The sequence below is a fragment of the Streptomyces sp. NPDC051310 genome (genome assembly GCF_044455245.1).
Lineage (GTDB): Bacteria > Actinomycetota > Actinomycetes > Streptomycetales > Streptomycetaceae > Streptomyces.
In genome coordinates, this window is record NZ_JBITEO010000024.1 from 55,250 (window position 1) to 111,222 (window position 55,973).

General features: G+C 73.0%; 50 protein-coding genes, 3 tRNA genes and 2 pseudogenes. 28 read left to right on the plus strand and 27 right to left on the minus strand.

Annotation, left to right across the window (positions count from 1 at the left end; all coding sequences use genetic code 11):
- Window positions 1-176 precede the first annotated feature (176 nt).
- Complete coding sequence (locus ACIA79_RS28050) at window positions 177-1,466, plus strand: DUF445 domain-containing protein (protein ID WP_399431137.1); 1,290 nt, start codon at window positions 177-179, stop codon at window positions 1,464-1,466.
- Between the two features lie 479 nt (window positions 1,467-1,945).
- Here ACIA79_RS28050 and ACIA79_RS28055 read toward each other — a convergent pair whose 3' ends face one another.
- Together ACIA79_RS28055 and ACIA79_RS28060 are read right to left on the minus strand one after the other, a co-directional pair.
- Window positions 1,946-2,248 carry a hypothetical protein gene (locus tag ACIA79_RS28055; protein WP_399431138.1) on the minus strand — a complete coding sequence of 101 codons (303 nt, stop codon included), beginning with the start codon at window positions 2,246-2,248 and terminating at the stop codon, window positions 1,946-1,948.
- A 48-nt stretch (window positions 2,249-2,296) separates the two neighbouring features.
- Complete coding sequence (locus ACIA79_RS28060; protein WP_399431139.1) at window positions 2,297-2,536, minus strand: hypothetical protein; 240 nt, start codon at window positions 2,534-2,536, stop codon at window positions 2,297-2,299.
- 160 nt (window positions 2,537-2,696) lie between these two features.
- Between ACIA79_RS28060 and ACIA79_RS28065 the strand changes: the two genes are divergently transcribed.
- A complete protein-coding gene (locus ACIA79_RS28065; RefSeq protein WP_399431140.1) occupies window positions 2,697-3,326 on the plus strand; it encodes a hypothetical protein in 630 nt (209 codons plus the stop codon).
- A gap of 49 nt (window positions 3,327-3,375) precedes the next feature.
- Here the strand turns inward: ACIA79_RS28065 and ACIA79_RS28070 are convergent, their stop codons facing one another.
- Window positions 3,376-6,528: a DUF3427 domain-containing protein gene (locus tag ACIA79_RS28070; RefSeq protein ID WP_399431142.1), complete on the minus strand. Its 3,153-nt coding sequence runs from the start codon at window positions 6,526-6,528 to the stop codon at window positions 3,376-3,378.
- Between the two features lie 136 nt (window positions 6,529-6,664).
- Between ACIA79_RS28070 and ACIA79_RS28075 the strand changes: the two genes are divergently transcribed.
- A complete protein-coding gene (locus tag ACIA79_RS28075; protein WP_399431143.1) occupies window positions 6,665-7,774 on the plus strand; it encodes an MrcB family domain-containing protein in 1,110 nt (369 codons plus the stop codon).
- On the opposite strand, the gene ACIA79_RS28080 is transcribed toward ACIA79_RS28075, so the two are convergent.
- On the minus strand, window positions 7,771-8,223 hold the full coding sequence (locus ACIA79_RS28080) for an excalibur calcium-binding domain-containing protein (RefSeq protein WP_399431144.1): 453 nt from the start codon (window positions 8,221-8,223) through the stop codon (window positions 7,771-7,773). The two genes, ACIA79_RS28075 and ACIA79_RS28080, sit on opposite strands and share 4 nt — an antisense overlap.
- Before the next feature lie 242 nt (window positions 8,224-8,465).
- Window positions 8,466-9,482, minus strand: a complete 1,017-nt coding sequence (locus tag ACIA79_RS28085; protein WP_399431145.1) for an SEC-C metal-binding domain-containing protein — start codon at window positions 9,480-9,482, stop codon at window positions 8,466-8,468.
- Between the two features lie 65 nt (window positions 9,483-9,547).
- On the opposite strand from ACIA79_RS28085, the gene ACIA79_RS28090 reads away from it, so the two are divergent.
- The 4 genes and pseudogenes from ACIA79_RS28090 to ACIA79_RS28105 all read left to right on the plus strand — a co-directional run bounded on the left by ACIA79_RS28090 (window position 9,548) and on the right by ACIA79_RS28105 (window position 12,457).
- Complete coding sequence (locus ACIA79_RS28090; RefSeq protein WP_399431146.1) at window positions 9,548-10,282, plus strand: class E sortase; 735 nt, start codon at window positions 9,548-9,550, stop codon at window positions 10,280-10,282.
- Window positions 10,283-10,313: 31 nt separating this feature from the next.
- Window positions 10,314-10,630, plus strand: a pseudogene (locus ACIA79_RS28095) (DUF6412 domain-containing protein).
- Between the two features lie 108 nt (window positions 10,631-10,738).
- Complete coding sequence (locus tag ACIA79_RS28100; RefSeq protein WP_399431147.1) at window positions 10,739-11,482, plus strand: YidC/Oxa1 family membrane protein insertase; 744 nt, start codon at window positions 10,739-10,741, stop codon at window positions 11,480-11,482.
- A gap of 117 nt (window positions 11,483-11,599) precedes the next feature.
- Complete coding sequence (locus tag ACIA79_RS28105) at window positions 11,600-12,457, plus strand: fumarylacetoacetate hydrolase family protein (protein WP_399431148.1); 858 nt, start codon at window positions 11,600-11,602, stop codon at window positions 12,455-12,457.
- A gap of 147 nt (window positions 12,458-12,604) precedes the next feature.
- Here the strand turns inward: ACIA79_RS28105 and ACIA79_RS28110 are convergent, their stop codons facing one another.
- From ACIA79_RS28110 to ACIA79_RS28120, 3 genes are all read right to left on the minus strand, one after another.
- Window positions 12,605-12,970: a hypothetical protein gene (locus ACIA79_RS28110; protein ID WP_399431149.1), complete on the minus strand. Its 366-nt coding sequence runs from the start codon at window positions 12,968-12,970 to the stop codon at window positions 12,605-12,607.
- Between the two features lie 149 nt (window positions 12,971-13,119).
- Complete coding sequence (locus ACIA79_RS28115; protein ID WP_399431150.1) at window positions 13,120-13,602, minus strand: heme-degrading domain-containing protein; 483 nt, start codon at window positions 13,600-13,602, stop codon at window positions 13,120-13,122.
- Window positions 13,599-14,669, minus strand: coding sequence for a Gfo/Idh/MocA family oxidoreductase (locus ACIA79_RS28120; protein WP_399431151.1), 1,071 nt, complete (start codon window positions 14,667-14,669; stop codon window positions 13,599-13,601). Before ACIA79_RS28120 ends, ACIA79_RS28115 begins: the two co-directional genes overlap by 4 nt.
- Before the next feature lie 56 nt (window positions 14,670-14,725).
- On the opposite strand from ACIA79_RS28120, the gene ACIA79_RS28125 reads away from it, so the two are divergent.
- The 6 genes from ACIA79_RS28125 (at window position 14,726) to ACIA79_RS28150 (ending at window position 20,781) form a co-directional block, all read left to right on the plus strand.
- Window positions 14,726-15,796 carry an ROK family protein gene (locus ACIA79_RS28125; RefSeq protein ID WP_399431152.1) on the plus strand — a complete coding sequence of 357 codons (1,071 nt, stop codon included), beginning with the start codon at window positions 14,726-14,728 and terminating at the stop codon, window positions 15,794-15,796.
- Window positions 15,797-16,332: 536 nt separating this feature from the next.
- Window positions 16,333-17,253, plus strand: a complete 921-nt coding sequence (locus ACIA79_RS28130) for a hypothetical protein (RefSeq protein ID WP_399431153.1) — start codon at window positions 16,333-16,335, stop codon at window positions 17,251-17,253.
- Between the two features lie 172 nt (window positions 17,254-17,425).
- Entirely contained in the window at window positions 17,426-18,205 is a 780-nt protein-coding gene (locus ACIA79_RS28135; protein WP_399431154.1) for an HAD-IIA family hydrolase, read from the plus strand.
- Window positions 18,206-18,318: 113 nt separating this feature from the next.
- Window positions 18,319-18,996, plus strand: coding sequence for a hypothetical protein (locus ACIA79_RS28140; protein ID WP_399431155.1), 678 nt, complete (start codon window positions 18,319-18,321; stop codon window positions 18,994-18,996).
- A gap of 5 nt (window positions 18,997-19,001) precedes the next feature.
- On the plus strand, window positions 19,002-19,661 hold the full coding sequence (locus tag ACIA79_RS28145; RefSeq protein WP_399431156.1) for a class F sortase: 660 nt from the start codon (window positions 19,002-19,004) through the stop codon (window positions 19,659-19,661).
- A 100-nt stretch (window positions 19,662-19,761) separates the two neighbouring features.
- Window positions 19,762-20,781, plus strand: a complete 1,020-nt coding sequence (locus ACIA79_RS28150) for a glycoside hydrolase family 6 protein (RefSeq protein ID WP_399431157.1) — start codon at window positions 19,762-19,764, stop codon at window positions 20,779-20,781.
- Window positions 20,782-20,863: 82 nt separating this feature from the next.
- Here ACIA79_RS28150 and ACIA79_RS28155 read toward each other — a convergent pair whose 3' ends face one another.
- The 3 genes from ACIA79_RS28155 to ACIA79_RS28165 form a co-directional block, all read right to left on the minus strand.
- Window positions 20,864-22,816 carry a galactose oxidase-like domain-containing protein gene (locus ACIA79_RS28155; protein ID WP_399431158.1) on the minus strand — a complete coding sequence of 651 codons (1,953 nt, stop codon included), beginning with the start codon at window positions 22,814-22,816 and terminating at the stop codon, window positions 20,864-20,866.
- Window positions 22,813-24,744 carry a glycosyltransferase family 2 protein gene (locus ACIA79_RS28160; RefSeq protein ID WP_399431159.1) on the minus strand — a complete coding sequence of 644 codons (1,932 nt, stop codon included), beginning with the start codon at window positions 24,742-24,744 and terminating at the stop codon, window positions 22,813-22,815. Before ACIA79_RS28160 ends, ACIA79_RS28155 begins: the two co-directional genes overlap by 4 nt.
- A gap of 453 nt (window positions 24,745-25,197) precedes the next feature.
- Window positions 25,198-25,271, minus strand: a tRNA-Lys gene (locus ACIA79_RS28165).
- Window positions 25,272-25,457: 186 nt separating this feature from the next.
- Between ACIA79_RS28165 and ACIA79_RS28170 the strand changes: the two genes are divergently transcribed.
- The 5 genes from ACIA79_RS28170 (at window position 25,458) to ACIA79_RS28190 (ending at window position 30,815) form a co-directional block, all read left to right on the plus strand.
- Entirely contained in the window at window positions 25,458-26,792 is a 1,335-nt protein-coding gene (locus tag ACIA79_RS28170; RefSeq protein WP_399431195.1) for a peptidoglycan-binding protein, read from the plus strand.
- A 26-nt stretch (window positions 26,793-26,818) separates the two neighbouring features.
- Window positions 26,819-28,045, plus strand: a complete 1,227-nt coding sequence (locus ACIA79_RS28175) for an SPFH domain-containing protein (protein ID WP_399431160.1) — start codon at window positions 26,819-26,821, stop codon at window positions 28,043-28,045.
- Window positions 28,046-28,195: 150 nt separating this feature from the next.
- On the plus strand, window positions 28,196-28,789 hold the full coding sequence (locus ACIA79_RS28180; protein WP_399431161.1) for a lytic polysaccharide monooxygenase: 594 nt from the start codon (window positions 28,196-28,198) through the stop codon (window positions 28,787-28,789).
- 119 nt (window positions 28,790-28,908) lie between these two features.
- Window positions 28,909-30,183 (plus strand): sensor histidine kinase, encoded by a 1,275-nt coding sequence (locus tag ACIA79_RS28185; RefSeq protein WP_399431162.1) that lies wholly within the window; start codon window positions 28,909-28,911, stop codon window positions 30,181-30,183.
- Window positions 30,150-30,815: a response regulator gene (locus tag ACIA79_RS28190; protein WP_399431163.1), complete on the plus strand. Its 666-nt coding sequence runs from the start codon at window positions 30,150-30,152 to the stop codon at window positions 30,813-30,815. The genes ACIA79_RS28185 and ACIA79_RS28190 overlap by 34 nt, the downstream gene beginning before the upstream one ends.
- A gap of 65 nt (window positions 30,816-30,880) precedes the next feature.
- Here the strand turns inward: ACIA79_RS28190 and ACIA79_RS28195 are convergent.
- From ACIA79_RS28195 to ehuB, 6 genes are all read right to left on the minus strand, one after another.
- Window positions 30,881-30,954 (minus strand) — tRNA-Lys (locus ACIA79_RS28195).
- An 85-nt stretch (window positions 30,955-31,039) separates the two neighbouring features.
- Entirely contained in the window at window positions 31,040-31,798 is a 759-nt protein-coding gene (locus ACIA79_RS28200; protein WP_399431164.1) for an IclR family transcriptional regulator, read from the minus strand.
- A gap of 166 nt (window positions 31,799-31,964) precedes the next feature.
- A complete protein-coding gene (gene ehuA / locus ACIA79_RS28205) occupies window positions 31,965-32,705 on the minus strand; it encodes an ectoine/hydroxyectoine ABC transporter ATP-binding protein EhuA (protein ID WP_399431166.1) in 741 nt (246 codons plus the stop codon).
- On the minus strand, window positions 32,695-33,345 hold the full coding sequence (gene ehuD / locus ACIA79_RS28210) for an ectoine/hydroxyectoine ABC transporter permease subunit EhuD (RefSeq protein ID WP_399431167.1): 651 nt from the start codon (window positions 33,343-33,345) through the stop codon (window positions 32,695-32,697). The genes ehuA and ehuD overlap by 11 nt, the downstream gene beginning before the upstream one ends.
- Window positions 33,342-34,001: an ectoine/hydroxyectoine ABC transporter permease subunit EhuC gene (gene ehuC, locus ACIA79_RS28215; protein WP_399431168.1), complete on the minus strand. Its 660-nt coding sequence runs from the start codon at window positions 33,999-34,001 to the stop codon at window positions 33,342-33,344. Before ehuC ends, ehuD begins: the two co-directional genes overlap by 4 nt.
- Window positions 33,998-34,876 carry an ectoine/hydroxyectoine ABC transporter substrate-binding protein EhuB gene (gene ehuB, locus ACIA79_RS28220; RefSeq protein WP_399431169.1) on the minus strand — a complete coding sequence of 293 codons (879 nt, stop codon included), beginning with the start codon at window positions 34,874-34,876 and terminating at the stop codon, window positions 33,998-34,000. The genes ehuC and ehuB overlap by 4 nt, the downstream gene beginning before the upstream one ends.
- A gap of 106 nt (window positions 34,877-34,982) precedes the next feature.
- Between ehuB and ACIA79_RS28225 the strand changes: the two genes are divergently transcribed.
- From ACIA79_RS28225 to ACIA79_RS28235, 3 genes are all read left to right on the plus strand, one after another.
- Window positions 34,983-35,702 carry a decarboxylase gene (locus tag ACIA79_RS28225; protein WP_399431170.1) on the plus strand — a complete coding sequence of 240 codons (720 nt, stop codon included), beginning with the start codon at window positions 34,983-34,985 and terminating at the stop codon, window positions 35,700-35,702.
- 332 nt (window positions 35,703-36,034) lie between these two features.
- Window positions 36,035-37,111, plus strand: a complete 1,077-nt coding sequence (locus ACIA79_RS28230) for an LLM class flavin-dependent oxidoreductase (RefSeq protein ID WP_399431171.1) — start codon at window positions 36,035-36,037, stop codon at window positions 37,109-37,111.
- Between the two features lie 89 nt (window positions 37,112-37,200).
- Window positions 37,201-39,063, plus strand: coding sequence for a glycosyl hydrolase family 18 protein (locus ACIA79_RS28235; RefSeq protein ID WP_399431172.1), 1,863 nt, complete (start codon window positions 37,201-37,203; stop codon window positions 39,061-39,063).
- 71 nt (window positions 39,064-39,134) lie between these two features.
- Here ACIA79_RS28235 and ACIA79_RS28240 read toward each other — a convergent pair whose 3' ends face one another.
- Window positions 39,135-40,865 (minus strand): putative bifunctional diguanylate cyclase/phosphodiesterase, encoded by a 1,731-nt coding sequence (locus ACIA79_RS28240; protein WP_399431196.1) that lies wholly within the window; start codon window positions 40,863-40,865, stop codon window positions 39,135-39,137.
- 530 nt (window positions 40,866-41,395) lie between these two features.
- Here ACIA79_RS28240 and ACIA79_RS28245 point away from each other — a divergent pair.
- Complete coding sequence (locus tag ACIA79_RS28245) at window positions 41,396-42,637, plus strand: M6 family metalloprotease domain-containing protein (protein ID WP_399431197.1); 1,242 nt, start codon at window positions 41,396-41,398, stop codon at window positions 42,635-42,637.
- A 56-nt stretch (window positions 42,638-42,693) separates the two neighbouring features.
- On the opposite strand, the gene ACIA79_RS28250 is transcribed toward ACIA79_RS28245, so the two are convergent.
- From ACIA79_RS28250 to ACIA79_RS28280, 7 genes and pseudogenes are all read right to left on the minus strand, one after another.
- Window positions 42,694-42,767: transfer RNA gene (locus ACIA79_RS28250), tRNA-Lys, on the minus strand.
- Window positions 42,758-43,290: pseudogene (locus ACIA79_RS28255) on the minus strand (hypothetical protein). Before ACIA79_RS28255 ends, ACIA79_RS28250 begins: the two are co-directional and overlap by 10 nt.
- 154 nt (window positions 43,291-43,444) lie before the next feature.
- Window positions 43,445-43,795: a hypothetical protein gene (locus ACIA79_RS28260; protein ID WP_399431173.1), complete on the minus strand. Its 351-nt coding sequence runs from the start codon at window positions 43,793-43,795 to the stop codon at window positions 43,445-43,447.
- 111 nt (window positions 43,796-43,906) lie between these two features.
- Window positions 43,907-45,235, minus strand: a complete 1,329-nt coding sequence (locus tag ACIA79_RS28265) for an AAA family ATPase (protein ID WP_399431174.1) — start codon at window positions 45,233-45,235, stop codon at window positions 43,907-43,909.
- Window positions 45,232-46,827, minus strand: a complete 1,596-nt coding sequence (locus ACIA79_RS28270; RefSeq protein ID WP_399431175.1) for a hypothetical protein — start codon at window positions 46,825-46,827, stop codon at window positions 45,232-45,234. Before ACIA79_RS28270 ends, ACIA79_RS28265 begins: the two co-directional genes overlap by 4 nt.
- Window positions 46,818-47,942, minus strand: a complete 1,125-nt coding sequence (locus ACIA79_RS28275) for a hypothetical protein (RefSeq protein WP_399431176.1) — start codon at window positions 47,940-47,942, stop codon at window positions 46,818-46,820. Before ACIA79_RS28275 ends, ACIA79_RS28270 begins: the two co-directional genes overlap by 10 nt.
- Window positions 47,875-48,798 carry a phosphatase PAP2 family protein gene (locus ACIA79_RS28280; protein ID WP_399431177.1) on the minus strand — a complete coding sequence of 308 codons (924 nt, stop codon included), beginning with the start codon at window positions 48,796-48,798 and terminating at the stop codon, window positions 47,875-47,877. The genes ACIA79_RS28275 and ACIA79_RS28280 overlap by 68 nt, the downstream gene beginning before the upstream one ends.
- A gap of 148 nt (window positions 48,799-48,946) precedes the next feature.
- Between ACIA79_RS28280 and ACIA79_RS28285 the strand changes: the two genes are divergently transcribed.
- The gene (locus tag ACIA79_RS28285; RefSeq protein ID WP_399431178.1) at window positions 48,947-49,543 is read left to right on the plus strand and encodes a histidine phosphatase family protein; all 597 of its coding nucleotides are present in this window, start codon (window positions 48,947-48,949) and stop codon (window positions 49,541-49,543) included.
- A gap of 129 nt (window positions 49,544-49,672) precedes the next feature.
- On the opposite strand, the gene ACIA79_RS28290 is transcribed toward ACIA79_RS28285, so the two are convergent.
- Window positions 49,673-51,022, minus strand: a complete 1,350-nt coding sequence (locus ACIA79_RS28290) for a tetratricopeptide repeat protein (RefSeq protein WP_399431180.1) — start codon at window positions 51,020-51,022, stop codon at window positions 49,673-49,675.
- Between the two features lie 249 nt (window positions 51,023-51,271).
- On the opposite strand from ACIA79_RS28290, the gene ACIA79_RS28295 reads away from it, so the two are divergent.
- From ACIA79_RS28295 to ACIA79_RS28305, 3 genes are all read left to right on the plus strand, one after another.
- Window positions 51,272-51,733: a hypothetical protein gene (locus tag ACIA79_RS28295; protein WP_399431181.1), complete on the plus strand. Its 462-nt coding sequence runs from the start codon at window positions 51,272-51,274 to the stop codon at window positions 51,731-51,733.
- 55 nt (window positions 51,734-51,788) lie between these two features.
- Window positions 51,789-52,661, plus strand: a complete 873-nt coding sequence (locus ACIA79_RS28300; protein ID WP_399431183.1) for a spermidine synthase — start codon at window positions 51,789-51,791, stop codon at window positions 52,659-52,661.
- Window positions 52,662-52,727: 66 nt separating this feature from the next.
- Window positions 52,728-52,913 (plus strand): hypothetical protein, encoded by a 186-nt coding sequence (locus ACIA79_RS28305; protein ID WP_399431184.1) that lies wholly within the window; start codon window positions 52,728-52,730, stop codon window positions 52,911-52,913.
- Window positions 52,914-53,140: 227 nt separating this feature from the next.
- Here the strand turns inward: ACIA79_RS28305 and ACIA79_RS28310 are convergent, their stop codons facing one another.
- Window positions 53,141-53,704, minus strand: a complete 564-nt coding sequence (locus tag ACIA79_RS28310) for a hypothetical protein (RefSeq protein WP_399431185.1) — start codon at window positions 53,702-53,704, stop codon at window positions 53,141-53,143.
- A 69-nt stretch (window positions 53,705-53,773) separates the two neighbouring features.
- Between ACIA79_RS28310 and ACIA79_RS28315 the strand changes: the two genes are divergently transcribed.
- The gene (locus ACIA79_RS28315; protein WP_399431187.1) at window positions 53,774-54,463 is read left to right on the plus strand and encodes a response regulator transcription factor; all 690 of its coding nucleotides are present in this window, start codon (window positions 53,774-53,776) and stop codon (window positions 54,461-54,463) included.
- A gap of 70 nt (window positions 54,464-54,533) precedes the next feature.
- Window positions 54,534-55,919, plus strand: a complete 1,386-nt coding sequence (locus ACIA79_RS28320) for an ATP-binding protein (protein WP_399431188.1) — start codon at window positions 54,534-54,536, stop codon at window positions 55,917-55,919.
- Window positions 55,920-55,973: the final 54 nt, after the last annotated feature.

Below are 55,973 nucleotides of genomic sequence, written 5' to 3' on the forward strand. Positions count from 1 at the left end.
CCCCTGCCCAGGGCGGCGCCGCCGGTGACGCTCTCCTCCGCGAGGAGGGCGTCACCGACCCCCGCCCGCCGCGCCGACGCCGGACATCATCGGGCAGGGACACGGGAACTCGGTGTGCGCCCCGGGAGTACCTGAGGTAGGGACCTGGGAGAGGACCTACGGACATGGTGGTGCGCATGAACCAGTCGAAGACCCCGCTCGTGGCGTTCTCGTACACGGCGGCGGACGAGGAGAAGCGCCGCGGTGTCCGCCGCATGAAGCTCACGGCGACCGGCCTGCTCCTGCTGGTGGCGGTGATCTACGTGCTGGCCACCTGGGCCCGCAACTCCGGCGTCGGCGGCTGGCCGGGCTACGTCGCGGCCGCGGCCGAGGCGGGCATGGTGGGCGCGCTGGCGGACTGGTTCGCCGTCACCGCGCTGTTCCGCCGCCCCCTCGGTCTGCCCATTCCGCACACGGCGATCATCCCGACGAAGAAGGACCAGCTGGGCGCCTCGCTCGGCTCCTTCGTCGGAGAGAACTTCCTCTCCGAGGGGGTCGTACGCGCCCGGCTGCACGCCCTCGGCATCGGTGGCCGCCTCGGCGGCTGGCTCGCCGATCCGGCGCACGCCGACCGGGTGACGGCCGAGCTGTCGACGGCGCTGCGCGGCGCGCTGACCGTGCTGCGGGACGCCGACGTCCAGGCGGTGGTGGGGGAGGCGATCACGCGGCGGGCGGAGGCGGTCGAGATCGCGCCCGGGCTCGGCAAGACCCTGGAGAAGATCGTCGGCGACGGCGCGCACCACGGGGCCGTGGACCTGGTCTGCAACCGGGCCCACGACTGGCTGGTGCTGCACTCGGACTCGATCATGGACGCGGTCCAGGGCGGTGCGCCGGGCTGGACCCCCCGGTTCGTGGACCGCAAGGTGGGCGAGCGCGTCTACAAGGAGCTGCTGCGCTTCGTCACGGAGATGCGCGACATGCCGGGGCACCCGGCGCGCGCGGCGCTCGACCGGTTCCTGACGGACTTCGCCGCGGACCTCCAGGGCGACACGGACACCCGGGCGCGGGTGGAGCGCCTCAAGTCGGACCTGGTGGTCCGGCCGGAGGTGCAGGACGTCATCGCGTCCGCCTGGTCGTCCGTACGCGCCATGATCATCTCGGCGTCGGAGGACGAGCGGAGCGAACTGCGGCTGAGGGCCCGCGCCGCGCTCCTCTCGCTGGGGACGCGGCTGGCCGGCGACGACCGCCTGCAGGCGAAGGTGGAGGGGTGGGTCGAGGACGCGGCGGTGTACGTCGTCACGACGTACCGCGCCGAGATCACCTCGCTGATCAGTGAGACCGTGGCGAGCTGGGACGCGGACCAGACGTCGCGGAAGATCGAGGCCCACATCGGCCGCGACCTCCAGTTCATCCGCATCAACGGCACGGTGGTCGGCGCGCTGGCGGGCCTGCTGATCTACACGGTGTCGCACGTGCTGGGCGGCTGAGGCGGGCTGCGGCGGCGGGGTGTGGCCGGCGGCCGGGGGTACCGGGGTACCGGGGTACCGGGCTGGGAGGCGCGGCCGGCAGTCGCGGTGCGGCGGTGGGGCGTGGCGGGCGGCCGGGGGTATTGGGCGGTAGCCGTCAGTCGGAGAGCCGCCGAACGGAGAACCGCTTAACGGCAAGTCGCCGAACGGGGAACCGTCGAACGGCAAGTCGCCGAACGGAGAACCGTCGAACGGCAAGTCGCCGAACGGCGAGCCCCCGACCGAGGAGCACTTGAACAGCGAGCCCCCGAACAGGGCGAGCCCCCGAACGGGGGAGAGCCGCCGGGCGGGGACCCGGGCCCTGCCGCCCGGTGCCCCGCCCGGCCGCTGTGGGGAGGTGCTGATTCATACGTACGCCATCGGGGTTGTGTTCACACGGCCCCGAACCGGGCAGCGGCCCGGCAGCCCGCGTACGGGAGCGGCCCGCCGCGGACGGGCGGTCAGCTGCTCCTGCGCCCGACAACCCACGACGCCGCGGCCATGCCCCCGGCGACGGAGAACACGGCGGGCCATGCCCCGACCTTCTTCGCCAGCGGGTGCGACCCGGCGAACGCGGCCACGTACACCGCGGTCAGTCCCGCCGCGGCCTTGCCGCCGCTGCGCCGGTGCCACTCCCGCGCGGCGACCGCCCCCGCGGCCGCGAGCGCGACCCCGCCGAGGGGCCGCTTCCTGGTCCACCGCGCGACGGCGTACCCACCGACGAGCCCACTCGCCGCCACGGCTGTTGCCGGAATCCTGGCCATCTTCCGCTGTCCTGCCTTCCGTACGCGTGTTCCTGCCTTGCCCCGAGGCTAACGCGGCGGGCGGGGGCGCCTGCGCCGCGCCCGGACGAGGACGGCCGCGCAGAGGGCGAGCGTGGTGCACAGGACGAGACCGGTGTACGTGTGCTCCGGCATGACGCGCCGGACGTCGTCGGGCAGCAGCAGCGTGCCCCCGGTCACCAGGAGGGCCGCGGCGCCGGAGCACAGCACGCCCAGCAGGAGCCGGCGCAGGAGCAGGGCGGGAGGGGATGCGGGGAGCCGTGGGGTCATGTCCTGGTCCACCTGTCACGTGACGAGCGCATGCTGAATGTGACGACCATATTGCACAAGGTGACAGCGGGATGCGGTGCAGGACCCTTCCTGCCACCACCCGGTAACAACCGTGGGGCGCACGGCATGGCCGCCCACGCCGTACGGGCACGAACCGCACATGCCGACCCCCACGCCGCCCGACCGCTTCGCCGCCGACCCGCTCGTCGCCGCCCAGGACGGAGTCGCCACCGTCCACCAGCTCATGGACCTGGGCTGCGGGTCCTCCGTGATCGCGGCGCACTGCCGCCCGCCCGGGCCGTGGCGCCGGCTGCTGCCGCGGGTGATCCTCCTGGGGACCGCCGCCCCCACGAGCCGGCAGCGCCTGCGCGGCGCGCTTCTGTACGCCGGCCCCGACGCCCTCCTCACCGGCCCGGCGGCCCTGGCGCTGTACGGGCTGGAGTCCGTACAGCAATTCGCCTCGCACCCGACGGTGGACGTCGTCGTCACCCACCGGGCCGTCCCCCGCGGCCACGCCTACGTCCGCATCCACTCCACCGTCCGCCCCGCCCTCCGGGTCCCGGTCCGGAACCTCGCCTGCGCGCCCTTGCCCCGCGCGGTGGCGGACACCCTCCCGCACCTCGCCGACCGGGCGTCCGCTGCCGCCCTCCTGACGGAGGTCACCGAGCGGGGGCTGTGCCGACCGGCCGAAGTGGCGGCCGAGATCCGCGCCGCGGGGCCCGCCGGCGGCCCTGCTCCGGCACTGGCGCCGCGTGACGTGCAGGCGGTGGTGGAGCACTGGATGTCGTGAGACGCCCTCAGCGTCCCAGCCTCCGCCCGTCCCTGCCCCTCAACCTGCCTCAGCCCGCAGCGATCGCCGCGTACGTGTACACATCGGCTGGCATCTCATGGCGGAGCTCCCATGTGATGGCCATCGGCTTGCTGCCCTGGTGTGTCACATAGGTGGCGGGGCCGAGCAGCATCCATGGTTGGGCGCCGCCGATGTCCGTGTTCTTGTAGCGGCGGACGAAGAGCAAGACATGGCTGCCCTCGGCGGCATGCCGTTGATAACGCAGTCCCGTCGGGGAGGTCTCGGAGGTTTGGTTCTGGGACTCCCAATGAAAGCGGGTCTCGTTGAGGGCGTAATCGTGGTAACGGGTCTGCGGGGAGAAGTCCTTCTCATCCTTCTCCAGGGTGATGAGGAGGGCATCGGTCCTGATCGACTCGCACCACTTCACGCCTTCCCGGAAATCGCCCGGCATGAAGCCGCCGATGACGGACTGACCGAGCGCCGGGAGGATCTCCTCTCGGCTGTACGAGGCGTGCACCGTTAGGGGCAATTCCGCGTGTGCTCCCGGCAGCGGGATCGGGACGTGTCCGGTGTGGGCCAGGTTGTACGCCAGGACCTGGCGGAGCTCCTCCCGGAAGGCGTCCTGGTCGCGCAAGGTGGCGAAGCCCTCGTCGTAGCTGGCGAAGCCCTTGCGAGTGGTGCCGCCGAGCGGCCAGAGCTGGAAGAACAACATGCGGGCATAGGCCCGGCTGGCGGCGTCGAGCTCGTCGTAGGCGGGGGCATCGTCCTCCAGGAGACGTGTGTACGCCGCCACCCTCTCGGGATCGTCCACGTGTAGGAACGCCGGGACTCGCTTCAGCAACGCGGTCTCGCCCTCCGGCGCGTCACCCTTCAGCAATCCGGCGCGCCGGAGGAGGCCCGTCCAGGAATTGCCGTTGCCACGGTAGAGCTCTGTGAGTTCGCGGCCGCTCTCCGCTAGGTAGTGGCTGAGCTGCGGAATGGCGTATGCGGCTACCTCACGGGCAAGGGCAGTGACGTTGACGCCGATCTGATCCTTGATGTTGGCGATGATCGCCTTCTTGGCCTTCTCCTCCAGGATGATCTGGCACCCTGACGGCAACTGCGGGAAGTCGTTCTCGATATGCGCGAGGAGTCGCTTGCGCGTGAGGTTGGTCAAGGCGCGGAACTGGTTCTCGAAGCGGAACTCCTTGCGGTGCTGGCCGATGAAGTCGAGAACGGTCAGCACGGCCTTGTTCTCAGTGCGGCGCAGGCCGCGTCCCAGTTGCTGGAGGAAGACCGTGGCGCTCGACGTCGGGCGCAGCAGGAGCAGGGTGTCCACGTCGGGGATGTCGAGCCCCTCGTTGAAGAGGTCCACCGAGAAGATCACTTGCAGATGTCCGGTCCTGAGGTCCGACAGGGCTTGCCGACGCAGTTCAGGAGGGGTCTCACCAGAGAGCGCGACGGCTTTCAGTCCGGCGGTGCGAAAGAACTCCGCCATGAAGTGCGCATGGGCGACCGTGACGCAGAAGCCCAGAGCTCTCATGCTGCCCGGGTCGGCGATTTTGTCCTGCACTGACCTGACCACGAGCCGGGCTCGCGCCTCGTTGCCGGTGAGTACGTCACCGAGCTCTGACGCGTCGTAGCCGCCCCGCTTCCACCGCACGGCACTGAGGTCGGTGTTGTCGCTGATGCCGAAGTAGTGGAACGGGCTGAGGAGGTCGTTCTCCAGCGCCTCCCACAGGCGCATTTCAGCGGCGATCCGCCCCTCGAAGAACTCATCCTGAATGTTCTTGCCGTCCATTCGCTCCGGCGTCGCCGTGAGTCCCAGGAGCTCCCGCGGCTGGAAGTGATCGACGATCTTCCGGTACGTCGGTGACGTGCCGTGGTGGAATTCGTCGATCACGATGACGTCGAAGTGGTTCGGTGCGAGCCTCTCCACCATCCCGGCGTTCAGCGACTGCACGCTCGCGAAGACATGCGTCCAACGCTCCGGAAGAGCCCTACCGTGAAATGACTCACCGAAATTCGCGTCCGTCAGCACGTCCTGGTACGTCCGCATCGACTGCTGCAGGATCTCCTTGCGGTGCGCGACGAAGAGTAGTCGCAGGGGCCGCCCGTGCCGCCGGCACAGTTGCTTGTAGTCGAGGGCGGCCATCACGGTCTTGCCGGTCCCGGTCGCGGCCACCAAGAGGTTGCGGTGACGACCGTGCACGGCTCGCTCCACCTCCAGGCGTTCCAGCATGTCGCGCTGGTGCGGATACGGCCGTACCTCCAGTCCAGAGAGGGTGATGCGCGTCGAGGCCGATGGAGAGGAGCCACCCGCGATGGTGAGCGCCTCGTCGAGTCGTGCCCCGTCATGCTGGGGGTCGTACCTCTCGAAGGACGGATCACTCCAATACGCGTCGAAGGTGCCCTCGAATTTTCGCAGGACGTCAGGGGTCGCGATGGAGGAGAGGCGGACGTTCCACTCCAGCCCCTCCAGCAGCGCCGCCTTGGAGAGGTTGGAGCTACCGACGTACGCCGTGTCGTAGCCGGTGGTGCGGCGGAAGAGCCAGGCCTTGGCGTGCAGGCGCGTGGAGCGGGTCTCGTAGTTGACCTTGACCTCGGCGTTGAACTCGTTGACGAGGCGGTCCAAGGCGCGCCGCTCGGTGGCTCCGATGTAGGTCGTCGTGATGACCCGTATCCGTACTCCACGCTGGCATGCGGCGCGTAGCGACTGCTCGATGATGCGTAGCCCGTGCCACTTCACGAAGGCGCAGAGGAGGTCGACGCGGTCGGCCGTGGCGATCTCGGTCCGGAGTTCGAAGCCGAGGCTCGGGTCCTCAGGCGCGTTGGTGATCAGTGCCGTTTCGGACAGTGGGGTGGCCGGGCGGACCGCGTACACGCCGGGAGCCTCTTGGCGTGCCAGCGCGAGCAACTCGCGCGGGCCGTCGGCCACGAGGTCCACCCACTGCCGCGCACCGTCCAGTGTGCTGATGGATTCCAGGATGTGGTTGGCGGCATGCACTTGCTCTTCAGGCGCCAGACTCTGGAGGACGCGGCGCACCGTCTCGGCAACGTGCCGGGCCAACACGTGTGGGACCGATTCGGTTCCCACGGTGTCACTGACCTGATGCCATCCGTCGTCGGCCAGCTGCGCCAGTTGCCGCTCCAGGCGCATGGTGATCAGTTGCTCGTAGAGCCCCGCGGACAGGGTGGATGATTCGCCGCTGGCCTGAGGCATGAGTCGCTCCCGTTGCGCGCCTGCACGTTCCATGGGTTCTACCAAGCAGCAAGCACTGCCGAGCGCTTGCCCGCCACCTGTCTCGAAGTGATCGTGATCCTGTCATTGAGTGATCGACGTTGGTTAGTTTTTGTGAATGTCGCTACGTGACCTGCTCATACGCATCGGCGAGCTCTACGAGCCTGACGGCAAAGCCTCCAGTGACCTGCCTGGCCAAGCCCTGCTGGGGAGCGTGCATAAGAGACAAGACCTGCCCTGGCCGCCCTGCTGCTTCGCCACCGGGTACGGGGGACAAGGGAACGCCAGTCGGACGCCATGGATCGGCGTGTACGACCGGACCATCAACGAGAACCCCCACGAGGGCCTCTACCTCGCCTACATCTACAGCTCTGACCTCAGCGCGGTGACGCTGACCCTGCAACAGGGAGTCACTCAACTGAGCAAGCGGTACGGGCGGGGCGCCACCCTCCATCGCTACTTGATCACGCAGGGCGAGACCTTGAGAGGCGCCTTGCGTCCCACGCTGGCCGAGAAGTGGCGGGACACCCTGCACCTGCTCGTCGAGCCCAAGGACTGGCGCCCGCGTGCGTACGAGAAGGCCAACGTGGCCGCACGGCGGTACGAGATGGCCAGCATGCCGTCGGACGACGAACTGGCGGGCGATCTGAGGGAGGCGGTCCAGCTCCTTCAGGACGCCGCCGCGGTCGACCGCTTCTGGCTCCAGCTCCCCAAGGCCGGTGATCCCGTCCTTGAATACCCCCACGCCGAACACGGCGACCCCCTCAGCGGCTTCCGCCCCAAGAGCAGCAAGGGCTACTCCGTGGTCCTCAAGGGCGGTACAGCGGAGCGGAAGCGGGAGCACGAGGCGCTCGTCCTGAGATTCGGGCACCATGCGCACGCCTGCGGCTTCAGCCCCACCACCGTGGGAGCGCACCCCCGTGACCTCGTCCTCAGCCACCCAAGCCAGCCCGACCAAGAGTGGCTGGTGGAAGCCAAGACGGTCGTCGTGGGCAAGGAGTACCTCGCCGGTCGTGAGGCCGTGGGCCAGCTCTTCGAATACCGCCATGTGCACTACGAACGCGCTGGAAAGCCCATGCCCCACCTACTCGCCCTCTTCTCGCGCGACATCGGTGACTACGCCGACTACCTGGAGACCCTCGGCATCGCGTCCGTCTGGGAGCGACCGGACGGCTGGGCTGGATCACGGCTCGCCGCCGAGTGGAAGTTGACGACCGTGGCCGGCTAGCCGTTGTCACACCCCACCCCGTCGTTGTCGCGGTCCAGGTGGCGGCCGTAGCCGGGCTCGCCGCGGTGGACCGGGGCGGCGCCGGCGGCGCGGGCCGCGGCGCAGTTGTCGTAGGAGACGTCCGCGCTGCCGCTGTCGTCACCGCCGCCCACCGAGGAGTCGTCGGCCGCGGCCTGGCGGGTCACCGTCGCGGTTGCCGTCACCGTGGCGGTGGCGGTGACCGTCGGCGCGGGGGCCGCCGCGGGGGTGGCGGTCACCGTGGCCGTGGCGGTGGCCGTCACGGTGGTGGAGGGCGCGGGCTTGGCGGCCGCGGGCTTCGCGGGGTCGCCCGACCCCAGGGCACCGCCGCAGCCCGTACCGATCAGGAGGAGCAGCAGACCTCCTGCCCACACGCGCTTCATGCGGTACAGGGGCCGGGCCTCGGGCGGCTGCTGGTACGGGTTGTTCATGGGCACACGTCTCCCTCACACAGGGACTGGAGCTGTGTGGGGGAACAGGAGCCAGTCAGGCGGCGGTAGTTCACAGCGAAACTACTGCACGCACAGGGCGAAGGGGAGGCGAACGGTCCATTTGGCCGGGCCCAGCCGTGCCCTGCTCAGCCAGCCCTGCCCTGTCCCGCTCAGCCCTGCTCCGCCCAGCCCTGACCCGCCCGGTTCGGCCGGGGCATGCAGCCCCGGCCGGCCTTCGCGCCCTACGGCTGCGCCGTCCCGTGGCAGTCGCCGTACGCCGCCTCCGAGCCGCACCAGCACGGGGCCGTGCGGGGCGGGGGCCACGGGACGGCGCGGCCGCGGGCGGCGAGGGTGGTGGCGTACTGGGGGAGCAGCGCCGCGTTCGACGGGGACGTGGCCTCGGAGGCGGCGAACGCCTCGTACGAGGGGACCGTGCCCTGGACGATGCCGAGGTTCGGGGTGCCCGCCGCCGAGAGCTCGCGCAGCGAGGCCTCCAGGTCGGTCAGGTGCGCCGCGTGCGTCGGGTACTCCGACTCCAGCTCCGGGTAGGCGGCCAGCAGTTCGTCCAGCTCGTCGGCCGGCCACAGCAGGACCGCCACCGGGAACGGCCGCGAGAGAGCCGTGCGGTACGAGCCCAGCTCGCTGCGCAGCCGCGCGATCTCGGCCTGGAGCTCGGCCGGGTCGTCCGAGCCCAGGGCCCACAGCCGCTTGGGGTCGTGCAGCTCGTCCAGCGGGACGGCGCCCCTGTGGAGGCGGTCGGCCAGGACGTCCCAGTCGTCGTGCCGCAGCCCGAGCAGGCGCCGTACGCGGTGGCGGCCCATGAGCAGCGACTGCGCCGGGTAGGGCACCTCGTCGTCGGGCGACGGGAGCAGGGTGGTCACGGCGGCGGTGAACGTCGCCTCGGACGACTCCAGCTCGTCGTGGGCCTCCAGCGTCTCCGCGACGATCTCCCACGCGGCCGCGTCCGCCGGGGTCGCCGTCCGCAGGCCGTCGATGATGATCCGGGCCTCGGCCTCGTGCCCGTACTCCCACAGGTTCGCCGCCTTGAGCGCCTTGATCAGGTGCGGGTTCTCCGGCGGCGGGGCGTCGGCGGTCAGGAGGTCGTCGTACAGCGTCGTCGCGCGGTCGCGGGCGCCGGCCAGCTCCAGATGGGCGGCCGCCCGGAGGAACAGCGGTTCGCGGTCCTCCGGGTACTGCGCCGCGGTGCGCAGCAAACGCTCGGCTTCGGTGATGTGGTCGGCAGGCGTGTCGGGGCGCATGGTGGACACCGTACTGCTGTACGGCGGGTCTGGTGGGTTGTCCGGGGAGCGCCTATGGTGCCGGCGTGCGTCGCCGGAAGCGGTCAACGGTGGTGGCTCTCCGCGTCCTGTGGGTGGGGGCCGAGCTCGCGGTCACCGTCGGGCTGGTGCTGCTCCTGCTCGTGGCGCACCAGCTGTGGTGGACCAACCGGCAGGCGCGCGCCGGCGCCGAGCGACAGGCACGGGCCCTGGAACAAGAGTGGAACGGCGCGCCGCAGGACGAGCCGGTGCCTTCCGCGCCCGCCGCACCGCCCGCTTCCCCCGGGTTCGCGGCGCCCTCCGCCGGCAGCCGGGAACCCGCACCGGCACCCGCACCGGCCGGGACCGCCCCGCCGGACGCGTACGCGATCCTGCGCATCCCCGCCCTCGGCCTCACCGTCCCCGTCGCCCGCGGCGTCAGCAGGCGCGGGGTCCTCGACCGGGGGTACGCCGGGCACTACCCCGGCACCGCCGGTCCCGGCGGGGCGGGGAACTTCGCCCTCGCCGGGCACCGCAACTCCCACGGTGAGCCCTTCCGCCGCATCGACCGGCTGCGCCCCGGGGACGCGATCGTGGTGGAGACGCGGGACACCGTCCACACCTACGCGGTCGACCGCGTACTGCCGCGGACCTCGCCCCGCGACACCGCCGTCATCGCCGCCGTACCGAAGGGGTACGACGAGCCCGGCCACTACCTGACGCTCACCACCTGCACGCCCGAGTACAGCTCCGCGTACCGGCTCGTCGTGTGGGGGAAACTCCGTGCGGTGCGGCCGCGTTAGAGTGCAGGGACGAAGGAAGGGGGGAGGACCCATGGGCGGGATCGCCGCACGGCTGCTGCTGTGGAGCGGGCTTGCCGGTTTCCTCTTCCTCCTCCTCACCGAGGGCCTGTACGGAGAGGGCGGGGCCCTCTCCGCCGCCGTCGCGCTCGCCGCCGTCGGGTCCGCGCTCGTCGCGTGCGCCGTCATCGCCGCGCGCCGCGTGCCCGCCGTGCCACCGACCCGGGTCCGGACCGCCATCCGCGACCGCGAGCAGCGCACCGCCTTCCTGCCGCTGCGCGATCCCGACGCACCGGGGCGCAGCCGGCCCCGGGCGCCCGGCAGCCGTCCGTCGTGACGGCTGCCGCGTAGTTCCGCACAGGCCCGCGCACATCCCGCGGGGTCTGTGTTCCGCGCGGTTCCGTCCTGCCGAGATCACTCCGTTCCGGTACGACGAGACCCCCGGAGGGCTCCCTTCCCATGTCCGTTTTCGCCTCGCTGGTCGAGCAGCTCGCCGACCTGCTCCAGCCGTTGTTCCGCGGCTCGGCCACCGCCGCCGCGATCGTCCTGTTCACCGTGCTCGTACGGCTGGCCGTCCATCCGCTGTCGCGGGCCGCCGCGCGCGGGCAGAAGGCCCGGATGCGGCTGGCCCCGCGCGTCGCCGAGCTGCGCGGGAAGTACGCCGCCAAGGACCCGGAGCGGCTGCGGAAGGCCGTGCTGGAGCTGCACGCCCGGGAGAAGGTGTCGCCGCTCGCGGGATGCCTGCCCAGCCTGCTCCAGGCGCCGGCGTTCTTCCTGATGTACCAGCTGTTCTCGGGCGGCGGCACGGCCGGGCACACGCTGTTGGGCGCCCCGCTCGGCGGGCGCTGGACCCAGGCCCTCGCGGACGGCGGGCCCTTCGGGCCGGCCGGACTGGTGTACGCGGGGCTGTACGCGACCGTCGCCGCCGTCGCCACGTACACCTACCGGCGCACCCGGCGGGAGATGGCCGGCTCGGAGCTGCCCGGCGCCCGTCTGATGCCCCTGCTCTCCTTCGGCACGCTCGTCACGGTCGCGGTGGTGCCGCTCGCCGCCGGTCTGTACGTGGTCACCAGCACCGTGTGGACCGCGGCCGAGCGCGCGTACCTGTACCGGGACGTGTACCGGGACGGGCCGGGGGGCCCGGAGCCCCGGAACACCCGGCGGAACGGCAGCCGGTCCGCCCGCCCGGTTACCGGCGCGTAAAGGTCCACTGTGTGAACGCGGTCTTGCCCGATGGTCCACCCTCTTGGAGGATCGGCCAATCCTGACGATGGCCGCACTCCATCGGCCGGGGCCTACCTCGACCACCGGGAGAAGACCATGAAGCTGCTGCGCGTCGGTACGGCGGGCGCCGAGCGGCCCGCGCTGCTCGACCAGGACGGGGTCCTGCGGGACCTGTCGGCGCTCGTCCCCGACATCGACGGGAACCTGCTCTCCGACGCGTCCGCGCTGGACCGGGTGCGGGCCGCCGCCGGCGCGGGCGTGCTGCCCGCCCTCGACCCGGCCGGGCTGCGGATCGGGCCGCCGGTCGCCCGCATCGGCAAGGTCGTGTGCATCGGGCTGAACTACCACGACCACGCCGCCGAGGCCGGCGCGGCGACGCCCGCCGAGCCGGTGGTCTTCCTCAAGGCGGCCGACACGGTCGTCGGGCCCGACGACACCGTGCTCGTGCCGCGCGCCAGCCGCAAGACCGACTGGGAGGTCGAGCTCGCCGTGGTCATCGGGCGCACGGCCCGCTACGTGGAGTCCGCGGAGGCGGCGCTCGGGCACGTGGCGGGGTACGCGGTCGCGCACGACGTCTCCGAGCGCGAGTTCCAGATCGAGCGCGGCGGAACCTGGGACAAGGGCAAGAACTGCGAGACCTTCAACCCGCTCGGCCCCTGGCTCGTGACGGCCGACGAGGTGCCCGACCCGCAGGCGCTGTCGCTGAAGCTGTGGGTCAACGGCGAGCTGCAGCAGGACGGCACCACCGCCGACCAGATCTTCCCGGTCGGTGAAGTGGTGCGCTACGTCAGCCGGTTCATGACCCTGCACCCGGGCGACGTCATCAACACCGGCACGCCGGCGGGCGTGGCCATGGGCCGGCCGGAGCCGAAGCCGTACCTGCGCGCCGGTGACGTGGTGGAGCTGGAGATCGAGGGGCTCGGGCGCCAGCGGCAGGAGCTCAAGGACGCCTGAGCCGCGTCCGCCGGCTGCGGGCCGGGTGCTTCGGGCTCGGGCCGGGTCCGCCGCGGAACCGCCCGTGACGGGCGGATGGACGGATGGGCGTACGGGTGCACGGACGGGCCGCCCGCCCTGGTGGGAGGGCGGCCCGTCGCCGTGCGGTCAGGACAGCAGCCGCACTTTCTCGGCGCGGTCCTCGAGCTTGACGCACTCCGTGTACGGGTACGGGTCGCCGTGCCGCTCGCGGCACTTCCAGCGCGCGTCGTCGGCGTGGACGACCACGACCTTGCGGTCGTCGTCGTGGGCGGCCTTGAGATAGGCCTCGGCCACCCGGTGGGCGGTGCCGCAGGCGGGGCTTCCCTTCGTGGTCAGCGCGACGACCTGCAAACCGTTGGATGCCTGCCCGCAGTCCACCGCCTCGACGGCTGGGTGGGGACCGGCGGTCGCCGCCGCGGAGGGGACGGCTGCCAGGGTCAGCAGGGTGGCGCTTCCCGCGAGGGCGACGGCGGCTGCTCCGATGGAGCGCATGACTTCCTCCTTCCGGCGCGCTTCGGCGAGGGTGATCGCACGCCTTCTCGACCGTAGGTCCGATCGGGTGACGCGGTGAGCTCGTACTGCTCCGAACGGGTGAACCGTCCCGCCCTGATGCCCGGTTTTGGGGCCCGCCCCGTTGCGCGTTACGCGTCGGCGAGGAAGCGCTCCAGCGCCTCGACCACCAGTGCGTGGTCCTCCACCTGCGGCAGGCCCGAGACCGTCACCGTGCCGATGACGCCGACGCCCTCCACCGCGAGGGGGAATGCGCCGCCGTGGGCCGCGTACAGATCGGGGTTGAGACGGGAGGCCGTGTCGAAGTCCTTGCCCTTGGCCCGGAAACGGGTGCCGACCAGAAGGGAGCTCTCGGCGTACCGCTCGACGACGCGGCGCTTGCGGTCGATCCAGGCGTCGTTGTCCGCGCTGGAGCCGGGCAGCGCCGCGTGGAAGAGCTGCTGCGGGCCGCGCCGGACGTCGATCGCGACCGGGGCCCTGCGCTCCCGCGCCAGCTCGACCAGCAGGGTGCCGAGCCGCCAGGCGTCGTCGTACGTGAAGCGGGGGAGCGTCAGGCGGGCCTGCTGCTCCTCCAGGACGGCGATGTCCTGGGCGGTGGACGGGGGAGTGCTCACAGCGTCACCGCCACGCCCTCGCGCGCCGAGCGGCGCGCGGCCTCCAGAACGTCGAGCGCCGCGGCGGCCTCATGGGCCGTCACCGGCGGTGGCGTCCCGTCGCGCAGGGCGCGCGCCACACCCGCGTAGTACGCCGGGTAGTCGCCGGGAAGGGTCTCCACCGGCGTACCGCCGCCCGTCGCCGGCGACTCGCCCCCACCGAGGCGGCCCCAGGCCTGCTCCGGCTCGACGCCCCACGGCGCGCCCGCGGACGGGCGCCGGCCCTCGCGCAGCGCCGCCTCCTGCGGGTCGAGGCCGTACTTGACGTAGCCCGCCCGCGAGCCGAGCACCCGGAAGCGCGGGCCGAGCTGGGCGGCCGTGGCGCTGACGTACAGGTGGGAGCGGACGCCGCCCGCGTGCGTCAGCGCGATGAACGTGTCGTCGTCCGCCTCCGCGCCCGCCCGGCGCACGTCCGCCTCGGCGTACACGCGCACGGCCGGGCCGAACAGCACCAGCGCCTGGTCGACGACGTGGCTGCCCAGGTCGTACAGCAGCCCGCCGATCTCCTCCGGGGCGCCCGACTCGCGCCAGCCGCCCTTGAGCTGCGGCCGCCACCGCTCGAAGCGGGACTCGAAGCGCTGCACCTCGCCGAGCTCGCCGCGCTCGACCAGCGAGCGGAGGGTGAGGAAGTCGTTGTCCCAGCGGCGGTTCTGGAAGACGGACAGCAGCAGGCCCCGCTCCTCGGCGAGCGCGGCGAGCCCGCGCGCCTCCGCCGCCGTGCCCGCGACCGGCTTGTCCACCACGACCGGCAGCCCGGCCTTCAGGGCGGCGGTCGCGACGGGCACGTGCGTCTTGTTGGGGGAGGCGATCACGATCAGGTCCAGCTCGTCGGCGCGCCGCCAGAGCTCGTCCGCCGACGCGGCGACACGGACGCCCGGGAACGCGGTGCGCGCCTGCTCCCGGCGCTCGGGGTTCGCGGTGACGACCGTGTCGAGGACCAGGCCCTCGGTCGCGGCGATCAGGGGGGCGTGGAAGACGGAGCCCGCGAGGCCGTAGCCGACGAGTCCGACGCGCAGCGTTCCAGTCATGCCCTCCACTTAAGCAACGCTGTTGCCAAAGAGCAAGCACACGCGACAATGGGTCCGTGAACATCGATACGGGGGCGAACCTGCCGGCGCTGCGCAGCCACAACGCGGCCCTGCTGCTCGACCTTCTGCGCCGCGCGGGCGCGGAGGGGGTCAGCCGGCTGGAGCTCGCCGAGCGCACCGGCCTCACCCCGCAGGCCGTCAGCAAGATCACCGCCCGGCTGCGGGCTGAGGGCCTCGCCGTCGACGCGGGCCGCCGCGCCTCCACGGGCGGCAAGCCCCGCACCGTGCTGCGGCTGGTCCCGGGCGCCGCCCACGCCGTCGGGCTGCACCTCGACCGCGACGAGCTGACCGTCGTACGGGTCGACCTGGCGGGCACCGTCGTGGCGGCGCGCGGCGTCCCGATGGACCTGGGCGCCGGCACCGAGGCCGTGCTGGAGGCGGTGGCGCGGGAGGTGTCGGGCCTCCTGGACGGTGCGGTGCTCGGCGTCGGCGTCGCCATGCCCGGCCCGCTCGACCACGCCGCCGGCGTGCCGCACCGCGTGACCGGCTTCCCCGAATGGGACGGTTTCCCGCTGCGCGACGCGCTCGCCGGGCGGCTGCGCCTGCCGGTCGTCCTCGACAAGGACACCAACGCGGCCGCCTTCCGGATCGCCGTGCAGGGCCGGGGCGGTGAGTCGTTCGCCTACCTCCACCTCGGTACGGGCCTGGGGGCCGGCCTCGTCCTCGGCGGCACGCTGTACCGGGGGCCGCGCACGGGTGCGGGCGAGTTCGGGCACCAGACCGTGCGGCTCGACGGCGAGCCCTGCGGGTGCGGCGGCCGCGGCTGCCTGGAGGCGCTGTGCCTGGCCGCCGTCGCGCGCGGCGACCTCGACGAGGCGGCCCGGGTGCTCGGCGTCGGCGCCGCGAACCTGGTGGGCCTCCTCGACATCGACCGGGTGCTGCTCGGCGGCCGGGCCGTCACGGGCGCGGCGCTGCCCTTCGTCCGGGGTGTGAGCGCCGTCCTGGAGGAGCGCGCCCGGCGCGAGGGCGGCGGCACGGCGGTGCCGGTGGCGCTCGCGGAGGGCGGCGACCACCCGGTCGCGGAAGGCGCGGCGCTGCTGGCCCTGGCACCGGTGTTCGGCCTCTGAGTGCCACGCGGTCCGGGGGTTCGGACCGCCGTCCGCCCGACAGCCCGGGAGCCCGGTGGCCCGGGAGCCCGGTGGCCCGGACGGCGGTCGCACGCCCCCGGAGCCCGGGAGTCGCATGCCGGGGCCGCCGGGATGACGAGGGCCCGTGTGCGGAGGGCCCGCGATTCCAGAGCCCCCGTGCGGGGAGCGCCCGGATGACATGAGCCCGCGTGCGAGGGCCTTCGCATGACACGAGCCCGCGCGTTGGGCCCCCGCGGTTTCATGAGCCCGCGCGTTGGGTCCCGGCGGTTCCATGAGCCCGCGCGCTCGGGGCCCCGCCGTTCCATGAGCCCGCGCGTCCGGATGACATGAGCCCGCGCGCTGCCAAGAACCGGCTTCCGGCGAGCTCTCGCCGCCCGGCGCCCTGGGAGTCGGCCGATCGGGCGATTCCGTGCCGCCGGACGGCGGGTACCGGGAGCCGTCCCGGTGGGCGGGCGCCGGGGCGTGGGAAGTTCCCTGGGCACGACCGTCCGCGCCCCGCCGAAGGTGCCTGCCTCATGCGACTGCGTACTGCCCTCGCCGCCGGAGCCACGCTGGCCGCGCTCGCGCCGGCGGCGCTGACGGGTGCGCCCACCCCCGCGGTGGCCGTGACGGCGGACCCGGCACGGGGCCCCGCCGGACCCGCGGCCCCCGCCGCGGCCCCGGTCGCCGGCGGCAGGGCCGACACCTCCGGCGGCGCCGAGACCATCGCCGTGCCGGGCCGCCAGCCGACCTGCGGGAACGCCACCGACACCGCCTTCCCGATCCGTACGCGCATCACGGGCGGGCCCGCCGTCTACGTCCCCGGGGGCGGGTTCGGGACCTGGCGCGTCGAGCTGACCAACACCACCGGCCGCGCCTGCGACAACATCCACCCGGTGATCGTCTTCACCGACCGCGGCCAGAGCCTCCAGCCCTCCCAGATCCAGCTGGAGTTCTACGACGGCGAGGACCCGGCCGCCGCCGCGGACGGGGCCGGGGCGACCCAGCGGACCGTACCGCCGGGGGAGAGCGGCGGGCGCCCGCACCCCGTGACCGTCGAGCGGACCGACCGCAGCGAACTCGTCGGAGTCCTCGACGACGGCTTCCCCGGCTACACCGTCCCGCCCGGTCGCACCGTGACCGTGCCCGTGCGGCTCGCCTTCACCTCCGACGCCCGGCCCGACGAGGTCACCGCCAACGCCGCGATCGTGCAGCGCCGCGGGGACGACGGCGACTGGGTGGGCGAGTCCGGCGACTACCGCTTCACCGTCCGGGCCGGGGAACGGCCGCCCGCCGCCGACGGGTCCGCGAGCCGTCCCCCCGCCCCCGGCGTCGCCGAGGAACTGCCGAGGACCGGCCCGGACGCGCTGCTCCTCGCCGCGGCCTCGGCCGTCGCGTTCGTCCTCGGCGCCGGTGCGCAGCTGCTGGTGGGGCGGTTGCGGGCGCGCAAGGGCTGACGCCCGGACCCGAGCGCGGGCTTCCGTTTCCCGGGCGCCGGGGCGGGCAACCGGTACCGCGTGATCGACGGGGTGAAGATCACGGCATCGTGACTACCCTGGGGGCGTCGCCACAGTGCCGTCGCGGCGCCCCAGCATTCACGCACCACCTGTACGGCAGGAGTCCCGCCCCATGGCAGAGCGCAAGCCGATCGAATCCTGGCTCACCGACATGGACGGCGTCCTCATCCACGAGGGCGTGCCCATCCCCGGCGCCGATGCGTTCATCAAGAAGCTGCGGGACGCGGACCGGCCCTTCCTCGTCCTGACCAACAACTCCATCTACACCGCCCGGGACCTGCACGCCCGGCTCGCCCGGATGGGCCTGGACGTCCCCGTCGAGAACATCTGGACCTCCGCCCTGGCCACCGCGCGGTTCCTGGACGACCAGCGGCCCGGCGGCACCGCGTACGTGATCGGCGAGGCGGGCCTGACCACCGCGCTGCACGACATCGGCTACATCCTGACCGACCACGACCCGGACTACGTCGTGCTCGGCGAGACCCGCACGTACAGCTTCGAGTCCCTCACCAAGGCCATCCGGCTGATCAACGCGGGCGCCCGGTTCATCTGCACCAACCCCGACGAGACCGGCCCGTCCGCCGAGGGCCCGCTGCCCGCCACCGGCTCGGTCGCCGCGCTCATCACGAAGGCCACGGGCAAGGACCCGTACTTCGCCGGCAAGCCCAACCCGCTGATGATGCGCACCGGGCTGAACGCCATCGGCGCCCACTCCGAGTCCAGCGCCATGATCGGCGACCGGATGGACACGGACGTGCTGGCCGGCCTGGAGGCGGGCATGGAGACCTTCCTCGTGCTGACCGGGCTCACGACCCCCGCCGACGTCGACCGCTACCCCTTCCGCCCCTCCACGGTCGTCGACTCGATCGCCGATCTGGTCGACCGGATCTGACCCTTTCTGCGCCCGTCCGCGCAGGTCAGCGGTGGTATTGCGCCGGATGGCCGTCCCCTGGGGATGCGAAAAGCGGCGACACGAGTGAATCTTCGAGTACCAGGAGGTTCACGATGCGTTCAAGGCTCCTAGCTCTCCGTGCCGCAGGGGCGGCCGCTCTGCCGGCAGTCGTGCCGGCGGCCGTACTGGCGCCCGTACTCGTCCTCGCGCCGGCCGCCGGCCCCGCCCACGCCGGGGAGGAGGACCCGGGGAGCCACCACGCCCGGGTGACGGCGATGGTCCTGCCCGCGGTCGTCCAGCCCGGCGGCGACGTCGACATCCGCGTCTCCGGCTGCAAGCGCGACCACGGCCACGTCCGGTCGAAGGCCTTCGTCACCGACGCCGAGCTGTCCGCCCTCGACGGCCACGGCAGGCCCCTGCACGGCGACACCACGGTCAAGTCCCACCTCACCCCCGGCACCTACGACATCACCGTCCACTGCGACGGCCGCGACCACCGCGACGCCGGTCTCGTCCACGTCCTCCACCACACTCCGCCCACGCCCGTCGCCCCGGTCCGCGCCGGTGGCGGCGGCACCGCGGCCCTGACCGCCGACCCGGCCCCGGCACCGGGGCCCGCCGACGCCCCCAGCGTCGCCGACGGCATCACCGGCGCCGGCGAAGCCGGGCCCGGCACCCCGCACACCGTGATCGGCCTCGTCCTGGCGGGCGTGGCGGCCGTCGCCGTGGCGTTCCGCAGCGCGCGGCTGCGCCGCCACCGCCGTACGGACGCGGGTCACGGCGCGGACTGACGGTGATGGCCGAGAAGGAGCGCCCGGCCGGCACCGGGCGGCTGTTCACCGGCCTGGCCTGGGCGCTGCTCCTGCTCGGCCTGTGGCTCTGGGGCAAGGACATCACCGACGCCCCCGGCGTGCAGGGCGGTCCCGCCACCGGCGGCGCGGCAGCCGTCGGCGCCCTCGGTGTGCCGCTGCCGCCCGCCCGCGACCCGCTGGAGCCGGTGGCGCCGCGGCGCGTGGAGGTGCCGTCCCTGGGCATCACGGCGCCGGTCGTCCCGCGCGGCCTGGACGGCACCGGCGCCATAGACCCGCCGCCGTACGGGCAGCCGCACACCGTCGGCTGGTTCGCCACCGGCACCAAGCCCGGCGCGTACGGCGCCGCGCTCCTCGTCGGCCACGTCGACACGGAGACCAGACCGGCCGTCTTCTACGGGCTGAGCTCCGCCCGCCCCGGCGAACGGGTCCTGGTGACCCGGACCGACGGCTCGGTCGCCGAGTTCACCATCGACGACGTCCAGGTCTTCGCCCGGCACGAGTTCGACCCGCACCAGGTGTACGGGCCGCGGCGGCCGGGCCGTGCCGAACTGCGCCTGATCACCTGCGGCGGCACCTTCGACCGCGCCACCGACGCCTACACGGCGAACGTCGTCGTCTCCGCGTACCTGACCGGGGCCCGCTGATCAGCGCCGGGCCGGTGTGTCAGGATGGATTCGACCGGGCTTGTCCGGGGCAGGGGCGCCTGGGGGGTGGCCCCGTAGACAGTGCACCAAGGGGGAGTGGATGTACGGCAGTTGCACCAGGCGTGCGCGCGCGGGCGTGCTCGCGGTGGGAGCGGCCTGGGCCCTGCTGCTGGCGGGGTGTTCCTCCTCGGACGGCACGAAGGAGCCGCAGGGGGCGCCGCCGGTCAGCCAGCAGCCCAAGAACATCGACCCGTTCTGGGTCAACCCGGACACCAAGGCCGCGCAGGCGCTCGCCCGTCATCTGCGCGAGGGCGACACGAAGAACGCCGAGCTGATCAGGAAGATCGCCTCCCAGCCGGTGGGTGCGTGGGTGGGTTCCGAGAACCCCGAGCAGGAGGCCCGCGGCTACACCGAGGCCGCCGCCAAGGCCGACCGCGACGCGGTCCTCGTCCTCTACAACATCCCCCACCGCGACTGCGGCCAGCACTCCGCGGGCGGCGCCGCCGACGGCAATGCCTACCGCGACTGGCTGGACAAGGTCGCCAAGGGCATCGGCGACCGGCCGGCCACGGTGATCCTGGAGCCGGACGCCGTGATGCACATGGTGGACAACTGCACCGCCGCCCAGTACCACGAGGAGCGGTACGACCTGCTGCGGGGAGCCGTCGAGCGCCTGAAGCGGCAGCCGCGCACCAAGGTCTACCTGGACGCGGGCAACGCCGGCTGGGGCAAGCCGGACCAGATCCACGGGCCGCTGCAGCGGGCGGGCATCGCGCGCGCCGACGGCTTCGCGGTGAACGTGGCCAACTTCCAGACCACCGAGGCCAGCAAGGAGTACGGCAAGAAGGTCTCGGCGAAGGCCGGCGGCAAGCCGTTCGTCATCGACACCAGCCGCAACGGCAACGGGCCGTACACCGGCGGCGACCCCGCCGAGAGCTGGTGCAACCCGCCGGGCCGCGCGCTCGGCGAGACGCCCACCACCGACACCGGCGACCCGCTGGTCGACGCCTACCTGTGGATCAAGCGCCCGGGCGAGTCGGACGGCGACTGCAAGGGCGGCCCGAAGGCGGGCGACTGGTATCCGGAGTACGCCCTGGAGCTGGCCCGCAACACGAAGTAGGTCCCGCCGCAGCCGACGACGTACGACGAAGGGCCCCGGCGGCAGCCGGGGCCCTTCGGTGTGTCGTGTCAGCGGTGCCGGGTCACGGGACCTCGACCCAGACCGCCTCCGACGGCGTGCCCTTGTCGTCGGTGACGAAGAGCATGTACCAGCCGGACGGCACCAGGGAGCGGTTCTTCGGCACGGTCACCTCGATGCCGTCCGCCGTCTTCTCCACCTCCAGCGCGATCGACCGCTGGTCGACGTCCGTGACGTGCGTGACGGCGCTCGGCCGCATCAGCTTCGCCGTGGTGATCCTCGCGGCGTCCGGCGTCTTGAAGACCCCGCTGTCGCCGCGCTCGATGCTCTTCGGACCGGAGGTGATCGCCGGCCGCGCGTCGCGGTACAGGTACGGCGGGGTGTAGATCTCGATGCGCTGCTCGAAGACGCCCGGCTTGGTGTTGGCGTCGTCGGCGAAGAGCGAGTCCGAGCCGAAGATCATCACGCGGCCGTCGGGCAGCAGCACCGACCCGGAGTGGTAGTTGCGGCCCACCTGCGGATCGGCGACGCGCGTGTACCGGCCGCTCTTCGGGTCGTACGTGCGGGCCTCCAGGACGTTGGAGCCGCTGCGGCCGCGGTAGTCCTCCGAGCCGCCGGTCACCAGCACGCTGTCGTCGGGCAGCAGCGAGGCGCTGGGGTAGCGGGTGCCCTTGTCGAGGGAGGCGCCGTCCCGGAAGCGGGGGTTCGGGTCCTTGAGGTCGATCAGGCGGGACTTCTCGCTGGACTCCTGCGACTCGCCGACCCCGCCGCCACCGATGACCATGAACTTCTGGTCCTGCGCGGGCGGCAGCATGACGGTCGCGGAGGTCTCCATCCGGTCGGCGTCGCTCAGGCCGGGGAGCTTGGTGAACTTGTTGGTCTCCAGGTCCCATATACCGGGGTCGCGGCCGACGTCGGCCGGCCCGTACCCGGCGTTGGAGCCCGAGTAGAAGAGCTTGCCGTCGTCCAGCAGGAAGATCGCCGGGTACGTCGGGAAGCGGCGCTCGAACCCGGTGTACTCCCAGGTCTTGGTCTTCGGGTCGTAGATCTCGTCCTTGCCGGGGACGATCTGCCCGATCTCGTCCAGGCCGGAGAGGGCGAGGACCTTGCCGTCCTTGAGCGTGGTCAGCGTCGGGTACCAGCGCGCCTCGTTCATCGGGTCGACCTTGATGTACTTCTCGGCGACCGGGTCGAACTCGAAGGCGTCCTTGATGCCCTGGAAGTCCTTCTTGTCGAGGGCGAGCTTCTGCGCCATGCCGTAGACGTTGCGGGCGTCCTTGCCGGTCAGGCCGAGGACCTTGTAGTTGTCCTCGGTGCCGGTCTCGTACTCCTTGCCGGACTTCTCCGCCTCGACGTAGATGCGGCCGAGGCCCGGCTCGGTGCCCAGGAAGCGTCCGGTGGCCTTGTCGTGGAGCTTCTTCGCCTTCTCCACCAGGACCGGGTCCTTGGAGACGAACGTCTTGCCGTTGGCCTTGCCGGTGAAGCGGGTGCCCGCGGGCAGCGTGATCGGCTTGTCCGGGTCCTCGTTGTGGACGATCATCAGGCCGCCGGCCTTGGTGACGTCACCCTTGAGCTTCTCGTACCGCTTGGTGCCGCCCGCGACGAGCAGCTTGCCGTCCGGCAGCTGCGTGTGACCCGCGCAGAACATGTCCTTGGGGGTCTCGATCATCTTGAACTTGTTCGTCTTCGGGTCCCACAGGACCGACTCGAACTTGTTCGCGTCGAAGTTTTTCTGGTTGTTGCCGGAGCCCGCGATCAGCAGGACCTTGCCGGTGTGCAGCAGGGCCGCGTGGATGGTGTTGATGCGGAACTCGGAGGGGACGTCGAGGAAGTCCCAGTGGCCGTTGGCGGCCTTGTACTCCGGCTTGTTGATCTTGTAGTCGTGGTACTGCTCGGAGCCGTACCGGTAGAGGGCCGGTCCGTTGAACCCGGCGACCACAGCAACCACCGCCGTGCCGATCAGGATGCGGCGGGCACGGTTCCTCCGGTGGTTCGGCCGGACGGGCAGGCTGCTCATTTCTTGTGTCCTTCAAGGGCGATCTGCATGGTGTCGTTGTGCTCGGCCCAGCTCGGCTTGGCCTGGGGCGCGTGGTCCACGGCCGGTGCGGGCGCGGGCTGGGACGGCTGTCCGCCGCGGTGCCGGGCGGGGCGCTTCTTCTTCTCCTCGCGCAGCATGTGCCGCCAGACGAAGATCGGCGTCGCGGTGATCAGGGTGGCGAAGGAGGCCCAGATGATCATCGCGGGGTGGGAGTGCCCGAACACGAAGCCGGCGACGATGGAGGCGCCGAAGATCCCGATGAAGTACCAGTGGTACCGGAAGGTCCCGAACCACCTGTCCGGGCTCGCCGAGTCGCCCTTGGGGGTGACCACGAACTTGCTCTTGCGCCGCAGGGCGGAGTCGATCAGCGCCTTGGCGTAGAGCGGCGCGGACAGCGCGGACATGAGCATGCCCGCCACACCGCCGGACCCCTCCGGCTCGTGCGGGGAGACGTTGTGGCGGCGGTTCCAGACGTACAGGCCGATCTGCAGCGCGGAGGCGTTGCCGTAGAGCATCAGCCACACGGTCGGGTCGATGTTCACACCCGAGGCGCCCAGACCCAGGAACAGCGCGCAGCTCAGCGCCGCGAGGATCCAGTTGAGGGCGGACATCGGGTAGAAGATGATCATCATCGTGTAGTTGAAGAGCTTGCTCGGCGGCAGCGAGTACCAGCCCTTCCAGTACTGCTTGAGGATCGTCTCGTACGTGCCGCGCGACCAGCGCATCTGCTGGGTGAAGAAGTCCGTCCAGGCGCTGGGGCCCTCGCCGACCGCGAGCACGTCCGGGGTGTAGACCGAGCGCCACTTGTTGCCCGTCGCCGGGTTCTTGTGGCGGTGGATCTCGAAGCCCGTCGCCATGTCCTCGGTGATCGAGTCGTACAGGCCGCCGATCTGCTTGAGCGCCTTGATGCGCACGGCGTTCGAGGTGCCGACGAACATCGGCGCGCCGTAGCGGTTGCCGGCGCGCTGGATCAGGGCGTGGAAGAGGAACTGCTGCGACTCGGCGGCCTTGGTGACGAAGTTGTCGTAGTTGCCGTAGACCTGCGGGCCGATGACGAAGCCGATGTCCGGGTCGCGGAAGAAGCCGAGCATCCGCTCCAGGTAGTTCGGCAGCGGCACGTGGTCGGTGTCGACGGAGGCGAAGAAGTCGTAGTTGTCGCCGTGCGCGTCGAGCCAGGCGTTGTAGTTGCCGTGCTTGGTCTTGGCGCGGTGGGCGCCGGTCGCCTGGTTCCACTTCGCGATGCCCTTGCGGGAGAAGTGGTGCACACCCAGGCGCTCGCAGACGGCCTTGACCTCCGGGTCGTCGCCCTCGTCGAGCAGCCAGACGTGCATCAGGCCGCGGTGCCGGATCCTGACGGCGGCCTCCAGCGTCTTCGTCACCATCTCCAGGGGCTCCTTGCCCGGGACGAAGGAGGTGAGGAAGGCGACCCGGGTGCCGGACTCCGGCACGACCGGGATCGGGTCGCGGGCGACCAGCGTCGCGTGTGCGTTCGACAGCACGTTCATGCAGCGGAAGAACTCGATCAGACCGATCGAGACGAGCATCACGACGTCGAGGGCGGGCAGCCAGTCGAAGGCGGGGTAGTCGCGCTCGGTCCAGTGCGACGGCTGCAGCAGCCAGACCAGCAGCACCAGCGACAGCACCGGCGCGGCGGCGAGCATCAGCGCGACGCGGATGCGGTGCGGCTCCTGGGATATGAGCGAGCGGTACTGCACCGTGTACGGCTTGTTCGGGTCCGGCTGGGTGAGGGGCCCGGCCAGCCTGCTGTAGTGCTCGTAGTCGTAGCGCGGCAGCGGCTTGGGTGTGCGCTGCCGGGCACCGCCGGTCCGGAGCTGCGGGGGAACCCGAAGCTGAGTGGTCCGGGATGGGTCGTTGTCCTGCCGGGCGCCGGTCGGCGTCGACGTCATGAGTCATCCCCCCGCACGCATGCTGGCTGCGTGATTGGTCGTGTTTCGTACCACGCCCGGGCCGTGCTGTCCCCCTCGACCGGCACGTCCTGGCGTATCAGTGGTGGGCCACCGTTTCCACAGACATGAAACGGAGACCTTCCGGTTGCATGATGCCTGGCGCGTGATCGGCTTGTGAACGGGGCCCCCACCCCATTGATCCCGTCACGTGCGCCCCGCCCCCCTGCGCCGCGCCGGGCGTGGGAGGGGACTTCCGGCAACCGCCCCCAACTGTTCGCGCCTCATGCCCCATTGGGGGGGGCACCGGCTCCAGGATAGGTTCCACGAGCCCTGTATTGATCGCAAGGTCGAAACGCCGTGCGCACCTGCCCCCGCGCGGTGGCCGGCGGCCGCCGTGAGCGGTGGGAACGACCGAGGCCCCCTCACTTGTGGTGAGGGGGCCTCGGCCTCGCGTGCGCCGCCAGGGACTCGAACCCCGGACCCGCTGATTAAGAGTCAGCTGCTCTAACCAACTGAGCTAGCGGCGCCTGCTGACCTGCACAACTCTACCGGACTCCGGGGGGTGGTCCTGACCACCGGCTGCCGCATTCCGGCCTGTCAGGTGGTCGTTTTTTCCCTTTCAACCGTCAAAATGCGACATGTCAGGACGGTTGAGACACTGACGCCCGTACCGCAGTGAGGAGACGATCGTGACGAGTGTGGAGGGGAACCGCATGACCGCCGCCCTGGTCTTCGAGGAGTACGAGCCCGCCGCCGACTGCCCCTGCCCGGGCTGTGCCCGCCACCGGCGCGAGCTGGCCCTCGGGCTCGCCGTGCGCGCCGGCGGCCACCCCGCCGCGCACGGCGCCCGCCGCGCCCTGGTCCTGGCCACCGCCGCGGGCGTGGCGCTCGGTACGGGCACGGCCCACCAGGCCGCCGCCGTCCCCGCCGCCCACCCGGCAAGATCCGCGGGCCCGGCCGGCACCCTGGTCCGGGACGAGCCCGGGTCGGACACACCGCAGGGGCAGGCGGGGCCCCTGCACGGCTGGCCGCTGCCCGGGCCGACGGCGGGTCAGGCCGGGCTGTCCGCGCCGTCGCTGCGCCGGACGACCCGCGTCGACATCATCAACCGGGCCGAGCGCTGGGTCGCCGCCCGGGTCCCGTACTCGATGGAGAAGTACTGGACCGACGGCTACCGGCAGGACTGCTCGGGGTTCGTCTCCATGGCCTGGGGCCTGCCCGGCAACGAATGGACCGGCACCCTCCACCGGTACGGCACCGCCCTGAGCCGCGCGGAGCTCCAGCCCGGCGACATCCTGCTCTTCCACAACACGGCCGAGCCGAACAAGGGCTCCCACGTCACGATCTTCGGCGGCTGGACCGACTACACGCACACCTACTACATCGCCTACGAGCAGGCGCGGCCGCACGCCCGGCGGCAGGCCACGCCCATGGCGTACTGGGACAACTCCAGCCGGTACGTCGCCTACCGCTACAACGGCCTGAGCGCCGCGCCCGCCGCGGGCTCCACGAGCGGCCGGGGGTCCTCGCCCTACCCGGGACCGGGGTCCTTCGGGCCCGGGGCCGACAACCGGTACGTCACCCAGCTCGGGCGGATGCTCGTGGCCCGGGGCGGCGCGCGGTTCTACGGGTCGGGGCCCGGGCCGCGGTGGAGCGACGCCGACCGCGGTGCGACCCGGGCGTTCCAGCGGGCTCAGGGCTGGACCGGGCGGGAGGCCGACGGGCTGCCGGGGCCGGACACCTGGCGGCTGCTGGTGACGGGGCAGGGCCGGGACGTCCCGGGCGCGGGCCGCGGCGCGGCCGCGTCGGCGCCCGCGTTCCCGGGGCGCGGGCACTTCCGGCCGGGCCGGTCCAGCACCCACGTCGAGAAGCTCGGGCGCCGGCTGGTGCAGCGGGGGTTCGGCACCCACTACCGGTCGGGCCCCGACCCGCGCTGGACGGAGGCGGACCGGCGCAACGTCGAGGCGTTCCAGCGCGCGCAGGGCTGGCGCGGCGGTGAGGCCGACGGCTACCCGGGCCCCGAGACCTGGCGGCGGCTGTTCCGATGACCGATCGCGATCACGAGGAGCGAGTGGTGAGTACGGCGACGCCGGAAGGCGGGGCGGCGGGGCGGCGCGTCCCGGTGATCGGCAACGAGACGACCGGTCCCATCCCCGTCCACCTGCTGTTCCGGGACGACGGCGACGACACGGCCCCCGGGGTGGCGGGCGGCATCGGCGTGGTGGGCGGTCCTGTGGCGGCTGTGCGGGTCGGTACGCGCGAGGGGGGCAGGGACGCGGTGCGCGAGGGGGCGCTGCCGCGTCCGGCCGGGTCCGGGGCGCACGCCCTGCCGGCGCCCGCGCGGGCGCGGCCCGTCCCCTCCGGCGACCCGGCTCTCGTCGAGCGGCCCGGTCCGGTGCTGCCCGGCTGGGCGGGGGTGGCCGTGGGGGCCGCCGCGCTCGCCGGGTGCGCGGCGGTGCTGTGGTGGGTGGGCGTGGTGCCGCCGGTGGTGCAGCTGGTGCTGCGGCTGCCGGTCCTGCCGTACAACGGCATCGCGCTCGGCTGGTGGGCGCTGCTCGCGCTCGGCGTGCTGGTGGGGTTGTTCGCCTTCGGCGGGCTGGCGCGCGGGCGCGTCGGGTACGCGTGGGTGCTGACGCTCTTCGGCGACTACCGGGGCAGCGTGCGGCGCACGGGTCTGGTGTGGGTGAGCCCGCTGATGCTGCGGCGCCGCGTCGACGTGCGGCTGCGGCACTGGCGCAGCGAGCCGCTGGCGGCCGTCGACGCGAACGGCACCGCGCTGCGGGTCGTGGTGCTGGTGGTGTGGCGGATCCGGGACACGGCGCAGGCGGCGCTGGGGGTGGCGGACCACGAGCAGTACCTGCGCGAGCAGGTGGAGGCGGTGATGGCCCGGGTGCTCTCGCAGCTTCCGGCCGACGCGCCGACCGCCTACGGAGGGGGGACCCCCCTCCACGAGGACGCGCCGATGACCTTGCGGGACGCGGAGGTGGTGGGGGACGCGCTGACGCGGATGCTGTCGGCGGAGTGCGCGCCCGTGGGGATCGACGTGTTCTCGGCGCAGCCGACGCGGATCGAGTACGCGCCGGAGATCGCGGCCGCCATGCAGCGGCGGCGGGTCGCGGCGATCGACGCCAAGCACCGGGACATGGTGCTGACGTCCGTGGTGGACGCGGTGGACGACATGGTCCACCGGCTGACCACGCGTGGTCTGGTCGAGCTGGACGACTACGACCGCAAGGCGCTGGTCAAGGACCTGACGGTGGCCTTCTACACGGGTCGCACTGGTCCGGTCGAAGGCGCGTGATTGGTATGGACATGTTCAACCCGCGTCCATACATTGGTACTTGGTCTAGACCGGAACCAGCACCACCGCACCACTAGTACCACCCGCACCACCACGCGCGCGTGCAGCACGGCTCACGGAACATCCCCCACGTTCATCAGGAGCACCAGCATGCGAAATCGCAGGATCGGCGCGGCCGTGGTGGCCCTCGGCGTCGCCGGCGTCTCCCTCCTCGCCACCGGCAGCGCCAGCAGCCACGGCTACACCGACAGCCCCATCAGCCGCCAGAAACTCTGCGCCAACGGCACCGTCACCAACTGCGGCAACATCCAGTGGGAGCCGCAATCGGTCGAAGGCCCCAAGGGTTTCCCGTCCGGCGGCCCCGCCGACGGGCGGATATGCGCCGGAGGCAACCCGCAGTTCGCCCAGCTCGACGACCCGCGGGGCGGCACCTGGCCGGCCACCCGGGTGACGGGCGGCCAGAGCCACACCTTCCGCTGGCAGTTCACCGCCCGGCACCGTACGACCGACTTCAAGTACTACATCACCAAGAACGGCTGGAACAGCAGCGCTCCGCTCACCCGCGCCGCCCTGGACCCGCAGCCGTTCCTCACGGTCCCGTACAACGCCCAGCAGCCGCCGTCCACCCTCTCGCACCAGGGGACGATCCCCAGCGGCAAGACGGGCAAGCACCTCATCCTGGCCGTCTGGACGATCGCGGACACGGCGAACGCCTTCTACGCCTGCTCCGACGTGCAGTTCTGACGGCCCGTGACGGAGGGGCGGTGGCCGTCCGGCCACCGCGCAGGTAGGGCTGGGCATACCGGCCGTACACCCGCCCGGGAGATGGTGGCGCCGACAGCTCCGCGCCTACCGTGACCCCCATGGATCCCCGTACGCCCCGGACTCCCTGGCAGGCCCTGACCAGGGGCGACTACCTGCGCGGCGGCTGGCCCTGGCGGTCGGCCGGGTACCTGGCGAGCGGTGTGCTCGTCGGTGTGCCCGTGCTGGCCGCCCTCCTGGTGTCGGCCGCCTTCTCGCTCCTGCTCGTCGGCATACCCCCGCTGCTGCTCGCCGGAGTGGCCCTCGGCGGCCTGGAGCGCCGCCGGCTGCGGCTCGTCGACACCGAACCGGCCCCCGATCCGCACCGGGTGCCCGCCGAGCCGGGACTCGCCGCCTGGCTGCGCCTGCGGGTACGGGAACAGGCCACCTGGCGAGAGCTGGCGTACGCGCTGCTGCACGGGTTCGTGCTGTGGCCGCTGGAGCTGCTGGCGCTGGCGGTCGCGCTGGGCGCTCCGCTGGCGATGGCGGCCGCCCCCGTGCAGCTCGCGCTGGACGGGCAGGAGGTGCGGGTGCTGAAGGGGCCGCTCGTCACCACCTACCCGGTGGCCTGCGCGGTGGCGCTCGGCGGGCTCCTGCTGCTGCCCGCGCTGCTGTACCCGCTCGGCGCGCTGGCCGGTGCGCGGGCCGCGCTGACGCGGGTGCTGCTCGCGCCGCGCGAGGCGGAGCTGCGCGACCGGATCGGCGAGGTCACCCGCTCCCGCGCCCGGCTGGTGGCCGCCTTCGAGGCCGAGCGCCGCCGCATCGAGCGGGACCTGCACGACGGGGCCCAGCAGCGGCTGGTCGCGCTGACCATGACGCTGGGTCTGGCCCGGCTGGACGCCCCGCCCGGCCCCCTGGCCGACCAGCTCGCCAGGGCGCACGACGAGGCGGGCCGGGCCCTGGCCGAGCTGCGCGAGCTGATCCACGGCATCCATCCGCAGGTCCTCGCCGACTACGGCCTGGGCGCCGCGCTCACCGACGCCGCCGACCGGTCGGCCGTGCCCGTGGACACCGGCATCGAGCTGCCACGCCTCCCGCCGGCCGTCGAGAGCGCCGCGTACTTCGCGGTCTGCGAGGCCCTCGCCAACGTCGGCAAGCACAGCGGCGCCACCCGCGTGCGGCTCATCGCCCGGCACGCGCGCGACCGCCTGCGGGTCGAGGTGGAGGACGACGGCCGGGGCGGCGCGGCGGCCTCGGCGGGGACCGGTCTGACCGGGCTGGCCGACCGGCTCGCCGTCCTCGATGGCACACTGACGATCATCAGCCCGGCGGGCGGGCCGACCGTGCTTCGAGTGGAGATCCCGTGCCGACCGCACCAGACAGCACCCTGCGGATAGTCCTCGCCGAGGACGGCGTGCTCCTGCGCGAGGGCCTCGTCGGCCTGCTCGGCCGCTTCGGCCACGAGGTCGTCGCGGCGGTCGGCGACGCGGACGCGCTGCGGGACGCCGTCGGGGAGCACGATCCGGACATCGTCGTCACCGATGTGCGGATGCCGCCCGGCTTCCAGGACGAGGGGCTGCGCGCGGCGGTCGCGCTGCGCGCCGAGCGGCCCGCGCTGCCGGTGCTGGTGCTGAGCCAGTACGTGCAGCGGGCGTACGCCGCCGAATTGCTGGACAGCGGCGACGGCACCGGTGTCGGCTATCTGCTCAAGGACCGGGTGGGCCAGGTCGGCGAGTTCGTGGACGCCCTGTCCCGGGTGGCCGCGGGCGGCACGGTCGTCGACCCGGAGGTCGTACGCCAGTTGCTGCGCCGGCGCCGCGATCCGCTGGAGGCGCTCACGCCGCGCGAGCGGGAGGTCCTCGGGCTGGTCGCGGAGGGGCATTCGAACGGGGCGATCGCGCGGCGGTTGGTGGTGACCGAGGCGGCGGTGGGCAAGCACATCGGCAACATCCTCGGGAAGCTGAACCTGCCGCCGGCCGAGGACACCCACCGCCGCGTCCTCGCGGTGCTCACCTATCTGCGGGCCTGACCCGTGCGGGTGTCGCGGAGACCAAGAAGGCCCCCCGCTCGCGCGAGGGGCCTTCTTGTCGTCTGTGCGCCGCCAGGGACTCGAACCCCGGACCCGCTGATTAAGAGTCAGCTGCTCTAACCAACTGAGCTAGCGGCGCCTGCTGACAGAGTTAATACTACCTGGTCCGAGGGCTGCTCCCGACCATGAGCGCGTGAGTCGGGTCACATTCGCGCGGTGGAGGTTTAGAGCGCCAGCGAAAGGACGACCGGAGCCGCTCTGCGGTTCAGCGCGTCGGCCGCCGAGCGCAGCCGGTGCGCGTGCTCGATCGGCAGGGAGAGCGCCAGGCATCCCACGGCCGACCCGGCCGTCAGCGGCACGGCCGCGCAGACCGTGCCCACGGCGTACTCCTGGAGGTCGAGCACCGGGACGGTCGGCGGCTGGCTGTCCAGCTTGGAGAACAGCACCTTCTCGCTCGTGATCGTCCGCGAGGTGAGCCGCGCGATCTTGTGGCGGGAGAGGTGGTCCCTGCGACTGTTCACGTCCAGCTGCGTCAGCAGGCACTTGCCGACCGCGCTGGCGTGCGCGGCGGAGCGGAAGTCCACCCACTCGTTGACCTTGGGCGTGTGCGGACCGTCGGCCATCTGCGTGATCTTGACCTCGCCGTCGATGTACCGGCTGATGTAGACCGCGGCGCCGACGGTGTCCCGCAGCTCGGTCAGGGTTTCCTGCAACTTGTTCTGCAGGGCTTCGCGGCGGGTGGCGCCGGAGCCCAGCAGGACGAGGGAGTCCCCGACGACGTACGCCCCGTCCGAGACCTGCTCCACGTACCCCTCACGGCGCAGCATGCGGAGCAAGGGGGCCAGATGGCCGGTGGGGAGCCCGGTCTCGCGCGCGATCTGGACGTCGGTGACGCCACCGCCGTGCCGCGAGATCGTTTCGAGGACGCGCAGGGCGTACTGCACCGAATGGAACGGCGCGGTCGGCTCGGGCTTCAGCGCCACGGTTTCCCCCTACCAGGTTGTGACCGCATGCTTCTGTACCACGATAGCCGCCAAGAACCGTTTGAGGGGGCCCCGTTGACAGAAAAGTGTCCCGTCCGCCGGTCATACGCTGGGACGGGACACTCTGGCATATGCCATTGGCACACTTACCCGGAAGAGTGAGAGGTCAGAGCACCGCACCGAGGAAATCGCGCGTGCGTTCGTGCTCGGGCGCGGTGAAGATTTTCTCCGGCGCGCCGGACTCGATGACCTTACCGGAATCGAACATGAAGACCTCGTCCGAGATGTCGCGCGCGAAGTTCATCTCGTGCGTGACGCACAGCATGGTGATGTCGGTGCTCCGGGCGATGTCCCGGAGCAGATCCAGCACCCCCGCCACCAGTTCCGGGTCGAGCGCCGACGTCACCTCGTCCAGCAGCAGCACCTGCGGCCGCATCGCCAGCGCCCGGGCGATCGCCACCCGCTGCTGCTGGCCGCCCGAGAGCTGCGCCGGCCGGGCGTCGCACTTGTCCGCGAGCCCCACCAGTTCCAGCAGCTCCCGGGCGCGCTGCTCCGCCTCGTTCCTGTCCAGACCGAGCACCCGCACCGGCGCCTCGGTGATGTTGCGCAGCACGGACATGTTCGGGAACAGGTTGAACTGCTGGAAGACCATGCCGATCTTCTTGCGCACCTCGCGCCGGTGCTTCTCACCGGCCGGGAAGAGCCGGCTCCCGTTGACGCTGATGGTGCCGGCGTCCGGCTTCTCCAGCGTCATCAGCATCCGCAGGATCGTGGTCTTGCCGGACCCGGACGGGCCGATGAGCGTGACGTGCTTGCCCGCCTCCACCGAGAAGCACAGGTCGTCCAGGACGGTGTTGTCACCGAAGCGCTTGGTGACGTTCTCGAAGCGGATCAGTTCAGTGGGCAAGGCGGCGCTCCAGGGCTCGGACGAGAAGGGATGCCGGATAGGCGATGAGGACGAAGGCGACACCGATGACCGTCAGCGGCTCGGTGTACTGGAAGGTCGCCGCGCTCTCCAGCCGGGACTGCTGGAGCAGCTCCAGCACGCTGATCGCGGCCAGCAGCGGCGTGTCCTTCAGCATCGCGATGACGTAGTTGCCGAGGGCCGGCGCGATCCGGCGCAGCGCCTGGGGCAGGATCACCGCGAGCCAGGTGCGGTGCCGCGGCAGGCTCAGCGCGGTGGCGGCCTCCCACTGCCCCGCCGGGACGGCGTCGATGCCGGCCCGGTACACCTGCGCGGTGTACGTCGAGTAGTGCAGCCCGATCGCGAGCGTGCCCGTCGTCAGCGCGGAGAACTGCACCCCCCACTCCGGCAGGACGAAGAAGAGGAAGAAGAGCTGCACCAGCAGCGGCGTGTTGCGGATGAACTCGGTCACCGCGTTCACCGGCCACCGCACCGCCCGGCTCCGCGCGCGCAGCCCGGCCGCCCAGACCAGGCCCAGGCTGAACGAGATCAGCGACCCCAGGACGAGGATCCGCAGCGTGATCAGCAGCCCGTCCCAGAACCGCGGCATGAAGTCCGCCACCGCGGACCAGTCCCAGGTCATGCGCCCACCACCCCTATGTTGGCCTTGGTCTTCCGTTCGAGGGCCTTCATGGAGCGGGTGATGGCGAACGCGATCACGAAGTAGACCACCAGGACGACCGAGTAGATCTGCGCGCTCTCCTGGGTCGCCAGCCGCACCAGGTAGGCGGCGAACGACACGTCGCCGACGCCCAGCAGCGACACCAGCGCCGTCCCCTTGAGCAGCTCGACGAGCAGGTTGCAGAAGGACGGGATCATCTCGGGCACCGCCTGCGGCAGCACGATCAGCCGCATCCGCTGCCCGGGCGTGAAGCTGAGCGCCACGCCCGCCTCGCGCTGCGCCGGGGCGACGGCGTTGACCGCGCCGCGGACGATCTCGGCCCCGTACGCCCCGTACGACAGGCCGAGCGCGAGGACGGCCGCCCACATGGGCACCAACTGCCAGCCGAGCAGCGGCGGCACCACGAAGAACAGCCAGAACATCAGCACGAGCGCCGACGTGCCGCGGAGGATCTCGGTGTACGCGCCCGCCAGGAAGCGGACGAACAGCGAGCGGTGGGTGCGGGCGAGGCCGACCGTGAAGGCGACGAGCGCGCCGAGCGCGGCGCTGCAGACGAGCAGTACGAGGGTCGTCCAGATGCCGGGGAGCACCCAGTTCTGCCAGAGTCCCGCGGTCATCGGCACAGCTCCTCGGCGGTCAGCGTGGTCATCTCGGCCTGCGTGAAGCCGAAGCGGCGCATGATGCGGAAGAGCTCACCGCTCTTCTTCATCCGGTGGATCTCGGCGTTGAACGCGTCCCGCAGGGCGCGGTCCGTGGGGCGGAAGGCGAAGCCGCCGCCGTCGGTCTTCCTCCTGCCGTCGACGACCGGCGCGAAGGGCGCGGTCGCCTCGGCCCTGCCGCTCTTCGCCACCACCAGGCGGGCGGTGAGCGCGGTGGCCGCGAAGACGTCCACCCGGCCCGACTCGACGGCGTTCAGCCCGGCCACCTGGTCCTGGAGAATGACGACGTCCTTCTCGGGGTACCCGGCCGCCACCGCGTAGTCGAGCTGCGCGTAGCCGGTGCCGGTGGCCAGCCGCGCCCCGGTGCGCACCACGTCCTCGTACGACCGCAGCTTGCGGGGGTTGCCCTTGCGCACGACGAAGGAGTCGAGCATCCGGTACTCGGGGTCGGAGAAGATGACCTGCTCGCAGCGCTCCTTGTTGATGTACATCCCGGCCGCCACGACGTCGAACTGCTGCGAGTTGAGGCCGGGGATCAGCGAGGCGAAGTCGGTGGCGACCGGCTGGACGCGCTCGATGCCGAGCCGCCGGAACACGGCCCTGGCCAGTTCCGGCGCCTCACCGGTGAACTCGCCGTCCTCGTCGACGTATCCGTAGGGCACCTCGCCGGCGATGCCGAGGCGCACGACGCCCTGGGATCTGAGCCGGTCGAGGGCGTCGCCGGAGGCGACCCTCGTGCAGCCGGCGGCACCCAGGGCCGCCGCGGCCGAGCCCAGCAGCAGGGTGCGCCGCCGCAGCGGTCCCGTTCTGTGTCGACGATCAGTTCGAGCCATGGGCGCGCCGCTACCCGACTCCCGGCGGGGTATGCCTGGGCGAGGTGTATTCGGCGGAAGCCGGGGCAGCCGTCACGGGCCGGCGCCGCACACAGGAGGGTGTGACATGACCACTGTCGGACTGCTCTACCCCGGGCACTCCGCCGAGGACGACTACCCCCGCATCGAGGCGCTCCTCAACGGCCTCAACCTCCCCATCGTCCACACCGACATCGGCGAGGACGCCCACCGCGTCGACGTGCTCCAGGAGATGGGCTCCCGAAAACGGCTCGCGGCCGGCGTCGAGGAACTGCGCCTCTCCGGCGCGGAGTCCGTGGTGTGGGCCTGCACCAGCGGCTCCTTCGTGTACGGCTGGGAGGGCGCGCACGAGCAGATCCGCGCCCTGGCGGCCGCGGCCGGACTGCCCGCGTCCAGCACCGCGTTCGGCTTCGTCCACGCGGCGCGCGCGGTGGGCGCGGAGCGGGTGGCCGTCGCCGCCACGTACCCGGGCGACGTCACGGAGCTCTTCGTGCGGTTCCTGGAGGCTGCGGGGCTGGAGGTCGTCGGGCAGCGGTCGAGCGAGATCGTGACCGCGGCGGAGGTCGCCGCGTGGGACCGCGAGCAGGTGGTGCAGCTGGTGCGTACCGGCGACCACCCGCAGGCCCAGGCGGTGCTCGTGCCGGACACGGCGCTGCACACGGTGGCGTACCTGCCGGAGCTGGAGGCGGCGCTCGGCAAGCCGGTGCTCACGGCGAACCAGGTGACGGTGTGGGAGGGCCTGCGGCTCGCCGAGCGGCGCGGGGCCTGGTCCACGGATCTGGGCAGGCTGTTCGCCCGCGAGGCCTGAGACCCGGGCGGTGGCCCGGCGCGGTGGCGCGCGCGGGGCTGCTCGTCGGTGGCTTCCGCCGTGGTGCCGGGCGGGTGCCGGGGCCTCCGGTGGGAGGCGGCCAAACTTCGTTCACCGCGCTTCGCGCGAGTTCGGTCGTTCCACGTCCGGCCACCCCCCAGGCTCCGACCCCGTCCCCCTCACGCGCGTGGTCGTGTCGGGTCCGGGGCGGTTCTCGTTCGCTCCGTCTCGTGTGTGGTCGCGTCGGCCGCGCTGGCCTGCGGGAATAAGCGGAGAGAGCCTCCTGTTCCTGTGTTCGCTGTACGCAAGCACATGTAGTGGAGGCTCCGACGGTGAACGACGACGCGATACGAGGCACGGCGCCCGGGACCGCACCCGTACCCCTGTCCGTGCTGGACCTGGTCACCGTCGGCAGCGGCCGTACGGCCGCCGACGCCCTGGCCACCAGCGTCTCCCTGGCCAGGCTGGCCGAGCGGCGCGGGTACCACCGGCACTGGGTCGCCGAGCACCACTCCATGCCCGGGGTCGCCTCGTCGTCACCGGCCGTGATCCTCGCGCACCTCGCCGCTCACACCGGGCGCATCCGCCTCGGCTCGGGCGGCGTCATGCTGCCCAACCACGCGCCGCTCGTGATCGCCGAGCAGTTCGGCACCCTGGAGGCCATGGCCCCCGGCCGCATCGACCTCGGCCTGGGGCGGGCGCCCGGCACGGACGGCGCCACGGCCGCGGCCCTGCGCCGCACGGACCGCCTCCAGGAGGGCGCCGACGAGTTCCCGCAGCAGCTCGCCGAGCTCGTCCGGTTCCTGGACGACGACTTCCCCGACGGGCATCCGTTCGCGCGGATCCACGCCGTGCCCGGTCCGGTGCAGGGGCCCTCGGCCCGGCCGCCGATCTGGCTCCTGGGCTCCTCCGGGTTCAGCGCCCGGCTGGCGGGGGCGCTGGGCCTGCCGTTCGCCTTCGCCCACCACTTCTCGGCGCGGAACACCGTCCCCGCGCTGGAGCTGTACCGGGACTCCTTCCGCCCCTCGGCAGTGCTGGACGCCCCGTACACCCTCATCGGCGTCTCCGCGCTCGCAGCCGACGAGGAGCGCGAGGCCCGCCGGCAGGTCCTGACCGGCGCGCTGTCGATGGTCCGGCTGCGCACCGGCCGCCCCGGTCTCATCCCGACGCCGGAGGAGGCGGAGGCGTACGACTTCACCGCCGTCGAGCGCGACTTCGTCGACGACTGGCTGGCGAACGTCGTCCACGGCACCCCTGACGCGGTCCGCGACGGGCTGGACGGCCTGCAGAAGCGCACCGGCGCGGACGAGCTGATGATCACGGCCAATGCCCACGGCGCGGAGGCACGCCTGCGTTCGTACGAACTGATCGCCGACGCTTACGACCTGCCGGGCGGCGCCGCGGGGTGAGGCCGGGTGGTTCTTCCTCGGGAACGGGCGCACAAGCTTCCTAAGGGAGCCTTAAACCGCTCGTCACACCGGTGGCGGGCGGTTCTTTCATGCCCTTGTACCCCTCTGACGAGGGCTTTCGGTGCGAAATTGGTCTAGTCCTCATTTGGTCCGGACCATTGACGTGCCGTTCGCGCGGCGGCTATCACTGCTCCAACTCCCGTACCGCGCACCCCTCTCGGAGGTCGCACGTGCTCCACCGCAAACCCCTCGTCGCCGCGCTCACGACCGCGGCGCTCGCCGCCGGCGCGCTCGTCGCGTCCGCCGGCGCCGGCACGGCCACCGCACAGGCCCCCGCCGCGGCCGCCGCGCCCTCCTCCGGCGGGGTGAAGATCGCGTACTACGACCAGTGGAGCGTCTACGGCAACGCCTTCTACCCCAAGCACCTCGACACCCGGGGCATCGCCGCCAAGCTGGACGTCATCAACTACTCGTTCGGCAACATCCACCCGACCGACCTCACCTGCTTCATGGCCAACAAGGCGGCGGGCGACGACGCCAACCCCAACGCCGGTGACGGCGCGGGCGATTCGTACGCCGACTACCAGCGCAGCTTCAGCGCGGCGGACAGCGTCGACGGCGTCGCCGACAAGTGGGACCAGCCGATCGTGGGCGTCTTCAACCAGTTCAAGGAGCTGAAGGCGAAGTACCCCAAGCTCAAGATCAACATTTCGCTGGGCGGGTGGACGTACTCCAAGTACTTCCACGACGCGGCCAAGACCGACGCGAGCCGGAAGAAGTTCGTCGCCTCGTGCGTCAAGCAGTACATCGCGGGCGACCTGCCGGTCGAGGGCGGCTACGGCGGTCCCGGCACGGCCGCCGGCATCTTCGACGGCATCGACATCGACTGGGAGTACCCCGGCTCGCCCGACGGCCACCTGGGCAACCACCACGGGCCCGAGGACAAACAGAACTTCACGCTGCTGCTCGCCGAGTTCCGCAAGCAGCTCGACGCGTACGGGGCGGCCCACGGCGGCAGGAAGTACCTCCTGACCGCCGCTCTCCCGGCCGGCCAGGACAAGATCAGGCACATCGAGACGGACAAGATCGGCGCGTACCTCGACTACGCGAACATCATGACGTACGACATGCACGGCGCCTGGGACGGCGACGGGCCGGCGTACCACCAGTCCCCGCTGTACTCGGGCGCGGACGACCCGACCGACCCGGTCAAGCCCGGCACCGAGAAGTACTCGGTCGACAACGCCATCGACTCCTGGATCGACGGCAAGCCGGCGTACGGCATCGCGGGCGGCTTCCCGGCGAACAAGCTGACGCTGGGGTACGAGTTCTACTACCGGGGCTGGAAGGGCGTCCCGGCCGGGGCGAGGAACGGCCTGGCGCAGAGTGCGACCGGGGCCTCGGCCGCCCGGCCGGTCAGCCGGCAGGCCGGTATCGCGCACTACAAGGAGCTCGGCGGCATCGTCGACAACGCGGCGACCACCTTCTGGGACGACGCGGCGAAGGCGTCGTACTTCTACAAGGACGGCGAGTTCTTCACCGGCCTGGACAAGCGGTCGATCGAGGCCCGGGCGGACTACGCCCGCAGCCGGGGTCTGGCGGGCGCGATGATGTACTCGCTGCTCGGGCTGGACGAGGGCACCACGCTGCTGAACCACATCGTGGCGGCGGTCGGCCCGTCCCCGGTGGACCCGACCCCCACTCCGACGCCGACCCCCACTCCGACGCCGACGCCGACGCCGACGCCCACTCCGACCCCGACCCCGACTCCCACGCCCACTCCGACGCCCGGCGGCTGTGCGGCGGCGGCCTGGTCCGCGACCGCGGAGTACACCGGCGGGGCCCAGGTCGCCCACCAGGGCCGTACGTACAGGGCCAAGTGGTGGACGAAGGGTGAGGAGCCCGGCACCACCGGCGAGTGGGGCGTGTGGCAGGACCTCGGCGCCTGCTGATCCGGCTCCCCCGCACCACCCCCCACGACCACCGCCCCTGCCCGGCGAACACACCCGGGCAGGGGCGGTTCTCACGACCTCGCGCCGGCCGTGGCCACGTCGATCAGCTCGCCGATGCGCTCCGGGGTCACCGCCCGCGAGTACAGCCAGCCCTGCCCGGTGTCGCAGCCGATGCGCCGCAGCCGGGCCGCCTGCCCGGACGTCTCCACGCACTCGGCCGTCACGGTCAGCCCGAGCCGGTGCGCGAGCTGCACCAGCGCCTCGACGATCACCTCGTCGGCCGGGTTGGGGTGTTCCTCGTCCTGGAAGCCGCGTACGAACGAACCGTCCAGCTTCAGCACCGAGACCGGCAGCCGGCTGAGGTAGGCGAGGTTCGAGTACCCGGTGCCGAAGTCGTCGATGGCGATCTGCACGCCCATGTCGCTGAGCGCCTGCAGCGCCTGGAGCGGCCGTCCCGCCGACCCCATCACCGCCGACTCGGTGAGCTCCAGCTGGAGCAGGTGCGGCGCCAGCCCCGTCTCCGCGAGGATCTCGGCGACGTCCGCCACCAGGTCCGAGTCCCACACCTGCCGCACCGCGACGTTGACGCTGACGAACAGCGGACGCTCGCGCGGGTGGTCCTTCTGCCACTGCCGGGCCTGGCGGCACGCGGTGCGCAGCACCCAGCGGCCGAGCTGGACGATCGAGCCGTCCTCTTCAGCAATTCCGATGAACCGATTCGGCGCCAGTGAGCCGAACTGCGGGTGGTTCCAGCGCACCAGCGCCTCCACCCCCCGGACCGAACCGTCCTCCATGCCCACCAGGGGCTGGTACTCCAGCGCGAACTCGCCGCGCTCGACAGCCGGCCGCAGGGTGGAGGAGAGCGACTGGCGGGTCATCCGGTGGGCGTTGCGCTCGGGGTCGAAGAGCGTCCAGCGGGCCTTGCCGTCGGCCTTGGCCCAGTACAGCGTCGTGTCGGCGGCCTGCATCAGGCCGGTCACGGTGGTGCCGGCGGCTGCCCGCTCCACGACGCCGATGGAGGCCGACACCGACAGGCGCTGCCCGGCGAGGTCGAACGGCCGCTGGACGGCGGCCAGTACGGAGCGGGCGAGGTCGGCGAGCTGTTCGGTGCCGGTCGAGTCCTCGACCAGGATGGCGAACTCGTCACCGCCGAGCCGGGCCACGAGGTGACCGCCGCTGCGGGTGTACCCGTCGCTGTCGGCGCACTCGGTGAGCCGCGAGGCCACGGCCGCCAGCAGCCGGTCGCCGACCCGGTGGCCGAGGGTGTCGTTGACCGCCTTGAAGCCGTCGAGGTCGAGGTACAGGAGGCCGATACGCCCTGATCCGCCATCGCCGTACCTGTCCGTGTACGCCTCTCCGTACGGTCCGCCGTACACGTCGCCGCCCACGTCGTACGCGGCGTTCTCCAGCGCCGAGGCGAGGCGCTCGAAGAACAGGGTGCGGTTGGGCAGCCGGGTGACCGGATCGTGCATCTGGAGGTGGCGCAGCCGTGCCTGGAGCTCCCGCCGGTCGCTGATGTCCGCGATGGACAGCAGCACCCGGCGGCTGTGCGGCACGGGCGCCACGGTCACCTCGGCCCACAGGGACCGCCCGTCGGGGTGCTTGAGGCGGCGGGTGCAGCGGAAGCGGGATCTGCGGCCGCGCAGGACCTCGCGGTACGCGTGCCAGGTCCGGCTGTCGGAGGTCAGGTCGACGAGGTCGGCGGCGGCCTGCTCGCGCAGGGAGGCGGCGTCGGTGCCGAGGAGGGCGGCGAGGGCGTCGTTGGCGCTGACGACGAGGCCCTCGGGGTCGATGACGGCCATGGCGAGGTGGGCGGCGTTGAACGCGGCACGGTAGTCCCGCAGTTCGGCGTCGCCCGGGCCGCCGCCCTCGTGACTCTCCGTGATCACGGACCGGGTGGTGTCGGTCGGTGAGACTGCCGCAGCTCCCGGTCCTTCGGGGGTTCCGCTGGAGGTTCCGCTCACCGCTCGCTCCCGCAGGGCAGTTGTGACGCACAGATGTGGTCGGAATGGTCAGCCATCGAAAGTGTGCCGATCATAGAGGCTGTCGCGGCGGCCGTTCCAGCGTCGCCACTGGATGAGACGGGCGCGGAGGGTGTGAAGCGGCCCACCCCGCGCGCCGTCCACACCCCCCGGATGATCGTTTCTGCACGGCTCTGGCAGGGGTGTGGTGGGCCCCGCCCCGCCGTGAACAGTTGTGACTGTCCGTGAACTACCGGATCGGGTGCGGCGCGTCGCGCCTCTCACCCATGTGGGGCAGCGGAACAGGACGTATCACCATAAACCGTCACAGGGTGGTGGGACGTTCCGCATCCCGCACCCCGGAGGTCGACGTGGAGAGCCGGCAGACACCCGAGGGAGTGGACCGCGCCCGCCTGCGGTCCGCCGCCGCGGGCATCTTCTCTCTCCTGGCGCTCGCCGCGACGGGCCTCGTGGCAGGCCCCGCGGCCGCCGTGCCGGAGGCGGGGCCGTGCGCCCTGCCCCGTACCGGTGCCCACCACTCGCTGGGCCTGGACACCTGGAACGGCGCCTACCCGCGGCCGGTGCGCGATCTCGACGCGGTCATGCTCTTCCTGTCGTTCCCGGACGCGCAGCCGCTCACCCATCCGGACGAGATCGCCGCCGACCACTTCCCGGCCACCAGCCGTTTCTTCCAGCGCGCCTCGTACGGCAAGTTCACGCTCCGCCCGCACCTGCGGCGCGAGTGGATCCCGATGCCGCGGGCCTCCACCGCCTACGCCATACGGCGCGACTGGGCGCCGCAGCGGCGCATGAACTACCTGCGCGACGCGCTCGCCGCGGCCGATCCGCTGGTGGACTTCTCGCGGTACGACATCGTCTACCTCGTCGCCGACCCGGACGCGCCCGGGGTGGACTCCGACGCGACGAAGGTCGTCAACCTCGACTCCCCGCTGCGCGCCGACGGCACGGACATCCGGAGGGTCGTCACGGTGTTCGAGCGGCATCCGCCGGACCGCAACGTGCTGGCCCACGAGACCGGGCACGTCTTCGACCTGCCGGACCTGTACCACCGCCCGACGGACGGCAAGGGCGACTGGGACACCCATGTGGGTGACTGGGACGTCATGGGCAGCCAGTTCGCGCTGGCCCCGGAGCTCTTCGGCTGGCACAAGTGGAAGCTGGGCTGGCTCGGAGGGCACCAGGTGCTGTGCGTGCCGGAGGGCGGTCCCAGCATGCTCACGCTGGAGCCGCTCGCCGCCGCCCCCGCGTGGGGCGTCTCGGTCGGCACACGGCTCGCCGTCGTCCGGACGGGCGAGCACAGCGCGCTGGCGATCGAGGCGCGGGGCGCCACCGGCAACGACGTGGACACCTGCACCGAGGGCGTGCTGATCTACCGCGTCCGGGGCGAGGCGTCCTCCGGTGCCGGGCCGGTCGAGGTGGTGGACACCCACCCGAGCACCGGCGCCTGCGCGGGCCGCTCGGTGTACGCGCCGCTCGCCGACGCGCCGCTGGGGGTGGGGGAGACCTTCACGGTGCCGGGCGAGGGCGCGCGGGTGGAGGTGCGGGACCGGACGCCCACGGGTGCGTGGACCGTCCGGATCACCCCGCGGTGAGCCGTACCGGCAGCACGAAAGAGCCCCCCGCTTCCGCGAGGGGCTCTTTCCGTCTGTGCGCCGCCAGGGACTCGAACCCCGGACCCGCTGATTAAGAGTCAGCTGCTCTAACCAACTGAGCTAGCGGCGCCTGCTGACGTCGTAGACCTTAGCACCCTGTTCGGGGCGAGGAGAAATCGATGACGCCGCACCACCCACAGCAGCACCTCGGGCCCCGGCAGCCAGGGGTGCCGGGAGTCCGGCGCCACCACCCAGCGCGGCCCGTCCGCCGCGGCCGCGGGGGCGGGGGGCGGCACCGTCACCGCGTCACCCACGCCGTGGCAGAGCACCGGCGGTACGGTGCCTCCCCACTCCTCCCAGCGCAGCAGGGACGGCAGCCGCTGGGCGGTGCCGGGCGCGGCGAACAGCAGCATCCGGCCCCGATGGACGGCGACCGGCCCGGAGCCGGGCCCCTCCTCCCACAGCCGGTCCAGCAGCCGGCGCCCGAAGACGGCCTGCACGCTCACCACGTCGAAGGCGCCGCCGCAGGGCAGGACGGCGGGCGCGGAGGGGCGGGTCTCCCACAGGTCCAGCGTGTCCCGGGGGAAGGGGGCGGCCGACGCCAGCCACCGGGCGCCGTCGGAAGTGACGTGGCTTACATTGCATGCGTCCATGCCCTACACCTACGCCTCGTGACGGCCCGGTCTCCGAGAGTTGCCGAAAACCGGGACGCGCGGGCGGGCGCGGGAGTATGGTTCGCCCGCCCGGCATATGCCGTAGGACAGGGACGCGGGCAGACCCGGCCGGTGGCCCGGGAGCGGTGCGCCGTCAGGCCCCGTCGTCCTCGCCGCCGCGCAGCAGGTCCCGTCCGAACTCGACCATGCGCTTCGCGTAGTCCTCGGTCCAGTCCGCGCGCTCCGCGATGTCCGCGGCGGTGAGCCGGTCGAAGCGCCGGGGGTCGGCGAGCTGCGCGGCCGCGATCGCCTGGAACTCCACGGCGCGGTCGGTGGCCGCCCGGAACGCCAGTGCCAGCTCGGTGGAGCGCGCGAGGAGCTGGCGCGGATCGTCCATCGACTCCAGGTCGAAGAAGTGCTCGGGGTCGGCGGCGGCCTCCGCAGGCTCGAAGAGCAGGGGCGCCGGCTTCAGCCGCCGCTGCTCGCTCCGCTCGGTCTCCGCCATGTCGTCTCCTCCGCTTCCCGGCCCCCCGCCCTCCGGTCGGCCACCGTCCATTGTCCCGCCCCGCGCAACCCCGCGGGGGCGGCCCGGTCCCGGGCCCGCCCCGGGAGCCGCTCACGGCTGCCAGACCACCCGGTGTTCCGCCAGGTGGGACAGGACCGCGTGGTTCGCCTCCCAGCCGTCCGGGAACTTCACCGTCACGCCGAGCCGGACCGGCTCCGTCGAGGGGTGCTCGTCCAGCAGGTCCGCCACCCCGGCGCGGCACACTACGACGCACGCGTGCCGGTGGCGGGACGCCAGCACGCACAGGCGGCCCGTCTCCAGGTGGAACGCCGTCGCGTCCGGGCGTCCCGACAGCGGGTGCAGCACGACGGTCATGTCGTACTCCCGCCCCTGGAGGCGGTTCGCCGTGTCCACCGTCACGCCCGGCACGCCCAGTTCCGCCAGAGCCGCCCGCACCGCCGCCGCCTGGTCGCGGTGGGCCGTGCCGACGGCGATCCGGTCGGGAGTCAGCGGCACCGGTCCGGCGGACCGCTCCGAGACCGCCGCCCCGCCGCGGTCCAGCAGGCGCCGCACCACCAGCGCCACCGCCCGTACCGCCTCAGGATCGGTACGGGGGGTGCGCCGGGCCGGCAGCTCCAGCAGCCCCCAACCGGACTCCGCCGCCTCGTCCAGCACCCGGTCGGGCCCCGACCCGTCCGACGGCACCCCGAAGGTGAGCCGCCGGTCGTCGTGCCCGGTGCCGCTGCGGAACGGCGTGTACGGGTAGAACGCGTCCGACACCAGGGGCGCGGCGGACGCGGGCAGCCGCCACGACACCGGCAGCCGGTGCTGCGGCAGGTCCGGGTTGTGCGCCAGCAGCGTCGACACCGCGCTCGCCGACGGGTCGTACGACAGCCCCGCCCACTGCTCGGCCCCCACCACCGCGAACGGGTCCAGCTGCCCCGGGTCCCCCACGAACAGCGCCCGCTCGAACAGCCCCGCCACCGTCAGCAGCGCGTCGGAGCGCATCTGGTACGCCTCGTCCACGATGGCGTGCCCCCACGGCTCGACGCCCTTCACGTGCGCCCACTTCGCCGCGGTCGAGATCACCACGTCCAGGCCGGCCAGGTCCCCCGCCTTCGCCGACTTCCGCACGTTCTCCAGCCCGTCGAGGGCCTTGTCGTAGGGGTCGGAGTCATTGCTGTGCAGCCGACCCACCGGCAGGTCCGGCTCCTTCTCGGCGAGCCGCAGCACCAGGTCGTCGACCTGCGCGTTGGTCTGGGCGACCACCATCAGCGGCCGGCCCGCAGCCGCCAGCTCCAGCGCGGCGCGCACCACGAGCGTCGACTTGCCCGCACCCGGTGGCGAGTCCACGACGACGCCCCGCGCGTCGCCGTGCAGCGTGTCGTCGAGGATCGCGCGGGTCGCCCGGGCGGCCTCCGCGGAAGGGTCGAACGTCACAGCAGGTCCTCCGGGGTCACGGGGTCGGGGCTCTCGGCGGCGTCGGTACGCGGCGGACCGCCGTGGGTCCAGGGCGTCTCCTCCGGGTCCGGCAGCTTCGGCCCCACCCGCTGGTCGTGCTCGAACAGCGTCCAGGCGATCCGGTCGCCCTTCTCGGGCACCGAGCCCTCCGCCGGCTCCTTGCCCCGCCCCATCCGGTCCACCACCCGCAGCACCAGCGTCCCGTCCTCCTCGTACCGCACGAACTGCGCCGTCTGCGGCTTGCCGTCCAGCGACCGGTACGCCTTCGTGCCCTCGGCCAGGTGCGGCCGGTCGTCGGTGCGCACGGTCAGCAGCGGCCGCGGCGCCGGCCGCTTGGACTCCGACCACGCCATGGTCACGTCCACCACCTCGGCGACGAACGCCTCACCCGCAAGCCGCCGCCCCGCCAGCACCAGCGGGTCGTCCAGCGCCTCCTGCGCCTCCAGTTGCGCCTGCGCGCTCTCCCGCGCGGCGAGCTTCTGCGCCGCCGTGACGGCGTCGTCGCGGCGCGGCTGCGGCGGCTCACCGGCCCGCACCCGGTCCCGGTGGCCGGTGAACGACCAGCGGTCCCGCGTCCAGCGGTCCGCCACGCGGGCGCCCGGCGGCAGCGCGCGCACCAGCTCGATCGCCCGCCACACCGCTTCCCACGTGGGGCGCAGCTGGGTGAGGAGCAGCCGCCGGATCTCCCCCTCGGCACGGTGCAGCTCGCCCAGCCGCTCGTCCGCCGTCCCGCCGTCCTCCGCCGCCGCGAGCGCCTGCCGGGCCCGGTCGTACCGCTCGATCGCGGGGGCCAGCAGCCGGTTGTCGAACGCCGGGTCGGTCGCCGGGCCGGCCGGCGGGCACAGCAGCTGCCCCTCCCGGTCCCGCGCGAGCTCGGCCCGCAGCGCGGCCTCGGCGGCCGGCCGGCCCCCGGACGCCGCGGTGTCGATCCAGGCGAGCAGCGCCCCCAGGTGCTGGTCCTCCAGGGACGACTGGCCGGTCGCCCAGTGCCGGTTCAGCAGATCGGTGGCGGCCAGCAGCAGCGAGGAGCCCGGCACGCGCGCCCGCTCGCCGTAGTGCGTCAGCCACCGCCCCAGCAGCGGCACCCGGGGCGGCGCCGGGAAGGGCGTCTCCGGGTCCTGCTCGGCGGTGCGCCGGAACCGCATGGAGCGGCCCAGCAGCCGGACGTACTCGATGCCCGCGCGGCTCGGCACGATCAGCTGCGGCGCGTCCGCGCACAGCTCGACCTCCACCTTGACCTTCTTGCCGGTCTCCGGGTCCGTCTCGCTGCGCTCGGCCGCCTCGACGTCGTCGGCGTACGCGTCCAGGTACGGGATGACCACCTCGGCCAGGTCCGCGAGGAACGCGAACCTCAGGTCCCGGTCCCGCGGCTGCGGCACGACCAGCAGCCGCGGCTCCTCCGGGCCGGTCCCGACGAGCGCCCCCAGCGGCGCACCGGCCTCACCGGCGGTCGTCAGCGGTACGAGGACCAGGGGCCGCTGCGACAGGTGGCGGTGCCGCACCGTGGTGAGCGGCTGGGCCCGCCCCGACTCCATGGCCTCCAGCCGCGCCAGCGTGGCGATCAGCGACACGCGCCCGCCTCCTCCAGGGACTCCGCCCGCAGCGCCGCGGCCCGCCGCAGCGCGGCCACCGCCGGATCGTCCGGGTCGCCCGTCTCGCCGCGCGCCGCGGAGAGCACCGCGCCGACCGTCGTCAGCCCGCCCAGCTCGCCGCGCAGCGACCGCCCGAGCGCCTCCACCGCGCCCGCCGACCGCGCCCGGTCGCGGCAGTGGAACGCCAGCTCGCACGCGGCGAGGCACTCCGGCGCGTACGCGTGCGGCACCGCGTCCACCGCGGCCGACAACTGGTCCGCCGAGCACGCCTCGACGTCGAAGGTGACCCCCTCCGGCAGGGCGGCCGCGATGTCCTCGATACGCGTCAGCCGGGCGAGCTGCCGCCGCGTCACCGACAGCTGCTTGCGCACGTCGACGACCGATCCCGTCGGCTGGTTGGAGAAGTCCTTGGGGCACACCAGCAGCACCGAGTGCGCCACCTCGGCGCCCTGCGTGAGCGCGGCGACCCGCTCCAGCGCCAGCACGTACACGGCGGCCTGCCGGGCGGCGGCGCCCACCTTGGCGGCGTCGGCGGAGCCGTCGATCATCGGGAACGACTTGATCTCGACGACCGTCCACCGCCCGTCGGGGCGCACCACGACCACGTCCGGCTCCAGGTACGCGGGCGACCCGGCGACCTCCAGGGCCAGCATCGGGTGGTCGAGCAGCGACCAGGCGCCCGCCTCGGTCGCCTCGCGCAGCGCCAGCGCCGTGCGCGCCGCGCGGCCCTCGGGCCCGGCCGCCGCCAGGTCCGGTACGCGCACGTCCTCCCGGCCGTCCACGCCCAGCAGCCGCAGCAGCTCCGCGCCGCCGTCGGCCTTGACCTTCGCCTCGAAGGCGTTGCCGCGCATGAAGGCGAACTGCGACTGGCCGAAGCCCGACGGCGCCCCGAGCGCGGACGCCAGCGCCGCCTTGTCGACCCCCGCGCCGTCGAGCAGCGCGCGGCGCCGGCAGCCGGGGTTGGCGGCCAGCGCGGCCAGCGCGCGGGCATCCAGCGGATGCGGCGCGGCGGCGGGACCCCGCAGCTCAGCGAGCCGGTGCCGGAGTGTCGTCTGCGGACGCCGATCGGGCCCGCTGCCCAGGAATTCGCTCACCCGCGGAAGTCTCGCATCCGCCACTGACAACCGGGGACGCGCCCGTGGTCCCGCCCCCGGCAAAACGCCGGCCGACACGTCCGCCGAAACGTTCCAGCACCGGGCCCCGCAGCCGGTTCCGCAGCCGGTCCGCGCCCCGCGTCGCGGGCCGCGCGAGCACCAGCCCGAGCCCCATCACGGCGCATCCCGCCACGGCGTCGAGGAAGTAGTGGTTGGCCGTCCCCATCACCACGACGACCGTCAGCAGCGGGTGGGCGACCCCCAGCGCCCTCGGCAGCGGCGTACGCCCGTACCGCCACAGCATCACCCCGCACCACAGCGCCCAGCCGACGTGCAGGCTCGGCATCGCCGCGTACTGGTTGGTCATGCCGCCGAGCCCCCGCGGTGCGCTCGCCTCGCCGCCCCACCAGCCGTACGCGCTGAACTGCGCCATGGTGTCGACGAAGCCGTGCCCGGCGTCGAGCAGCCTGGGCGGGCAGGTCGGCATCAGCGTGAACCCCACGAGCCCGAGCAGCGTGGACACCATCAGCCAGGTGCGGGCGGCCCGGTAGTGGAGCGGCCGGCGGCGGAAGAGCCAGACCAGGACCGCCGGGGTGACCAGGTAGTGCAGCGTGGCGTACGCGAAGTCGGCGGGTATGCCGAGCGCCGGGGTGCCGGTGAACAGCCGGTTCAGCGGATGCTCGGCGTCCAGGTGGAGGAGCTCCTCCAGCCGCAGGATCGCCAGCCCGTGGCCGACGGCGGTCGTCACGTCGCCGCGGGCGAGCAGCCGGCCGCCGGAGTACGCCGCGTACACCACCGCGATGAGCAGCAGCTCGGTCCACCAGCGGGGGCGACGGTTCGTGGCCGTGTGAGGCATCCGGACATCCCCCTGTGCGCTCCCGTGGCCGCCGGTCGACCCCCTGTCATGGACGCGGAGATCGTCGCCGGGGTTGCCTCCCGGACGCCTCGTGTTCACGTACGCGATGATGAGGGGGCAACGCTTGCGAACTTCAGGGAGAGCCCCCATGGCACCGCGCATCCTGCTCGCCCGGCACGGCCAGACCGAGTGGTCACTGCTGGGCAAGCACACCGGCAGGACGGACATACCCCTCCTCGACGAGGGCCGCCGGGGCGCGAAACTGCTGGGCGAACGCCTCCACCGCGGCCCCTGGGGCGGCCTGGACGGCGTCGAGATCCGCACGAGCCCGCTTGCACGCGCGCGGGAGACCTGCGAGCTCGCCGGGTTCGGCGACCGCGCCGAGCGGTGGGACACGCTCATGGAGTGGGACTACGGCGCGTACGAGGGCATGACCCCGGCGGAGATCAAGGCGATCCGGCCGGACTGGTTCATCTGGCGCGACGGCGTGCCCGAGGGGGAGACCCTGCGGCAGCTGTCCGACCGCGCCGACGAGGTCGTGGAGTGGGCCCGCTCGGCCGACCGCGACGTCCTGGTCTTCGCGCACGGCCACATCCTGCGCTCCATCGGCGCCCGCTGGCTCGGTGAGGACGTCTCCTTCGCCGCCCGCATCCACCTCAACCCCACGAGCCTGTCGGTCCTGGGCTGGGCGTACGGGGACCCGGCGATCTCCCGCTGGAACGACACGGGGCACCTGGAGGGCTGAGGCGCCGGGGCGTTCCCCGCGGGTGCCCGTGCCGCCGTTCTCCGGAGGGCCGTGTGCCACCGGGACGGCAACCGCTTCCGCGGTCCGTCGGGCCGTCGGCCGGTAGGAGTGTGCAGGGGGTGGCCTGGGTCAGAGGTCCCCGAGTGCCGCCCTCCGCTCCAGGAACGCCGCCACCGCCGGGATGCCCCGCTCCGGGGCGAGGAGGCGCACCGTGCCCGTGAGCATCGTGCGGATGCGTGAGGACTGCACCTCGCCCAGGAGGTCCAGGACCCGCTCGCCGGCCGCCGCGGATTCCTCCAGGGCGCCGGCGCGGGCCAGGTCCGTGGAGAGCTGGGCGCGGTACAGGGCGAGGTTGCGGGCGAAGTGGGGGCTCTGGAGGACCGTCGCCCGGTGCGCGTGGCGGGCCGCCCGGGGCCAGTCGCCCAGCGCGGACCAGCACTGCGCCTCCAGCGCCTCCAGTTCCGGCTCGCCGAAGAAGGACATCCACTCCGGATCCGCGTCGCACGGGCCGCGCCCGAAGAACGTGTGGGCGCGGCCCAGGGCCTCCTCGCACGCCGGGCGGTCGCCGAGTCCCGCCCACGCGCACGCCTCCCGCAGGGCCAGCAGCGAGAGCAGGCGCGGCGAGGCGAGCCGGCGCGCCGCGTGCTGGCCGGCCTGCGCCGCGCGCACCGCCTCCCGGTGCCGGCCCGCGTCCCTGGCCAGGAACGACGTGTTGGAGAACGCGTGCGCCTCCAGGGCCCGGTCGCCCGCGACCCGCGCGGTGGCCAGCGCCTCCGCGTAGTGCGAGCGGGCGTCCTCCAGGCGGCCCGAGTCATGGGCCAGCCACCCCACCGACAGGGCCAGTTCACCGGCGCCCGCCTGCATCCGGTCGGCGATCGTCCGGCGGGCGGCGGTTCCGGTGTCCAGGAACGCGTAGGCGGTGCGCAGCGGTTCGGCGGCTCTGCGGTACAGCCCGTCCGCGCCGTACCGGTCGTCGAGCAGCCGGATGCGGCGCACCGCCTCCTCGACGGCGGCGACCTCGGTGTCGCCGTAGGTGCCGCCCGTGCGGGGCGAGGGGATGGAGCCGGGGCCCGTCAGGGCGCCGAGCCCGAGCGAGGCGGCCGCCACGGTGGCGGTGCCGCTCGTCATGAATGCGCGACGCAGCACGTCGCTCTCCTCATCGTTCCGGGTGGTGATCCGTGCCGCCGGCCCGGCGGCGACGGCCGCCCGGGCCGCCCGCCCGCGCACCTGCTCGCGGGAGGCGAAGCCCAGGTCCGCCAGGGACAGGCCGGGGAACATGTGCAGGAACACCCGCTCGTACGCGTAGTTGGGGCAGCGGATCTCGCCCGATTCCACGCGCCCGATGTAGCGGGCGTCGCACGCCACCTGTTCGCCGATCTCCCGGGCGGCGCGGCGGACCGCGGCGGCGAACTCCGCGGGGGAGCGCCGGCCGCGCAGTCGGCGGAAGGCGAGATTGGGAACTGCCCGAGACGACGCCATGGCCGAGCCCTCTCCTGCGTGCTGCCGTTGGTCCGGCGGAGGAAGAACGTACCTGCTGTGACGGGTCGTGCACGCAGTGTTTGGCCACAAAGCGGATATCTCTCCCGCGATCCGCCATGAAATGCCATCCTTTGCGGCGGCGTGCCGCCGTAGCCGTTGACGCCCGCCCGCGTTGAACCATGCGGAGAGACGGAACGTGTCTCCGCACGGGGACTCGAGCGAGGAGGGGATCCCTTGTTGGAGGTCGGCATGGCGTCACGGCAGTCGCAGCAGCAAGCGGAATCGCACACCACCGCACAGCACCGGCCGACGCAGGACGCGAGCGCCCCGCCCCCGGCCGCCGGGCCGTGCGACCTGGTGACCGTGCCCACCCGGCAGGGCCTGGAGGCGGTCGACATCCTGCGCCGCGGCGGCGCCCCCGCCGTCGGACCCGTCCTCCACGACGACGACTGCGACACCCTGGGTTTCCTCGTACCGCCCGGCACCGCCGCCGCCTGGGACGTGCCGGGCAGCGCCTGTACGCAGACGGCGGGCCGCGGCCTGCGGATCCCCGGCGCCGGCGCGCTGCCGGGGGGCGCCGAGCCGCCGGTCGCCGGATCCGGCTGGCTGCTGCCCCCCGCCGACGCCGGACCGGTCACCGACCCGGTGGTGCTGCGCGAGGCACTGGGCGAGGCCGCCCGCCTCATCGAGGCCGCCGACAACTGCAAGTAGCTCCTCGCGCCGATCCGGCGGCGGGCCCTGGCGCCGATCCGCCGATAATGGACGGATGGCGAGGAAAGCACGGCAGCAGCAGCGCGGACGGCAGGCCCGGGAGACCGTGGCCGAGACCGTGGACGGCGGCCTCGCCGAACTCGTACCCGACCCGGAGCGCGCCCGCGCCTGGACCCTGCTCATCGACGGCGCCCCGCAGTCGCACGTCGACCTCGACGACCCCGCCCGCCTGAGCTTCCCGTACCAGCGCCGGCTCGGGCACGTCGCCGATCTCGCCGCCCCGCCCGGGCGGCCCGTGAACGTCCTCCACCTCGGCGGCGGCGCCTTCACCCTCGCCCGCTACATCGCCGCCACCCGGCCCCGCTCCACCCAGCAGATCGTCGAGTTCGACGCGGCCCTGGTGCAGCTGGTGCGCCGTGAGCTGCCGCTCGGTCCGGGCGCCCGGATACGCGTCCGGGGCGCCGACGCCCGCGCCGGGCTCGCCCGGGTCCAGGACGGCTGGGCCGACCTCGTCATCGCGGACGTCTTCAGCGGCGCCCGGACGCCCGCGCACCTCACCAGTACCGAGTTCCTCGCCGAGGTGCGGAGGGTCCTCGGGCCCGGCGGGCACTACGCCGCCAACCTCGCCGACGGGCCGCCGCTCGCCCATCTGCGCGGGCAAATCGCCACCGCCGCCGCGCTCTTCCCCGAGCTCGCCCTCGCCGCCGACCCGGCCGTGCTGCGCGGGCGCCTCTTCGGCAACGCCGTACTCGTCGCGTCGGACACCCCGCTGCCGGTCGCCGAGCTCACCCGCCGGGTCGCCACCGACCCGCACCCGGGCCGGGTCGAGCACGGCAGGTCGCTGACCGACTTCACGGGCGGCGCCGCGGCCGTCACCGACGCGAGCGCCCGGCCCTCACCCGCCCCGCCCGCCTCCGCCTTCGGGTGACGTGGACCCGTCCGCATGGTGGGCGGGTGTTGCCCGGCACGACGAGCGACGGACAGAATCGGGCAATTGCCCCCGATCGGAAAGAAGGCCGTCATGGGCGCGCATGTCCATGTCCGTGTCCACCAGGGCATGGACGTCTCCGCCGCCGGTGAGCTCGTCGAGCACTACCACTGCCGCTGCGGCGAGACCTGGACGAAGTCGTACCGGATCGAGGACGGGGACGCCGAGGAGCGCCGGGACCCGCGGGCCTGAGCGCCCGCGGCGGCCGGGGCCCGTCGTGCGGATCCGGCCGGGCAGAGGGGACGTCGCGGACACGCGAGGTTTCCCGTCTGCCCCGCGACGCCATGCACGCACTCTCGCCGCACCGGGCCCGGACCCGAGTGCATCCAGTACGAGGGTCAGGGCCCGGCACACCGAGAGCACGCACCTGACGCCGCAGGGCCGCCCTTCGGGCGACGACGGGAATGTGACGACAGGGCCTAGCGCTCGTCGATCTCCACGCGTGGCGCGGTGTCGTGCCAGACGCAGAACACCGAGACCTCCCGGCCGTCCTTCGTGAAGGTCACGCGGATCCACGTCGGCTGCTTCCACACCTGCATCTGCCAGCCGGACGACGGTGTCGCGGAGACCAGTTCGGCGGAGGCCGGGCCGAGGTCGAAGGCCACCCGGCCGCCGTCGACCGTGTAGCTCCGCACCCGCCCGGTGGGCTCGCCGTCCGCCGGGGGCGTCGTGCCCGGCGCACGGGACGGCGGCGCGGGTGCGGACGGCTGCCGCGACGGTGACGCGGGCCGCCGCGGGCTCTTCTCCGGGCGGGGCGCCGCGGAGGCCGCGGGCGGATCCGGCGGGCGGTGCGTGGAGGACGACTGCGGCTCGGCGCCGCCGTGCGCCGAGGGCCGGTCCGCCGTGATCGGCAGGGCGCGGGGCGGGTCGTACGCCGTGCCCGCCATGACCGTGTGCACACCCCACCACGAGAGGGTGACCGCCGCGCCGGTGGCGAGCGACCACGCCATGGCGTGAACGAGTCCTCTACGCATCCGGGCCATAGTGCACCACGCACCCACGAGGTCAACACCGGTCCCCCTCATTCCGCCTTATGGCGTACGGTGCGGGCCATGGCAAGTGTGCTCGTGGTCGAGGACGACCAGTTCGTGCGCTCGGCCCTCATCCGGCACCTGACCGAGGCCTCCCACACCGTACGGAGCGTCGGCACGGCTCTGGAGGCGCTGCGCGAAGTGGCCCATTTCCGCTTCGACGTGGTCATCCTCGACCTCGGACTGCCCGATCTGGACGGGTCGGAGGCGCTGAAGATGCTCCGCGGCATCACCGACGTACCGGTGATCATCGCGACCGCGCGGGACGACGAGACCGAGATCGTACGGCTGTTGAACGACGGCGCGGACGACTACCTGACCAAGCCGTTCTCCGTGGAGCACCTGTCCGCGCGGATGGCGGCCGTGCTGCGCCGTGCGCGGTCCGCGGCCGGGGAGGTGCCGCCGCCCCGCCTGATCCAGGTGGGCGGGCTGTCCATCGACCCGCTGCGGCGGACGGCCGAGCTCGACGGCGTCCCCCTGGACCTGACGCGGCGGGAGTTCGACCTGCTCGCCTTCCTCGCCGGCCGGCCCGGCGTGGTCGTCCCGCGCAGGGAACTGCTCGCCGAGGTGTGGCAGCAGTCGTACGGCGACGACCAGACCATCGACGTCCATCTGTCCTGGCTGCGGCGGAAACTGGGGGAGACGGCCGCCAAACCCCGCTACCTGCACACCCTTCGGGGCGTCGGGGTGAAGCTGGAGCCGCCGCTGTGAGCGCCGGCCCCGGCATCGGCCGCTGCCGCGGCGGGGCGGCCGCCGCACCACCGGAAGCGGGCCGGAACCGGTGAGGTGGGCGCTCGTCAAGGTCTGCCTGGCGGTGACGGTGATGGTCGTGGTGGCCTTCGCCGTGCCGCTGGGCCTCGTCATCAAGGAGATGGCCCGCGACCGGGCCTTCGCCAACGCCGAACGGCAGGCCGCCGCCCTCGGCACGTCGCTGTCCATCACCACGGACCGCACCCAGCTCGACCGGGCCGTCGCCTCCACCCAGGCGGGCGCCGCCGGGCGCATGGCCGTGCACATCCCGGCGCCGCCGGGCGGCGGCGCGGCGGTGCGGATCGGCACGGCGCGGGCCACGGCGAAGGACCTCGCCACCGTGCAGCGCACCCCCCGCGCCTCGACCACCGAGGTGCCCGGCGGTTTCGCCCTGCTCCAGCCGACGGCCATCAGCACCGGCCAGATCGCCATCGTCGAGGTGTACGTCCCCGAGGGCGAGGTCACCAACGGCCTGGCCACCGCGTGGCTGATCCTCGCCGGGGTCGGCATCGCCCTGGTCGTCGGGTCGGTCGCGGTCGCGGACCGGCTCGGCGTCCGCATGGTGCAGCCCGCGCAGCGCCTCGCCAGCGCCGCGCACGATCTGGGGGAGGGCCGGCTCGGCGCCCGCGTCCCCGAGGACGGCCCCACGGAGCTGAAGTCGGCCGCGGTCGCCTTCAACTCGATGGCCGACCAGGTCGTCCAGCTCCTCGCCAACGAACGCGAGCTCGCCGCCGACCTCTCGCACCGGCTGCGCACCCCGCTGACCGTGCTGCGGCTCAACGCCGCCTCACTCGGCGACGGGCCGGCCGCCGACCAGACGCGGGCGGCGGTCGAACAGCTGGAGCGGGAGGTCGACACCATCATCCGTACGGCGCGGGCGGCCAAGCCGCAGACCCAGCCGGGCGGGCCGGGCGCCGGGTGCGACGCCTCCGAAGTGGTCCGGGAGCGGATGGACTTCTGGTCGGCGCTCGCCGAGGACGAGGGGCGCAAGGTGCGGGTCGCGGGCATCGACCGGCCGGTGCGCATCCCGGTGGCCCGGCCCGAGCTGGTCGCCGCGCTCGACGCGCTGCTCGGCAACGTCTTCCGCCACACCCCGGAGGGCACGGCCTTCTCGGTCGACGTCCACAACGGCGACGACGCCGTCATCATCCTCGTCTCGGACGCCGGGCCCGGCATCGCCGACCCGGAGGCGGCGCTGGCGCGCGGCAACAGCGGCGGGAGGGACGGCTCCACCGGACTGGGGCTCGACATCGTGCGGCGCGTCGCCGAATCGACCGGCGGCGACGTACGGATCGGGCGCTCGGTGCTGGGCGGGACCGAGGTCCGCATCTGGATCGGACTCGGCGGCCGGGCGGCCGGCGCCCCGGGGCGGCGGCGCGGGCACCGTGTCGTACGCCGTCGCCGCGCCCAGCATTAATCCCTCCCGATGGGCGCCTTAAGCGGAACCTAAGATGCCGAACGGCCGTCCACA

Bases quoted from the DNA above. Each gene is read 5' to 3' on its own strand.
- ACIA79_RS28050 (WP_399431137.1), top strand. From the start codon at position 177: ATGAACCAGTCGAAGACCCCGCTCGTGGCGTTCTCGTACACGGCGGCG.
- ACIA79_RS28055 (WP_399431138.1), bottom strand. From the start codon at position 2,248: ATGGCCAGGATTCCGGCAACAGCCGTGGCGGCGAGTGGGCTCGTCGGT.
- ACIA79_RS28060 (WP_399431139.1), bottom strand. From the start codon at position 2,536: ATGACCCCACGGCTCCCCGCATCCCCTCCCGCCCTGCTCCTGCGCCGG.
- ACIA79_RS28065 (WP_399431140.1), top strand. From the start codon at position 2,697: ATGCCGACCCCCACGCCGCCCGACCGCTTCGCCGCCGACCCGCTCGTC.
- ACIA79_RS28070 (WP_399431142.1), bottom strand. From the start codon at position 6,528: ATGCCTCAGGCCAGCGGCGAATCATCCACCCTGTCCGCGGGGCTCTAC.
- ACIA79_RS28075 (WP_399431143.1), top strand. From the start codon at position 6,665: ATGTCGCTACGTGACCTGCTCATACGCATCGGCGAGCTCTACGAGCCT.
- ACIA79_RS28080 (WP_399431144.1), bottom strand. From the start codon at position 8,223: ATGAACAACCCGTACCAGCAGCCGCCCGAGGCCCGGCCCCTGTACCGC.
- ACIA79_RS28085 (WP_399431145.1), bottom strand. From the start codon at position 9,482: ATGCGCCCCGACACGCCTGCCGACCACATCACCGAAGCCGAGCGTTTG.
- ACIA79_RS28100 (WP_399431147.1), top strand. From the start codon at position 10,739: ATGTCCGTTTTCGCCTCGCTGGTCGAGCAGCTCGCCGACCTGCTCCAG.
- ACIA79_RS28105 (WP_399431148.1), top strand. From the start codon at position 11,600: ATGAAGCTGCTGCGCGTCGGTACGGCGGGCGCCGAGCGGCCCGCGCTG.
- ACIA79_RS28110 (WP_399431149.1), bottom strand. From the start codon at position 12,970: ATGCGCTCCATCGGAGCAGCCGCCGTCGCCCTCGCGGGAAGCGCCACC.
- ACIA79_RS28120 (WP_399431151.1), bottom strand. From the start codon at position 14,669: ATGACTGGAACGCTGCGCGTCGGACTCGTCGGCTACGGCCTCGCGGGC.
- ACIA79_RS28130 (WP_399431153.1), top strand. From the start codon at position 16,333: ATGCGACTGCGTACTGCCCTCGCCGCCGGAGCCACGCTGGCCGCGCTC.
- ACIA79_RS28135 (WP_399431154.1), top strand. From the start codon at position 17,426: ATGGCAGAGCGCAAGCCGATCGAATCCTGGCTCACCGACATGGACGGC.
- ACIA79_RS28140 (WP_399431155.1), top strand. From the start codon at position 18,319: ATGCGTTCAAGGCTCCTAGCTCTCCGTGCCGCAGGGGCGGCCGCTCTG.
- ACIA79_RS28145 (WP_399431156.1), top strand. From the start codon at position 19,002: ATGGCCGAGAAGGAGCGCCCGGCCGGCACCGGGCGGCTGTTCACCGGC.
- ACIA79_RS28150 (WP_399431157.1), top strand. From the start codon at position 19,762: ATGTACGGCAGTTGCACCAGGCGTGCGCGCGCGGGCGTGCTCGCGGTG.
- ACIA79_RS28155 (WP_399431158.1), bottom strand. From the start codon at position 22,816: ATGAGCAGCCTGCCCGTCCGGCCGAACCACCGGAGGAACCGTGCCCGC.
- ACIA79_RS28160 (WP_399431159.1), bottom strand. From the start codon at position 24,744: ATGACGTCGACGCCGACCGGCGCCCGGCAGGACAACGACCCATCCCGG.
- ACIA79_RS28170 (WP_399431195.1), top strand. From the start codon at position 25,458: ATGACCGCCGCCCTGGTCTTCGAGGAGTACGAGCCCGCCGCCGACTGC.
- ACIA79_RS28180 (WP_399431161.1), top strand. From the start codon at position 28,196: ATGCGAAATCGCAGGATCGGCGCGGCCGTGGTGGCCCTCGGCGTCGCC.
- ACIA79_RS28185 (WP_399431162.1), top strand. From the start codon at position 28,909: ATGGATCCCCGTACGCCCCGGACTCCCTGGCAGGCCCTGACCAGGGGC.
- ehuD (WP_399431167.1), bottom strand. From the start codon at position 33,345: ATGACCTGGGACTGGTCCGCGGTGGCGGACTTCATGCCGCGGTTCTGG.
- ehuC (WP_399431168.1), bottom strand. From the start codon at position 34,001: ATGACCGCGGGACTCTGGCAGAACTGGGTGCTCCCCGGCATCTGGACG.
- ehuB (WP_399431169.1), bottom strand. From the start codon at position 34,876: ATGGCTCGAACTGATCGTCGACACAGAACGGGACCGCTGCGGCGGCGC.
- ACIA79_RS28225 (WP_399431170.1), top strand. From the start codon at position 34,983: ATGACCACTGTCGGACTGCTCTACCCCGGGCACTCCGCCGAGGACGAC.
- ACIA79_RS28235 (WP_399431172.1), top strand. From the start codon at position 37,201: ATGCCCTTGTACCCCTCTGACGAGGGCTTTCGGTGCGAAATTGGTCTA.
- ACIA79_RS28240 (WP_399431196.1), bottom strand. From the start codon at position 40,865: ATGGCCGTCATCGACCCCGAGGGCCTCGTCGTCAGCGCCAACGACGCC.
- ACIA79_RS28260 (WP_399431173.1), bottom strand. From the start codon at position 43,795: ATGGCGGAGACCGAGCGGAGCGAGCAGCGGCGGCTGAAGCCGGCGCCC.
- ACIA79_RS28280 (WP_399431177.1), bottom strand. From the start codon at position 48,798: ATGCCTCACACGGCCACGAACCGTCGCCCCCGCTGGTGGACCGAGCTG.
- ACIA79_RS28285 (WP_399431178.1), top strand. From the start codon at position 48,947: ATGGCACCGCGCATCCTGCTCGCCCGGCACGGCCAGACCGAGTGGTCA.
- ACIA79_RS28290 (WP_399431180.1), bottom strand. From the start codon at position 51,022: ATGGCGTCGTCTCGGGCAGTTCCCAATCTCGCCTTCCGCCGACTGCGC.
- ACIA79_RS28295 (WP_399431181.1), top strand. From the start codon at position 51,272: ATGGCGTCACGGCAGTCGCAGCAGCAAGCGGAATCGCACACCACCGCA.
- ACIA79_RS28300 (WP_399431183.1), top strand. From the start codon at position 51,789: ATGGCGAGGAAAGCACGGCAGCAGCAGCGCGGACGGCAGGCCCGGGAG.
- ACIA79_RS28310 (WP_399431185.1), bottom strand. From the start codon at position 53,704: ATGGCCCGGATGCGTAGAGGACTCGTTCACGCCATGGCGTGGTCGCTC.
- ACIA79_RS28315 (WP_399431187.1), top strand. From the start codon at position 53,774: ATGGCAAGTGTGCTCGTGGTCGAGGACGACCAGTTCGTGCGCTCGGCC.